The following is a 56,129-nucleotide window of genomic DNA, read 5'->3' on the forward strand; positions in this document are numbered from 1 at the left end:
TTGCCTCGAAGGTGCATCTGGTCGAACCGCTCGGCGACATAACGATCGTCTCGGTCGAGGCCGGCGGCGAGATGTTGCGCATGGTGCTGCCGGAAGCGATCGCCGCCAGCATCAGGACCGGCGATTCGGCATCGATCGCCATCGATAACAGGAAAATCCACGTCTTCCGCGCCGCGAGCGGCCAGGCAATGACCTGACTCGAAAGGCGAGAAGCAATCCGGTTAACCAAGGGAGGAAACGCGAATGACGGCGATGACCAAACTGAAAGGGCTAGCGACAGCCGCAAGCTTCGCTGCCACACTACTGGTGGGAGGCGTGACCTATGCCTCTGCCGAAGAAGTGACGTTGACGATGGCGGTGCCGGATTGGCCCCCGACCCGCATTATGAAGAAGTTCTTCGACGAGCAGTACAAGCCGAAGTCTGGCAATACTGTGAAGCTCGATGTGGACTTCATTCCGTGGCCGGATTTCTACACCCGCGTCAACGCCTCGTTGACCTCGGGCGAAAAGAAGTACAACTTCATCGTGTCGGACTCGCAGTGGCTGGGCGCCTTCGTCGAAGGCGGCTACTTCCGCAAGATCAACGATCTCATCGATGCCGACCCGGAACTCAAGGCGACGATGGAGTCGATGCATCCCGCCGTGCTCAACGCCTACTCGACCTATCCCAACAGCACGCCGAACTACTACGGCTTCCCGCAGTTCCCGGACGTGCTGGTCACCTACGGCCGCAAGGACGTGCTCTGCAACAACGACGAGCAGGCCGCCTACAAGGCGAAGTACAATGAGAAGCTGCCCTGCACCGGCGAAGAAATCGACGCCATGGACTGGAACACGTTCGAGCATGTTGGCGAATTCTTCCAGCGCAAGAAGGGCGACAAGCTCGCCGGCCAGGTGCTGGATGACGATTTCTATGGCATCGCCTATCAGGCAGGCAAAGGCTACGACTTCTCGACGAGCTCGGTCCACACGTTCGTCTGGGAGCATGGCGGCGGCATCTGGGATGAAACCAAGGCCCCGACCGGACATGCCGAAGGCGTCGTAAACTCCCCGAAGTCCATCGAGGGCATGGAGCATTTCCTCAAATTGCTGAAGTTCATGCCGCCGGTGGTCAAGACCGGCACCATGGACATCTTCGTCTCGGACCAGTTGTTCCGTGAAGGCAAGGTGGCCATGAACATCGACTGGATCGGTCTCGCCGAAGCCTCGCTCGATCCCAAGACGTCGAAGGTTGCCGACAAGCTGGTGTTCGGATTGGCGCCAGGCCTGCGCGGTGCCGACGGCAAGGTGAATCGTACGTCACAGATCGGCGGACAGCCTTTCGTTCTCACCACCTGGACGACGCCTGAGCAAATCAAGGAAGCGGTTGGCTTCGTGAAGTGGTGGCTCTCGCCTGATATCCAGCACCAGTTCGCCGCCGGCGGCGGCCAGTCCGCGATCAAGTCGGTCTACAGCGATCCGAAGTATGTGACCTATCGTCCGTGGGACCGCGCCTGGGCGAACTCGCTCGACTGGCAGAAGGACATGTGGCACGTGCCGCAGTTCTTCGAACTGCTCACCCAGCAGCAGGACCAGTACGACCTAGCCATCACTGGCAAGCAGGACGCCAAGACCACCTTGGATAACATCGCCAAGTTCCAGGAGGACCTCCTGAAGAACGATGGTCTTATCCAGTAACCTTCCGACATAGCTGCGGGGAGCGGGCAAAAGCCGCTCCCCGTCATTGCCACTTCAGGCGCTCCATATTTCGGACTCCCATGACCGCTGTTTCAAGCACGCTGCTGACACCACGCCTTACCGCGGTTGTTGCCCACAACTGGAAACTCGCCATCGCTGTCGCTGTCGTCGTGTCGGCCATATCAATGGCGGGCTTGCCTGCGGCTGTCTCCTTCTGGGTGGTGGGCGCCGCGGTGGCGTTGGTCGCGGCCGCATTTACCGTCAACGCGTATCGCCGCCACTACTTCGGCGCCTTGCTGGTCGCTCCGGCAATCGCCGTTCTGTTTGTGATGAATATCTTCCCCCTGCTGTGGTCGCTGGGCCTTTCGTTCTTCGCCTACCAGGCAAACCAGCAGACGATCCGCTTCGTCGGACTCGGGAACTACATCCGGATCCTTACCAACGATCTCGCTGCTCACGCGACTTGGGGCGCGCTGATCAACACCGCCATGTTCGTCGTGTTCACCGTCTCCGCGCAGATGATCGTCGGCTTTCTGCTGGCCATCCTGTTCGCCAAGCAATTTCCGCTGCGCAAGTATTTGTTGATCCTGGTGCTGACACCGATGATGCTTTCGGTTGTCGCCTCTGGCGTGTTCTTCACCTACTACTATGACCCGACATTCGGGATTCTCAGCTACGTCATCAATTCCATCTCCGGCAACCAGTTCATCCTGATGAGCAACAAAGTCGGTGCCGTGGCGGGAATCGTTTTCGCCGACGCATGGATGTGGTCGCCCTTCGTCATGCTCCTTGTGCTGGCGGGCCTCGTCTCGGTGCCGAAATACCTTTACGAGGCCGCTGCCATCGACCGTATTTCCAGCTGGCGGCAATTCTGGATGATCACCTTCCCCTACATCCGCGGCCTTCTGATGTTGGCCCTTCTCTTCCGCACCATCGAGGCATTCAAGCTGGCGGATCTCGTCATCCTCCTCACCAAGGGCGGCAACGACACGCTGACGATCTCCTATCACTTGATCCGCATCGCCAACGAGCAGAACAAGACGAGTGAGGGCGCGTCGATCTCCTATCTGATGCTGTTCATGGTGATCGTTCTCACCAACCTCTACCTGTACCTCGCAAACCGCCGTACGCAGGGAGCCTAACCCGTGACCGAATCGATATTGGGAAAGCTCGGCTTCCGCAGGGCCAGCGGAGTAGACGAGGCCGGCTGGGGGCGGACGCTCGCCGTGGCCGTCGTCGCCTTTATCTATTTTCTGCCGGTGCTGTTCATCATATTCACCGCCTTCAAACCGCAGGGCGACGCGCTTCTGGTGCCTCCGACGCTGTCGCCCACGTCGCTGTTCGGCTTGATTCCGGATCATTTTGTGTTCAAGCCCACGCTCGAAAATTTTGGGTCCGTCTTTTCTCGCTCGATGACGTCGGGCGGTGCCCCGGAAGCGACAGGATTCGACCGTTATTTCTTCAACTCGATCTTCATCGCCTCGGCTTCGGTGCTGCTGGCGCTGGTCATCGGCACCCTGGCGGCCTTCGGCTTCTCGCGCTATCCGCTGAAAGGCAATGACACCTACCTGTTCATCATCCTGACCACGCGCATGCTGCCGGCGATTGTGGTGATCATTCCGGTGATCCTGATGTTCCGCGTAGTGGGCCTGTCGGGCTCGTATCTCGGCATCATCATGCTCTACACCGCCTTCAACTTGGCCTTCACCATCTGGATGATGAAGAGCTTCTTCGATGAATTGTCGCCAGACGTCGAGGATGCCGCCCGCCTCGACGGATCGTCCGGAATGCGGGTGTTCTTCAAGATTTGCCTGCCCCAGGTCATTGCCGGGCTCGCCGCCACGTTCGTGTTCGGCCTGATCCTCACCTGGAACGAGTTCCTCTTCGCCCTCTTGCTCTCGGGGCCTGACACGAGGACGGTCCCGGTCGCCATGAACCAGGCCGTGTCGTCGGGTGGACGCGGCACCGACTGGACTTTGCTTGCCGCCATCGAAACCCTGTTCCTCGTCCCAGTCTTCCTGGTCACCTTCTTCTTGCAAAACCATCTGTTGCGCGGTGTTACCTTCGGCACGGTGAAGCGCTGAGATGTCAACCATCGAACTCCGCAAAGTCACCAAGCGCTTCGGCTCCTTCACCGCGGTCAAGGACGTTGACCTGTCGGTGGCCGCCGGTGAGGTCGTCTGCCTTCTCGGCCCGTCCGGCTGTGGCAAGACGACGACCTTACGCGTCATCGCCGGGCTGGAAAGCGTCACTGACGGCGAGGTCGTCGTCGCCGGCAAGGTGATGAACAAACTGCCGCCCGAAAAGCGCGACATCGCCATGGTGTTCCAGTTCTACGCGCTCTACCCGTCGGCATCGATCGCCGAGAACATCGCCTTCCCGCTCTATCATGACGGCATTTCCGGGGCTGAGCGGACTGCCCGCGTCAACCGCGTCGCCGCGATCCTTCACTTGGAGCACGTTCTCGACCGGCTGCCGAACCAGATATCCGAGGGCGAAAAGCAGCGCGCCGCCATGGCCCGCGCCATCGTCCGCGACCCCAATTGCTTCCTCTTCGACGAGCCCTTGTCGCGTCTCGATGTCGAACTGCGCCAAACCATGCGTGGCCAGATCAAGGAAGTGCTGCAGGGCCTCTCCAAAGCGACCGTGATCGTGACCCATGACCAGCTCGAAGCGCTCACCATGGCCAACCGCATCGCCATCATGAAGGACGGCCTGATCGAGCAAGTCGGCTCACCGCACGAGGTATTTGCCAAGCCCGCCAATGCTTTCGTGGCGAGCTTCATCGGCACGCCGCAGATGAATCTTCTCGAGGCCGACCTCAAGGCCTTCGCCGATGGCACGGCGGACATGACCGTTGCCGGCATTAGTCTGGCGATCCGCACGGACGCGGCGGTCGCGCGCCTGCAGCCCGGCAAGGTGACGATCGGTGTCCGCCCCCGTGCTTTCACCGTGACCGATACGGGGGACCGTGGCACCATCTCCGCCAGAGCCGAGCTCATCGAGCCCATGGGCGCCGAAACCCTTATTCATGCCCGCACGGCGGCAGGCGCCGACATCCGCGTCGTGGTGACGAGAAGCCAGTGGGTCAAGGTCGGCGAGGCGCTGAATCTACGCCCCGATCCCAGGCAAACCCATGTCTTCGATGGCGCCGGAAAGGCGGTGCGGTCATGAGCGACAGTTCTTCCGGCATGAGCCGCGCCGGCGCGTTCCGCCTCGAGCTCTTCATCATTGGCCTCGGCGTCTTGGCGCTGGTGCTGATCTTTCAACCCTTTTCCATCGGCCTGTACGCGGTCGGCAGCGGTCTCGTGGTGCTTGCCGGGCTCATCAACAACCTGCTGCCGTTGGCCCAGCCGGGCGTCAAGGTGCGCAGTGTGGTGACCGTAGCGCTGGTCGTGGCGCTGGTCTTCTGCATTGCGCTGCTGGTATCGATCACGGCGGCGCATCTCTACGGCGTCTTCTTCCTCAATCCACCGGACCCCAACACTCTCGCCGGCAAGGCGCAGCTCGCCACGCCGCCTTTCTACAAGCAGGCTTTCGTGTGGGAAATCGCCGCCGCGGCGGTGATTCTCGCGCTGATCGTCACCGCTCTCAACAAGACAGCGCGATGATCAGCAGCTGACGCTATCCGGCAGGTCGCGCTCGCGCCCGTCCGCGACGGTCGGTGTGCGTCGCCCTCTCAACTCTCACGCTGTCATCCTCCGGCTTGACCGGAGGACCCGACGCCGAGATCAAGGATCGTGTCGACCGCGCCGCCAAAACACTCAGGATCGAACATCTGCTCGACCGCAAGACCGATCGTCTGTCCGGCGGCGAGATGCAGCGCGTTTCGATCGGCCGCGCCATCGTGCGCAAGCCGCGCGTGTTCCTGATGGACGAACCGCTGTCGGCGCTCGACGCCAAACTGCGCGAGGCGCTGCGCACGGAACTGAAGAACCTGCAGATCCAGCTTGGCGCCACCTTCCTGTTCGTCACCCACGACCAGATCAAGGCGATGTCGATGGGCGACAAGGTGGGCGTGCTCAACCATGGCCGCATCATCCAGACCGGCACGCCGCACGAGATCTATAACAATCCGCGCGATACCTATGTGGCCAGCTTCGTCGGCTCGCCGCCGATGAACCTGATCGATGGCAAGCTGGTCAACGGCCGCGCGGTGATGGCGCCGCTAAATTTCGAACTGCCTTTCTCTGGGGGTGCCAAGGCGGGCGGTGCGACCGACGGTCGCCCGCTCGTCTTCGGTATTCGACCTGAGGATGTGTATCTTGAAAGCGGTGCGCCGGTCGAGGCACGCGTCCACGATGTCGAGAACCATGGCGTGGAAAAGATCCTGACTCTGCGGGTCGGCGACACGACGCTGCGCGCCACGGTGCCGGCCAGAACCGATGTCCAGATCGAGCAGCCGGTGCGCTTTGCCTGGAATCAGGACAAGGTGGTGCTGTTCGACAAGGGCAGCGGCGTGAGCTTGCGGCACGCCAGCTAGTTGCGGTCGAACGACGGCGCCGCCTGACTATTTCTGGAAGTAGGTCTCGTAAGGCGTATCGTTGATCAGCAGGATCACGCACTCCGTCTCTGAGAGGCAGGCGTCGTCGTGCATCTCGTTGGCCTTCTGGGTCCAGTAGGATCCCGGCGGCAATTCGACCTTCGTCGCTTCGCCGCCGTCCATTTGCCAATGCGCCCACAGTCCCTTGATGACCACCGCGCGATAGTCGGCGGTGTGCGCATGAACCGGCGCGCGCCAGTTGCCGGGAACTTTCAGCAAGGTGCCCGCCGGGCCTTTGGCCCGGTCACCCCACAACGGGCCAAGGCGATGCGGCTGGTCTGGCACTTCGGCGACATAGGGGATCTTGTCGGCCGGGAGATAGCTGTCCTCGAGGGCAAAGGCGCGAGCGGGAAAGACGCAAGAAACGGCGAGCGCCAGAAACGCGCTGTCTTCGGCGGCCTGGTGGTCGACAATGCCGGTGTGGCCAGCGCCTTCGCCTATTGTGGCGCTGCGACCTTGCTGGCGGCGATCGTTGTGTTCGCGCGCGGCCCTAAGCGCGTCGAATAGCCGATAGCCATCCTTGGCTGAAGCAGCGGGCCCGAGAACTATCAAGGTTTTCGGGGCGTTGCTTTTGTGGTGAGAGGCCACCGTAGGGTCAGACCGCGCGGCCGTCGAAGTCGAAGACCGGCAGGCCGGTGGGATCGAAATCGGCGACGCAGTTGAGGTTGATGTAGGCGCTGCGTTCGCTGCCCTGACTGACATCCTCGGCAAAGGGATGGATGCCGCAGGTGCGGCAGAAGCGATGCGCCATTGCATGATTGCCGAATGTGTAGGTGCCGAGATCGTCGCCCCACGCCAGCACCGTCAGGCTGTCATGCGGGATGGCGGCCAACAGCGCGCCCTTGCGCGAGCAGATCGAACAATTGCACCGCACGGCGCCGGTCAGCTGCGCCTTGAATTCGAACGCAACCTTGCCGCAGTGGCAGCTGCCTTTGTACAGCATCAGTCCCTTCCTATCGCTGGCAGGTGCAAAGGCACGCTGTCCGGGCTATTCCTTCCGCTGACCTAGCGGCCCATATGCCTTAAAGACGCTCCACCTTGACGGAATCCGACATCGACATGCAATCAATCCGCGATCGTCTCGAGATCATCCTGTCACGTCTTGCCAGTTGCGCGGCAGGCGAGAAGGTGTTCACCAAACTCTATGCCGAGGCGGCGCGCGCAGCGGCCGAGGCCACCGATGCGCGCAAGAAGGCCGGCGTATCGCTCGGGCCGCTCGACGGCACCATCGTGTCGATCAAGGATCTGTTCGATGTCGCCGGCGAGCCGACCACGGCCGGGTCGCTGATGCTGAGGGACACCGCGCCCCGTCGGCACGACGCTGCGGTCGTCAGCCGTCTGCGCCAGGCCGGCGCCGTCATCATCGGCAAGACCAACATGACCGAATTCGCCTTCACCGCTATCGGCGACAACATGCACTACGGCACACCGGGCAATGCCGCCGACACCAGCCGCATTCCAGGCGGTTCGTCGTCGGGCGCCGCCGTGTCCGTTGGCGAGGGGACGAGCGACATTTCCATCGGCTCCGACACCGGCGGTTCGGTGCGCATCCCGGCATCGCTGAACGGCGTCGTCGGTTTCAAGCCGACGGCGCGGCGCGTGCCGCTGACTGGTGCCTATCCCCTTTCCGCGACGCTGGATTCGATCGGGCCGCTGGCGCTGAGTGTTGCTGCGTGTGCCCTGGCTGACGCCGCGATGACGGGCGAGCAGATGCCGCAACTGCACCTGCCGTTAGCGCTTGCCGGGCTTCGTGTCGGCATTCCGCGCGGCCTGCTTTTCGAAGACACGGAAACGGAGATTGCCGCCGCGTTCGATCGCAGCCTTGCCGGGATCGAGCAGGCAGGCGCGTGGCTCACGGACATTTCGATCGACGACCTCATTGCCGATCTGCGCCTGGCCACCAAACGCGGCTCGATCGCGGCCATGGAAGGTTCTGAAATCCATGCCGACTGGCTGGCGACGGGCGCATCGGTGCCGGTCGATCCCCATGTCAGCGGGCCGCTGTCGCGGGCGGCGGCCATACCGACGCCGGTTTATATCAGGGCAATGCGTCGTCGCGCTGCACTGTGCATAGCCATGGACGAGCGGTTGGGTTCGGTCGATGTGCTAGCTCTGCCGACCACGCCGGTGACAGCGCCGACTATCGTTTCGATGGCCGAGGATACGGCTCTGCGTGAACGCACCGAAGGTCTGCTGCTGCGCAATACCCAGGTCGCCAACCAGTTCGACCTCTGCGCGATCTCGCTGCCGATGCCCGGCATGACGCTGCCGGCCGGACTGATGCTGGTGGCGCGCAATGGCCACGACCACCATCTGCTGCGCATCGCGGCTGAAGTCGAGCGGCTGCTCCGATAGGCAGCGAGCCGTAGGTCGGCAGTCAACGTGCCGCGCAGCGCTTGCGCTCGCTTTTCTTGGAGGAGCGTTCGATTTTGGTAACGACCAGCATCGGCGGATCGTTCGGCTGGCCGCGATGCTGGATCGATCCTCGGACGACGAGTTTTCCAGCATAAAGCTTGTCGGAGAGGTCAGGTGCCGATCTGTCCAGCGGCGGCAATTCCGTAGTGTTGAGCTCCACGCCTTTAACGACATTGCCGGTGGTCAGATCCAGCGCATTGCCTGACGGGCAGGGCGCCATCATGCAGACGATCCCATTGCTGCAATAGACATAATCGCTGCTTTGTGCCGCCGCGAGCGAAGGTAAGGCCACGATCGACGACACTGCGAGAACCAGAGATGCGAAGCGAAAACCGGACATGGTTCACGCGTCCGCCGGGAACCGTCTGCGGTAATGCTCGACCACATCGGGATTGCGCAGATTGACAGGCAGCCGGTTGGCCAGCACCAGCAAGGTCTCGCCGGCCGCGCCCACGCCCATGCGCATCATCGATTGCTCGGTAATCCCCGCCATATGCGGGGTGACGATAACATTGTCGAAACCGAAATAGGGATGGTTTGCCGGCAGCGGCTGCGTGGCAAAGACGTCGAGTGCGGCGCCGCCGATCCGGTCTTGGCGCAAGGCCTCGATCAGCGCCTCGTCGTCGATCACCGGTCCGCGCGAAATGTTGATCAAAAGCGCGTCCGGCTTCATGCGGGCAATGCGTTCGCGGCTGATCAGGCCGCGCGTTTCCGGCGTCAGCGGGCAGCAGAGCACGATGATGTCGCTCTGTTCGATCAGCGCATCGATCGACAGGAAGCCGATCCTGTCGGGTGCCGGCTGCATGCTGCGGGTCGTCGCCACGACGTCGAGGCCGAAGCCGTGCGCGGCGATATGGGCGACCGCCTGACCGATGGCGCCGAAGCCGATGATGCCGATGGTCTTGCCGGCAAGCTCGCTGGCATGGCTGGCGTGGTCGCGGCCGGCATTCCAGCCCTTGGCGCGCAAGTCGCGGTCTACCGAACGGAAGCGCCGAAGCAGGGCAAGGGCCGCGAACATCACATATTCGGCGACCGAACGCGCATTGACCGCCGGCACGTTGGCGACCAGCACGCCGGCCGCGGCCGCGGCCTCCATCGGCACCATGTCGAGCCCGGCACCGTGGCGGACCGCTGCTCTGAGTTTCGTGGCGTTTTCGAACAGCGACGGCGGCAGCGGTGCGCGAACGATGATGACGTCGGCATGCTTCGCCTCGGCCGTCAGCGTTGCCGCATCGAGCGCTGAGGCGACGACGAGTTCGCCGGCGCCCGCCAGCATGGCGGAGGCACGCGGGTGCAGCGTGTGCGTCGACAGGATTCTGGGCATGGGGCTCTCGCTAGTCGCAATTCTCAAAGGAAAGCGCCGCGCGCTTTTCCCAGAAAAACCGTTTCACACCTTTCCTGGAATTGCACTAGACCTTCTCAAGTGCCAGGCTTTGCGCTTGCGCCTCCCGGCCCTCGATGATCCCCTTCCAGTAGCTTTCCGCGCCTTGCAGGTGGGCGCTCATCAGCGCCTGGGCGAGATTGCCGTCGCGACGCAGCAGCGCCTCGTAGATCTGGATATGCTCGGCATGCGAGCGCACTGAGCGCTCGGGATCGTTGAAGTAGATCGGCAGCCGCTGCTCGCCCATCAGGTAATAGACACTGCAGATATTGTGGAAGACGCCGTTCTTGGTCGCCCGCACGATTTCGAGGTGGAATTCGCGGTCTTCCTTGGCGAGGCCTTCGCCGGCGGCGATGCACTCCTCCGAGGCTTTCAGGATCTCCCGCAGGCGTTCGAAATTCTCTTCGGTGGCACGCGAACAGGCAAGTTCGGCGGCCTTGATCTCGTGGATCTTGCGCAGTTCGACGGTCTCGTAGATCTGCACCGGATCGAGCGGCAGGCCCGCGCGGGCAAAAAGAGCCAAGGCTTCTACACTGGCCTGCCTGGTGTCGACATAAATGCCGGATTTGGCGCGGCGCTCGACGATGCGCATGGCCTCCAGAATGGCCAGCGCCTCGCGGATCTGACCGCGGCTGACGACGAAATGCTCCGCCAGTTCGCGCTCCGAAGGCGTGCGGCCGGTCTCCTTGTCCGAATGGGCGAAGAGATAGGCGGCGAGCTCGGCGAGAAGGTTCTTTTCTTTCATCGTCAACCGCGTTGCGCGTGCGCCTCCAGGAACCGCTCCGAAATGGTGAATCCCAGACCCGGCTTTTCAGGGATCGCTATCATACCGTCCCTTGCTTCGACAGTCTCTTCGATAAGATCGTGGATCATCGGGTTGGCGCCGAGCGAATATTCGACGGTAAAACTGGCAGGCGAGGCCGCACAAACATGCAGGCCGGCGAAGAAGCATGGGGCGCCGGCCCACAGATGCGGGGCAAAGCGCAGATTGAAGGCACTGGCGATGGTGCCGATCTTCATCGCCTCGCTGATACCGCCGCAAAAGGCCGGATCCGGCTGGAAGATATCGGCGGATTTCAGCACCGCGAGATCGCGGAAGGCGTAGCGCGTCGCTTCGCTTTCGCCGGTGGCGATCGGGATCGAACCCGAGGCGCGCACCTCGGCCATACCAGCCTTGTCGTCGGCGATAACAGGCTCCTCGAACCAGGCGAGGTCGAGATCGCTGGCCAGGCTGATGAAGCGCTTGGCCTCGGCCACCGTATAGGTGCCGTGCGCGTCGACCATCAACTCGACGTCAGGACCGAGCGCCTGCCGTGCGGCGCGGACGCGGGCGGCGGAAATGTGCGGGGCGCCGTCCATGGCGCCGACGCGCATCTTCAGCGCCTTGAAGCCGCCTTTGGCGATGTAGGATTTGAGCTGCTCGCCGATAGCGTCGGCGGCAGCCCAGCCGCCGGAGGCGTAGGCCGGCATGCGGTCGAGCTTGCGGCCGCCGATGAGCCGCCACACCGGCTGTCCCAACGACTTGCCCAGAATATCCCAGAGCGCGATATCGACGGCGCTGATTGCCGCAATGCTCATGCCGCGCCGCGCCAGCTGCGGCATGGCATGGCCAGCGCGCGCGGCACTGTCATGGCGCACGCCGTTGTAGAGCATCTCCCAGATCATGCCGATGTCGGCGGGGTCGCGGCCGATCAGCTGCGGCCCGACCTCGTGATTCAGCATGTAGACCAGCGCACCATAGCTGCCGGCGCTGCCGGCGGCGTTCTTGCCCTCGCCCCAGCCGATCAGCCCGTCGTCAGTCTCAATGCGCAGGATGGCGGCGTCGAACGTCGTCACCTGGCCAAAGTCGCTGCGATGCTGCTTCGCGGCCTCAATCGGCACGCGGACCCACCACGCCTGGACCGTTTTGATGCGCATCCCGATCGGCTACTTGATCAGCGGCAGCAGCGTTTCGGCCGTGATGCGCATCTGGTCGGTGTAGAATTTCTCCGTCAGCACGCTGGAGCCGTGATCCTGGATGAACTTCAGCTGTTCGGGAGAAATGTCGACCGGATTGCGCTCGACCATGTCGGGATAGGGCGCGGCGGGTGTGCGGTCGACGGGCGCGACGAATTCGTTCGTCAGCGCGCCGTCATAGCCGACTTCCTTCAGCGTCTGCACGATCCGTGGCCAATCGATCTGGCCAAGGCCGGCGGCAAAGCGGTTGTTGTCGGCGACGTGGAAGTCGAACAGCCGTTTGCCGACCTGACGGATCGCGTCATGGACGTTAAATTCTTCCATATGGATGTGATAGGCGTCGAGGCAGACGCCGCATTCGGGGCTGACCGCATCGGCCAGGGCCAACGCCTGCGCGCCGCGGTTGAACAGATAGGTCTCGAAGCGGTTGAGCGGCTCGACCGCGATCTTGACGCCGACCTTCTTGGCATGGGTGAAGCATTCGCGGGTGGCGTCGACCACCCACTTCCATTCCTCTTCCTCGGTGCCGTCCGGTACCACTTTGCCGACGGTCGCGGGCACCAGCGTTATGATCTCGCCATCAAGTTCGCTGACCATGGTCAGCACGTCCTTGACGTACTGCACCGAGCGTTCGCGCTGGCCCTGGTCCCTGGCGGCAAGGTTGCGTTCGCCCAGCATCAGCGTCACTGACCCCCAGCAGCGGATGCCGTATTCTTTCAGCAGCGCGCGGGTCTCCTTGGTCTTGTATTGCTCGGGCTCGCCGGAAATCTCGATCGACTCGTAGCCGAATTTCTTGATGCGCTTCAGCGTCACCTCCAACGGTTCCGCGCGCATCCAGTTGTGCGTCGAAAGATGCATGGTCTATCCTTCCCAGAATTCGTCTGTGCCAGTTCGCCTGCGATGCGCCCCACAAGGCGCGTTGCGTGTTTCCTCCCCAAGGCGCTCCAGCGTTTTTGCGCAACTGGTTCGACCAATTGGGCCCTAATGGAGGTCTACAGCAATTTTTGTCGCGCGGCAAGAACCGCCGCCATGCGATATCGGCATCTGTGTACCGTATTGATTATGCTGGTATATATCGCCAAAAATGGAATGCCCTGGCAGCTTTGCGCGTGAGTCAAATGGCTTGACCCATTTTCGGTATTTGGTAATACCAGAATGCCGATACGAGAATGCACATCGCAAGAGACCAAAGAGGCTGGCCCTGCTTTCATCAGGCGCTATGCTTGGTCCTTGGAAAAATGAATTGGGAGGATGCCGATGCCGTCGACAATGAAGGGTCCGGGGCTGTTTCTGGCGCAGTTCGCGGGGGATACCGCGCCGTTCAATTCGCTGGCCTCGATCACCAAATGGGCGGCCGGTCTCGGTTACAAGGGCGTGCAGATCCCGACCTGGGATGCACGCCTGTTCGACCTCAAGAAGGCGGCATCTTCCAAGATCTATTGCGACGAGGTGAAAGGCATCTGCGCGGATGCCGGCGTCGAGATCACCGAACTGTCGACGCATCTTCAAGGGCAGCTGGTGGCGGTGCACCCGGCCTATGATGCCCAGTTCGACGGCTTTGCACCGCCTGCGGTGCACAACAACCCCAAGGCCAGGCAGAAATGGGCGGTCGAACAGATGGAGTTCGGCGCCAAGGCCTCGAAGAATCTTGGCCTGAAAACCTCGGTGACGTTTTCCGGCGCTCTGGCCTTCCCGTATCTCTATCCCTGGCCACAGCGGCCGGCCGGGCTGATCGAGGAGGCCTTTGCCGAACTCGGCAAGCGCTGGAAGCCGATCCTCGACGTCTATGACGAGAACGGCGTCGACGTCGGCTATGAGATCCATCCCGGCGAGGACATCTTCGACGGCGCCACCTTCGAAATGTTCCTCGATGCGGTTGGCGGCCACAAGCGCTGCAACATCAACTACGACCCATCGCATTTCCTTTTGCAGCAGCTCGACTATCTCGAATTCATCGACATCTATCACGAGCGGATCAAGGCCTTCCATGCCAAGGATGCCGAGTTCAATCCGACGGGGCGGCAAGGCGTCTATTCCGGCTATCAGAGCTGGACCAATCGCGCGGGGCGATTCCGCTCGCTTGGCGACGGGCAGGTCGATTTCGGCGGCATCTTCTCCAAGCTTACCCAGTATGGCTACGATTCCTGGGCGGTGCTGGAGTGGGAGTGTTGCCTCAAGCATCCGGAGGACGGCGCGGCCGAAGGCGCGCCCTTCATCCAGCACCACATTATCCGGGTGACGGAAAAGGCCTTTGATGATTTCGCCGGCGGCACCACCGACAAGAAGATGCTGCGCGCCATGATGGGTATTTGAGACAAGCAGGAGAAAGACATGGTCGGCGCATCGAAGTCGGAAGCGGGAGGCGGCCCGATCCGCTATGGCATGGTTGGCGGCGGCCAAGGCGCCTTCATCGGCGCGGTGCACCGGATCGCGGCGCGCATGGACAATGACTTCGTGCTGGTGGCCGGCGCCCTCTCGGCCAATCCCGAGCGCGCCAAGGCTTCCGCCGCCGAACTCGGTCTCGACCCGGCGCGCAGCTACGCCTCCTATGCCGAGATGGCCAAGGCCGAGGCCACGCGCCCGGACGGCATCGAAGCGGTGGCGATCGTCACCCCCAACAATGTGCACGTGCCGGCGGCCAAAGCGTTTCTCGAGGCCGGCATCCACGTCATCTGCGACAAGCCGCTGGCGACGACTTTGGCCGAGGCCAAGAAGCTCGCGGCCGTGGTTGAAAAGACCGGCAAGGTGTTCGTGCTGACGCACAATTACACTGCCTATCCGATGATCCGGCAGGCGCGCGAGATGGTGGCCAAGGGCCAGCTTGGCGACATCCGCATCGTGCAGTCCGAGTACCCGCAGGACTGGCTGACCGAAGATCTTGCCGCCACCGGCCAGAAGCAGGCGGCGTGGCGCTCCGACCCCAAGCAGGCGGGCGCGGGCGGCGCGCTCGGCGACATCGGCACCCATGCCTACAATCTGGCGCGGTTCGTCTCGGGTCTGGAACTCGATTCCCTGTCGGCCGATCTCGACGCTTTCGTGCCGGGGCGGCTGCTCGACGACAATGTCAATGTCATGCTGCGCTTCAAGCCGGTAGGCAAGGTGCATCCGGCCAAGGGCATGATCTGGGCAAGCCAGGTGGCGCCCGGCCACGAGAACGGGCTGAAGCTGCGCATCTATGGCTCGAAAGGCGGGCTGGAATGGGTGCAGGCCGATCCGAACTATCTCTGGTACACGCCCTTCGGCCAGCCCAAGCAGCTGCTCACCCGCAACGGCGCCGGCGCGCTGCCAGTTGCGGGACGCGTCAGCCGCGTTCCGTCTGGCCATCCGGAAGGCTATCTCGAAGGCTTCGCCAACATCTACCAGGAAGCGGCGCGGGCGATCCGCGCGGCACGCAAGAAGGGCGGCAAGCCGGGCAAGGACGTGGTGTTCCCGACCATCCAGGACGGCGTCGAAGGTATGGCGTTCATCGAGGCCTGCGTTAAGTCATCGAAGAAGAACGGGGCGTGGACGAAACTTTAGGGAGCGCCGGCGCCAAGTCTCTTCTCCCTTCGGGGAGAAGGTGGCCGCGAAGCGGCCGAATGAGGGCGCATGGTGCGAGGTGCGAAAGAAACCAGCGCGCGCCGTCAAACGGGGAGGGGCTGTCGATGAAAATCGGCATGTGCATGTTTTTGTGGACGACTTCCGTGTCTAAGAAACACGAGCCGTTGCTGCGCGACATCAAGGCGACCGGCTTCGACGGCGTCGAGATACCGATCTTCTCAGGCACGCCAGAGGACTACAAGAAGCTTGGCGATCTGCTCGACCGCATCGGGTTGGAGCGCACGGCTGTTACGGCGATGGGCGACCCGGCGATGAATCTGATTTCGCCGGATGCCGCGACCCGCAAGGCCGGCATCGGCTACATGAAATGGGCGATCGATTGCGCCCAGGCGCTCGGCGCGAGTACGCTGAGCGGGCCGCTGCATTCGACGCTCGGCGCCTTCTCCGGCAGCGGGCCGACCGCTGCCGAGAAGAAGCGCTCGATCGCCTCGCAGCGCGCCATTGGCGATCATGCCGGCAAGCGGAACGTTACCATCGGGTTGGAGGCGCTCAACCGTTTCGAGTGCTATCTGCTGAACACGATGGCCGATCTGTCCGAGCACGTCGATGCCATCGACCGGCCGCACATCAAGGCGATGTACGACACCTTCCACGCCAATATCGAGGAAGCCGACCCGATCGGCGCCTACATGAAGCACCGGCGGAATGTCGTGCACATCCACATTTCGGAGAACGATCGCGGCGTGCCGGGGCGCGGGAACATTCCGTGGAAAGAGACTTTCGCGGCCATCCGCAAGAGCGGCTATGACGACTGGCTGACGATCGAGGCGTTTGGCAGATCGCTGAAGGATCTGGCGGCGGCGACCAAGGTGTGGCGGGATTTTTCCGAGACGCCGGAGGCAGTTTATCGCGAGGGATACAGGCATATCAGGGATGGGTGGAAGCGGGCGGCTTAGCCGCGCCGCCCAAGGAGTGCTGCGTTCCTTCACACCCCCCTCTGTCCGGCAGGACAGAGGGGGGTGCTGTCCCTCGCACGTCACCCCTCCTCGGCCTGCATCCTGTTGTAATCATGGATGGTCCGGCTGAGCCGGCGCCTCAGGAAATTCGAGATGTTGTCGAACACAAACACGACGAGCAGGATCAGCAGCACCATGTAGAAGACGTTGGCCCAGTTGGAATTGGTGCGCATGGCTTCCCAGAGTTTCAGGCCGATGCCGCCAGCGCCGACGGCGCCGATGATGGTGGCGCCTCTTGTGTTGGATTCCCACTGGTAGAGCGTCTGGCTGATGAAGACCGGGATCACTTCCGGCATGACCCCATAGCGCTGCACCAGCAGGCCGTTGGCGCCGGTCGACTTGATGCCCTCGCGCGGTTTGTCGTCGATGTTTTCCAGGCTTTCCGAATAGATTTTGCCGAGCGTGCCTATTTCGGTGAAGAAGATCGCGGCGCTGCCGGCGAGCGGTCCCGGGCCGAAGGCGCGGGTGAAGAACAGCGCCCAGATCAGCATGTCGACCGATCGCATGAAATCGAAGAAGCGCTTGAGCACCTGGCCGAACAATCCGCTCGGCGTGATGTTGCGGGCGGCGAAGAAGGCGAGCGGGAAGGCGACGAGGCCGCCGAGCAACGTGCCGAGAAAGGCCATGACGATGGTCTGCAGCAGTTTCGTCCAGACGTCGCCATGCTGCCACTGCGCATTGTTCCAGATGTTGTCGCCGGCGAGCGCGAGGTTCGAGGTGCCAGGCTTAAGTTCCGGTCCGGACCAGATCAGCGAGATCACTTCACTGGCCGATTTGCCGAAGAAGGGCGAGCGCGTGTCGAAGACGAAATTTGCCCAGCCGAGGAAGCGCTTGCGGACCTTGACTCGATCGACGGTGACGCGCACTTCGCCGACAAAGCCCATCCTGGCGACGATCTCGTCGTCATGCGCGGTGATCCAGCCAGGCACCGGACCTGTAATTACCGGCTTACCGCTGGTCAGCGCCACCGGCACCATCTCGCCATTGGCGACGATCGTCGCTTTGGTCTTGTCGAAGATGACGGACCTGGCCGCGCCATCGATCAGGACGGTGAAGGTGCCATCCGCGTTCTTGACAACCCAGTCGGGATCTGGGTTCTCGCCGAGTGCTGAAAACCGCGGGTATTTCGGCGTGATTTCAGGCTGGTCGAGGCGGAATTCAGGCTGCAGATCGTAGCTGATCCATTGCGTCAGGAAGAGCGGCAGGCGCTCCCAATGCGAGTCGCGCATCACCTGCGGCAGGTTGAAAAACCACAAGGCGTAAACGAGGTAGAGCAGGATGCCGCCGAACAGGAACAGCGGCGCGAATCGCTTGTAGGCCGGCCGCCGAAAGATTTGCGGATAGCGTTCCTCGATCGACTGGACCTGATCAGTGGTCAAAGCGGTCATTTAAGCGCTCATCAGAAAAGCTTGCTCGCCGACCAGCTTGCGGCGCAGCCAGGCGGAGAACTGGTCGACGATGAAGATCGTCGTGAACAACAGCAGCACCAACGCCACCGTCTTGGCGCCGAAACCGCGCGATATCGAGAGCTTCAGTTCCTCGCCGATACCGCCGCCGCCGACGGCGCCGATAATGGTCGAGGCCCGCACGTTGATCTCGACGCGCAGCAATGAGTAGGACATGAAATTGGGCAGCACCTGCGGCAGGTCGGCGAAGCGCACGCGCTCGAACCAGTTGCCGCCGACCGCTCTCAGGCCCTCTTCGGCGCGCATGTCGATGTTCTCGTTGATTTCATAGAACAGCTTGCCCAGCGCGCCGATCGAATGCAGGCCGATGGCGATGATGGCTGCGATCGGCCCGGTCGAGACAATGGCGGCGAACAGGCCGGCAATGACGATTTCGGGAAAGGCGCGCAGCAATTCCATGAAGCGCTTGACGACGAGCCGCAGCGCCGGATGCGGCGTCAGGTTGCGCGCGGCGATGAAGGAAAACGGCACGGCGAAGATGAAACCGATGAAAGTCGAGACCAGCGCCACGTTGAGTGTGGTCAGCATCAGCTCGAAATATTCGGGGATGTAGAAGCCGCCCCAGACATAGACGCGGCCGAGCGGGAAGTTGAACTCCTGGGTGCCGGTGTCATGCGGCGAGGCGATGTCGAACAGCGCCCGCCAGACGTCGTTCCAGTCCTTCGGGATCAGCCAGCTGAGGAAGTCGAATATATGCGGCAGCCGGTCCCAGAAGTGACCGGCATTGGCCTCGTCGGCGAACCACATGCTCGACAGCGTCGCCGCCAGCAGCAGGCCGATGCCGAGGATGGTATAAAGCCGCCGCAACGATATCTGGCGCTGCCAGGCGTTGGCTACCTGCAGGGTCGCGTTGGAGCGGGCTGTTGCTGAGATGGTCATGATCGGGACATGCAAAAAAGGCGGCGTTTTTCACGTCGCCCTTTCTGATTTTGCCGTCAGCCGCCGATGGCTGCCTTACGGGCTTCGACGATGACGTTGTAGAAGTCAGGCTTGACCGGGACGTAACCGGTGAAGTCGCCGCCTTCGACGCCTTCGAAACAGGCCTTGTCCTTCTTCGGCAGGTCGGTGAAGAAGGCGGCAAGCTTGGCGGTCATGTCGTCGCCGAGCGCGGTGCGCACGACCAGCGGGCCGTTCGGGATCAGGCCCGAGCGCCAGACTTCGACGAAGTCGTTGGGGTCGACGGCGCCCTTGGCGGTGACTTTGTGGAAGGTGCCGGAGGTGTAGCCGTTCTTGAAGTCGCCGATGCCGGAGGAATCGTCAACCGCAACGTCGACCTTGCCGTCGCGAACGGCGAGGATGTTGTTTTCATGGCCGCCATTGAACTGGGTCGAGGCGAAGTAGGCGTCGTTCGAGGCGCCGGTGTCCTTCGGGATCTGGGTCAGCGGGATCAGGTAGCCCGAGGTCGAGTCCGGATCGGCGTAGCCGAGCTTCTTGCCCTTGGCCGACTTGATGTCGGTAATGCCCGAAGACTTCAGCGCCAGGCCGATGGAATAATAGCCGGTGGCGCCGTCGGTCTGCTGGGTGGTGAGGACCGGGGTGACCGCCTTCGGGTCCTTGATGTAGACGCTGGCGTAGCCGGAAGCGCCGAGTTCGGCGAAGTCGAGCGTGCCGCCGAGCAGGCCCTGGATGACGCCGTCATAGTCGGCGGCGGGGAACAGCGAGACCTTTTCGAAGCCGAATTCGGTCTTCAGGTGATCGGCCAGGCACTGATAGTTGCGCAGGCGGTCGGTTTCGTTCTCTCCGCCGAGGATGCCGACGCGGAATTCCTTGAGGTCGGCCGCATGCGCGGCGCTGGTTGCCATGGCGAGAGCCGAAACGGCGCCGAATACCATCTTCCTGAACATTTGATGTCTCTCCTGTAAGTTCCGGCCCCGCGCCGGCAGCGTTCTTGATTTTTGCAAGTGCCCTTGACGCGGGCGGTCGATCCAGTGCGGCTCAGTTTTGGTCCATGATCTTTTCCGAAAACCGGTATCCACTTTTCGGGATCATGGATCAGTACCCGGGGAATGCGGGCTCGAGCGGGCTGGCGGATGCGGCGATCTTTTGCTTGTAGGCGATGCTGGTCGAGGTGATGGCCTCGGAGATATCGACGCCGTTGCCGTCGGCGCCATAGACCAGGCGCACGGCCTCGCGGTTGAGCGCTTCCGGCGGACCGTCGAAGACGATCTTGCCGGCAGCCATGCCGATGATGCGGTTGCAATAGGTGCGGGCGGTGTCCAGCGTGTGCAGATTGGTGACGACGGTGATGCCTTCGCGCAGGTTGATGTCCTGCAGCGAGTCCATCACCACCTTGGCGTTGAGCGGGTCGAGCGAAGCGATCGGCTCATCGGCGAGCAGCACCTTGGGCTGCTGCATCATGGCGCGGGCAATGGCGACGCGCTGCTGCTGGCCGCCAGACAGCGTGCCGGCTGGCTGCAGTGCGGTGCGGGCGATGTCGAGGCGCTCGAGTGCTGCAATCGCCTCAGCGCATTCGGCGCGGGTAAACATGCCGAGCAGGTTGGAAAAGGTCGAGCGATGATTGAGACGGCCGAGCAGCACATTGGTCAGCACATCGAGGCGCGGCACCAGGTTGAACTGCTGGAAGATCATGGCGCAGTCGCGCTGCCAGCGTCGCAGCGGCGAGCCACGCAGCCGCGAGACCTCGGCACCGTCAAAAAAAATCGATCCCTGGCTGGGGTCGATGAGACGGTTGATCATGCGAAGGAGGGTGGATTTGCCGGCGCCGGAACGACCGATGATGCCGACCATCTGGCCCTGCGGGATCGACAGGTCGATGGCGCTGACGGCGGTGTTCTTGCCAAATCGGCGCGAGACGCCGCGGATTTCGAGCGTGGCAGGGGTCGATAACATCGAAGAGTTCCAGACCTGAATTGATCGTCTGGTTCTCGCCTAGCGCAGCGACATGAACCTGCCATGTCATCACGATGTCAGTTTTGTTACGCTCCACAGCCGTGCGGCAAGTGGGGTGATCGCACCCGATCAGGCGCCGTATTTCTCGAGGAACGCGTCTGCCTCGAGTACGCGAAAATCGTAGAGCGCGGCGCGCAGCCTGGCGTGGTCCCAGTCCCACCAGGCGAGCGCCTGGTAGCGTTCGGCCGTGCGGCGATCGAAACGCTCGCGGATCGGCTTGGCTGGCACCCCGCCAACGATGGTGTAGGGCGCGACATCCTTCGACACCACAGCGCCGGCGCCTACGGCAGCACCATCGCCGACGGTGACGCCGGGCAGGATGGTCGAGCCGTGGCCGAGCCAGGTGTCGTGGCCGATGGAGACGCGTTTGGCGCGGCGCTGGGCGAAGAATTCTGTTTCGTGCTCGGCGTCGTCCCAATAGTCGGAGGCGCGATAGGTGAAGTGATGCAGCGTCGGCCGCCAGGTCGGGTGGTTTGTGGCGTTGATGCGCACGGCGGCGGCTATGTTGGAGAACTTGCCGATGGTCGCGCACCAGACGACGCAGTCCTGCATGATGTAGGAATAGTCGCCGAGGATGCTTTCGGACACGCGGCTGCGGTCGGCGATCTCTGTCCAGCGCCCCAATGTCGAGTTCTCGACCTGCGCCGTGGCGTGGACCAACGGCGCTTCCGATAGTTTCCTGCTCATGCAGCGATTTTTCCGGCGGCGAAAGAGGTCACGTCGATGATGCGATCGGCGACGGCGTCACGCACATCCGGGTCATGGAAGATGCCGAGCAAGGCGACACCGCCTGCCTTCTTGGCGGCGATCAACGCAACCACAACGTCGCGGTTTTTCGAATCGAGCGAAGCTGTCGGCTCGTCGAGCAGCAAGACCGGATGCTCGGTGATGAAGCCGCGCGCGATATTGACGCGCTGCTGCTCACCGCCCGAGAAAGTCGCCGGCGGCAGCGCCCAGAGCTTTTCCGGCAAATTGAGCTGCCCCAGCAAGGTGCGTGCTTTTTTCCGCGCGCTCTCGCGGTCCTCGCCGCGTTCGACCAGCGGCTCGGCGACCACGTCGAGCGCGGAGACGCGCGGCACGGTGCGCAGGAACTGGCTGACATAGCCGATCGTCTGGCGGCGCACGGAAAGCACCGTGCGCGGGCTGGCGATGGCGAGATCGATCAGGCCGCCCTCATGCTGAACGATGATCTGGCCTTCATCGACGGCATAATTGCCATAGAGCATTTTCAGCATCGAGCTTTTGCCGGCGCCGGAAGGTCCGCCGAGCACGGCGCATTCACCGGCCCGGATCGAGAATGAGACGCCGGCGACAACCGGCAATCTGATGCCGTCGCGCAGATGCATGGTGAAGCTTTTGGCGACGCCGGAAACAACGAGGGGCGTCGGCATCAGAAGGTTCTCCAATCGTTGTTCGTCCGCGGGCCAACACCCCCCTCTGCCTTGCCAGGCATCTCCCCCTCAAGGGGGGAGATTGGCTGTCGCGTTCGACTTCGCCATTCTTCTGCATCGTAGAAGGGGCGGGACATAAAAGCTGCTGATCTCCCCCCTTGAGGGGGAGATGGCCGGCAGGCCAGAGGGGGGTGCCTTGGCGCCATCTTCACACCTGTAGAATCGAGGAAACAAGCAATTGCGTGTAAGGCGCGCGGGGATCGTCGAGCACGCGATCCGTCAGGCCGCTTTCGACGACACGGCCGTCTTTCATCACCATCATACGCTGCGACAGAAGCCGGGCGACGGCGAGATCGTGGGTGACGACGATGGCCGCCAGGCCGAGATCGGTGACCAACCCGCGCAGCAAATCGAGCAGGCGCGCCTGCACCGAGACGTCGAGGCCGCCGGTCGGCTCGTCCATGAACACCAGCCTCGGTCCGGTGACGAGGTTGCGGGCGATTTGCAGGCGCTGGCGCATGCCGCCGGAAAAGGCGCGCGGCTCGTCGTCGATGCGGTCCTCGTCGATCTCGACGCGCGACAGCCAGTCGACGGCAGTGGCGCGGATCTTGCCGTAATGGCGGTCACCGACCGCCATTAGCCGCTCGCCGACATTGGCGCCGGCAGACACCGTCATGCGCAAGCCGTCGGCGGGGTTCTGATGAACAAAGCCCCAGTCGGTGCGCATCAGGAAGCGGCACTCGGCCTCGCTCATACGGTAGAGTTCGCGGAACTGGCCGTCGCGCATGCGGTAGCTGGCGGTGCCAGAAGATGGTAGCAGCCGCGTCGACAGGCAGTTGAGCAGCGTCGTCTTGCCGGAGCCGGATTCGCCGACGACGGCCAGAACCTCACCCGGCCACAGGTCGAAGGTGACATTCTCGCAGCCGACGCGCGAGCCGTAGAATTTGGACAGTTCGGAGACGCGCAGCAGTGGGTCGCCGGTCATTCTGCTGGCCTCATCTTTCCTGCGGTAACATGGCTTTCAGCCGCAAGGTGGCCGCGATGTCCTTCGGCGCGCCGCTTCTCGCAATGGTCGGTGTCGGAGCAGACGAACATGTGGTCGCCATGGTCGTCGAGGATGACCTCGTCGAGATAGACATTTTCCGCCGCGCACAGCGCACAGGGCAGGTCGAAGGTCTGGACCTCGAAGGGATGATCCTCGAAGTCGAGGCTGACGACATCGGTGAAGGGCGGCACGGCATAGATGCGCTTTTCGCGCCCGGCTCCGAACAGCTGCAGGGCCGGCGAACGGTGCATTTTGGGGTTGTCGAATTTCGGCGTCGGCGAGGGGTCCATGACATAGCGGCCCTCGACCTTGACCGGATAGGCATAGGTGGTGGCGATGCGGCCGTGTTTGGCAATGTCCTCGTAGAGCTTCACATGCATCAGGCCGTATTCCTCGAGCGCATGCATTTTGCGCGTTTCGGTTTCGCGCGGCTCGAGGAAGCGCAACGGCTCGGGTATCGGCACTTGGTAGACTAGAACTTGGCCGGCGCTCAGCGGGTGTTCCGGGACGCGGTGGCGGGTCTGGATGATGGTGGCGCTGGCGGTATCGGTCGTCACCGCGACGTTGGCTACCTTCTTGAAGAAGGCGCGGATCGAGACGGCATTGGTGGTGTCGTCGGCGCCCTGGTCGATGACTTTCAGCACATCGTCCGGCCCGATAATCGAGGCGGTGACCTGCACGCCGCCAGTGCCCCAGCCATAGGGCATCGGCATTTCGCGCGAAGCGAAGGGAACCTGATAGCCAGGGATGGCGATGCCCTTGAGGATCGCCCGGCGGATCATCCTTTTGGTCTGCTCGTCGAGATAGGCGAAGTTGTAGGTGGCGATGTCGGTCATGGCGATCAAATCCACTCCCTGCTATTGCATTGACGCCCAGAAAACGGAAATAAAGGCGAAGTCGAATGACTCAGACCGGTTGGATCCAGATTGCAATTCTGCTTCTGGCGTTTGTCTGCGTGGTCGGTTTTGTACCTCGGCGCTTGTTTCTGCCTGCTTCCAGAGATGGCGCGCATGTCACAGGCGGAAACGGCAGCTACGTCGGCGGGCATAGCAGCCATTCCCATGACGGCGGCAACGGGGATGGCGGCAACGGGGGTGGCGGCAATGGCGGGGGCGATTAGGCTCATTCGGCAGCCTCCCGCTTCTCTTCCACCTTTGCAGGGTTCTCTCGAGCTTCGTATTCGGCGCGCATGCGGCGCACCAAATCGAGCTCGGCCTGGAAGTCGACATAGTGCGGCAGCTTCAAATGCTCCACGAAGCCGGTCGCCTGAACATTGTCGGAGTGCGAGATGACGAACTCCTCGTCCTGCGCGGCGGCGACGACATCTTCGCCGAGTTCCGTTGCGCGCAGCGCGCGGTCGCACAGCGCCATGGCCATCGCCTTGCGCTCGCTTTGGCCGAAGACCAGTCCGTAGCCGCGGGTGAATTGCGGCGGCGCCTTGGCCGAGCCCTTGAACTGGTTGACCATCTGGCATTCGGTGACGCGGACCTTGCCGAGCAGCACGGCGAAGGGCAGTTCCGGCACGTCGAGTTCCAGCTCGACCTCGCCGATACGCACCTCGCCGACAAAGGGGTGGTTGCGGGCATAGCCGCGCTGGGTGGAATAGCCGAGCGCCAGCAGAAACCCTTCATCGCCGCGTGACAGCGCCTGCAGGCGGATGTCGCGCGCCATCGGAAACTCAAGCGGCTCGCGGGTGATGTCGCCGGGGACATGGTCCTGCGGCATGTCGCCATCCGGCTCAATCAGCCCTTCGCGGGCGAGGATCGTCGAAACGCGCGGCATGGCCTGCGTTTCCGTCTCGCGCTGGAGCGGTTCGGCGACATCGGCGCCGGCGGCGAGTTCCGGGTCGAGCAGGCGGTGGGTGTAGTCGAAGGTAGGCCCAAGCAGCTGGCCGCCGGGCAAATCCTTGTAGGTCGCCGACACGCGCCGCTCGACCAGCATGGCGCCGGTGTCGATGGCGTTGGTGTAGCCGAAGCGCGGCAGTGTGGTGCGGTAGGCGCGCACCAGGAAGATCGCCTCGATCATGTCGCCGCGCGCCTGGACTATGGCGAGCGCCGCCAGTTCCCGGTCGTAGAGCGATCCTTCGCTCATCACCCGGTCGACGCCGAGCGCCAGCTGTTCCACGATCTGGTCGAGGCGCAGCGCCGGCACCGAACGGTCGCCGCGACGGCGGTCCGCAAGCAGGCTGTGGGCATTGGCGATTGCGACTTCGCCGCCTTTTACCGCGACATACATTTATGCCTCCATCGTATTGATGCGCGTCGTGCGCGGCAGGCAGGCGATACCGTTGGGCGCCGCCAGGAGGATGTCGACGCCGCGCGGAAAGCGCTGGCTGTTCTGCTTCCACTGTTCGACGAAATGACGCGGCATCTGTGCCGGCGCGATCGCGGCAGAGACTTCGATGCCAGGACCTTCGAGCAACAGCGGCGCGCCCGAGACGAGATTGCTGACCTGCAGGATCAGTGTCGTCGAGCGGTCGGGATAGTCCTGCGTGCCTTGCGAAAAGCCGTCGAGAGCAGCCATCTCGGCCGGGTTGGCGATCAAGGCGAAATGCGCATCGGCCGGCGTGTTGGCAAGTGGCGCGCCGGTGTGGAAACCGAGCCAGGATTTGACTGCCGCGGACGCCTGCAAGGCAGGGTCGAGCCAGAGCGGGGTGTCGTTGTCGCATAGCGAAAGCGCGATGGCGCCGGCGGTTGCCGACAGCGGCGCCGGCGGCCGGGCGAAGGCCGGCAGAGGCTGCACGCTGCCCGGCCGCGCCATGGCGTCCATGATTGCGCGGAAGACGGTCTGGGCGTTGAACACCGGATCGGCGAAACCGCCGTCGATCGATTGAGCTGCGATGTCCATCAGTCTTCTCCGCGCACCATGGTGAAGAAATCCACTTTCGTTGCCGCCGTCTCGGCGCGGCGCTTTTCGCGCGCTTCGCCTTGGGCGGCACGCAGCGGCGCCACCAGCGCGGTTTCGACCGTCCTCCGCTGCGCCGGGTCCTGCCAGAGCGCGTCGGCGATTGCGGCCAGCCTGGCCTTCTTCCTGTCGCGGCCAAGCATGTAGCTGTGGCCGACCTGTCCGGAAGGGAGCCGAACTGTGGCGCGGGTGACCGTCGCTTCACCGACATTGAAGGGTGCGCCGCCGCCGCCGATGCGACCACGCACGGTGACCAGACCGGTTTCCGGGCCACGCAGAAGCTCGGCCTCGGAGGTCAGGCCGGCCTCGTTCCAGAGCCGGGCGATGTCGTCGCCGTTAGCCTGCGCCAGCGTTGCCATGACGTCTTTGCGCTCGGCCTGTTCCCGCGCTTCCTGTCCTCGCATTGGGTTACTCCCTGACCAAATAAAATTTGTCTAGTGATATAGACAACTATACAAATTATACCTATTATCTAACCCGTGTCCATGACGGGTGGATGACAGGGGGTGGAGCGGGGGGGAAATGGTGGCTCAAAAGAGCGCGAGCAGCATTGAACGCCGCAGTGGCGTCTCGCTCTGGCGGCAGATCGCCGACCAGATCCTGCATTCGATTGCGTCCGGCGATTTCGCCGAGAATGCCGCGCTGCCGCCGGAGATGGCGCTGGCCGAACGCTACGGCGTCAACCGCCACACGGTGCGCAGCGCCATATCGGCCCTGGTACAGGACGGTGTGCTGCGGGCCGAGCAGGGACGCGGCACTTTCGTGTTGTCGCGCAAGCGGCTGTCCTATCCGATCGGCGCGCGCACGCGTTTTTCGACGGGCCTGCAGGGACAGACTTCGGAACGGCATATCGTGCTGCTCACGTCCGTAGTTGAATCGGCCAGCCAGCGCGTCGCCGACGGCCTCGGCCTTGCCAGGGGCACCGAGGTGATCCGGCTGGAGACGCGCGGCGAAGCCGATGGACGGCCGGTGTCCCGCGCCGCCAGCTGGTACGAAGCAAAGCGCTTCGCCGGCATCGATGCCGTGATGGCGGAGACCGGTTCGATAACCGCCTCGCTCCGGCGTTTCGGCATCGACGATTATCTCCGGCAATCGACGGTTCTGTCGGCGCGTCACGCCGACGCCGCCGACCTTGCCGATCTCGATTTGCAGCCCGGCGCCATCGTGCTGGTCGCGGTCGCCGTCAACGTCACACCGGACGGCCAGCCGATCCAGTTCGCCGAAACACGGTTTCCGGCGGAGCGGGTGGAGCTGAAACTGTCGGCGCTGTAGCGGGGCGCGCCTATTTTTCACCGGCCTGGCGTTTTGAGGACGGAGTGGGAGTCAACCTGCGCGGGTCGTCATCATTCGGGCCGGGACCACCTGCGATGTTATGCCCCAACCTCGATCACAGCCTTGATCAGCCCCGATTTCTCATGCGCCCAGCGCGCGAGATCACGCGGTGTGCCGGTTAGCGTGGTGCGGTGGGTGACGAGTTTTGCCAGCGGCACGGCGCCGTTGCGGATCGAGGCGGCGACGTGGTCGAAATCGACTTTCAGCGCGTTGCGGCTGCCGATCAATGTCATTTCCCGCTTGTGGAATTCCGGGTCGGAAAAGACGATGTCGTCCTTGACGACACTGACCAGCACGAGCGTGCCACCATGCGCGACATGTGCGAAGGCCGACTGCACCGAGGCGGTGTTGCCGGTGGCGTCGAAGACGATGTCGAACCCTTCGCCGCCGGTTGCCTCGCGCACCAGTTCGGCTGCCGCTTTTTGTGAGGCGTCGAGCGTGGCGAAGCCGAGTTCGCCTTTTGCAAAATCCAGCCGCTCCGTGCTCATGTCGAGCAGGCTGACATCGAGCCCGGCGATGCGCGCAAACAGCGCTGCGCCAAGGCCGATCGGCCCGGCGCCGATGACCAGCGTGCGGGCGCCTGGTTCGGCGCGAGCGCGCCGCACGGCATGCGCGCCGATGGCGAGGAATTCCACCGCCGCCGCATCGGCCAGCGACAAGCCGTTTGCCGGATAAAGATTCTGCGCCGGCACCAGGATCTGCTCGGCCATGGCGCCGTCGCGATGGACGCCAAGCACTTCGATCCTGACGCAGCAATTCGGCTTGCCGTGCCGGCAGGCGATGCATTTTCCGCAAGCGAGATAGGGATTGATGATGACGGGCTCGCCCACGGCAAGGTCGACATCTTCGCCGGTCTCGACGACGGTGCCCGACACTTCATGGCCCATGATGCGGGGATAGGCAAGGAACGGGTGCTTGCCTTCGAAGATGTGGTAGTCGGTGCCGCAGATGCCGACATGGCTGACGGCGACCAGCGCCCAGCCGGCAGGCGGCGCTCCTGGCGCCGGCCGGTCTTCCAGGACAAGCTCGCCGGGCGAGCGGCAGACAACAGCTTTCATTCGGCAATTCCAGTGTTTCTCAAAAAGGCGCCGGTCCGTTGTTAAGCAGGCCGGCGCAGAAGGTCAGGGAGAATTACTTGCCGCGACGGCGCAGCCCGTCGAAATAGACGATGATTATGATCAGCGCGCCGGTGATGATGCGCTGCCAGAACGAGTTGACGTTGAGCAGATTGGCGCCGTTGTTGATGGTGGCCAGGATGAAGGCGCCGAGCAGTGGGCCATGCACCGAGCCGACGGCGCCGAACAGCGAGGTGCCGCCGATCACCGATGAGGCGATCGCCTGCAACTCCCAACCTTCCGCCTGGGTCGGGTTGCCGATGCCGATGCGCGCCGCCAGCAGCACGCCGACGAAGGCCGCGCATAGGCCCGACAGCGTGTAGGCCATGTAGATGGTGCGCTGGACATTGACGCCCGAGAGGCGCGAGGCCTCGGCATTGGATCCCACAGAGAAGAGATAGCGGCCCCAGCGGCTGTGGTGCAGGAAGATGTAGGCCGGGATACCGACCAGGATCACCATCCAGAACAGATTGGGGATGCCGACAAAGGAACTGCGCGAGAACGCGGTGAAGCTGTCGCTGTTGATGTTGATCGAATTGCCGTTGGTCATCAACAGGCCGATGCCGCGCAACGAGGTCAGCGTCGCCAGCGTGATGATGAAGGGCGGCAGGCCCATCTTGACGATGCCGAAGCCATGGAACAGGCCGATGGCAACGCCGACCAGCAGCGTCACCAGAATGGCGACCCAGATCGGAAAGCCGGCATTGATCATCATGGCGACAATGACGGTGGCGAAGCCGACCACGGCGCCGACCGAGAGGTCGATGCCGCCGGTGATGATGACGAAGGTCTGGCCGACCGCCATGATGGCGATCATCGAGCCCTGCCGCAAAAGATTGGCGATGTTGTTGGAGGACGCGAAGCTCGGCGTCGCCACCGACAGCACGATCCAGAGCAGAACCAGCAACGCCAGAAGCGTCAGCCCGAACAGGACGTTGTAGTTCCGTTTCGGTTTTTCGATCGCGGCGGTTTCGATGCTCATGGTTCCTCCCGTTTCTTCTTGTCTGGACGGCGTTTTCAGCCGATCGCCTGCGTCAGCACGTCTTCATGGCTGGCGGCGCGAAAACCGTGGCTGGCGACCAGTTTGCCGCGCCGGAACACGTGCAGCGTATCGGCGAGCTCGTAAACCTCGGGCAGATAGGACGAGATCAGGATGATGCCGGCGCCCTTGGACAACAGTTCCCCGAACAGGCGGTAGATCTCGGCCTTGGTGCCGACATCGACGCCGACGGTCGGCTCGTCGAAGATGAACAGCTTGGCGCCATGCGCCAGCCATTTGCCGATGACGATCTTCTGCTGGTTGCCGCCGGACAGGCTGGAGGCCAGGGCGCCGCGCGTCGGCGTTTTGATGCGGAGGCCGGCGATCTGGCGATCGGCCTCGGCCTTTTCCTTCGCACCGGAGATCAGCATGTTGCTGGAGATGCGCTTGTAGATCGGCAGGTTGAGGTTGAGGCCGACCGGCAGGTTCAGGCACAGGCCCTGGTCGCGGCGGCTTTCCGGCGCCAGCGCCATGCCGAGCTTGATCGCGTCGTGCTCGGAATTGATGTGGACCGGCTTGCCTTGCCAAAGGACCTGTCCGGCCGACTTCTTGTGGCGGCCATAGAGCGTGGTGACGAACTCGCTCCGCCCGGCGCCGATCAGGCCATAGAGCCCGACGATCTCGCCGGCGCGCACCGTCATCGAGACGTCTTCGAAACCCTTGCCCGACAGGTTTTTCGCTTCAACGATCACGGCACCGGGGGTGAAATGCTCCTTATGGTAGACTTGCTCGATCGAGCGGTTGATCATCATCTTGACCAGCTCGGCGTCATTGGTCTCGGCAATGTTGCGGGTGCCGACCAGCGTGCCGTCGCGCAGCACCGAGACGCGATCGGCGAGTTCGAACACCTCTTCCATGCGATGGCTGATGTAGATGATGGTGACGCCTTCGCCCTTGAGCCTGCGGATCAGCGTGAACAGCTGGTCGGCTTCCTTGCGGGTGAGATAGGCGGTCGGCTCGTCGAAGATCAGGAATTTGGTGCCGCGCACGGTGGCGCGGGCGGCGGCGATCAGCTGCTGCTGGCCGATGGTGAGGTCACCCAGCATGACATGCGCCGGCAGGTCGAAGCCGAGACCGTCGATGATCTTCTGCGCTTCCTTGACCATGGCGCGCTGCTGCAGGATGCCGAAGCGCGAATTCTCCTCGCCGAGGAACATGTTGGCGGCGACGGTGAGATGGCGACAGAGCACGACCTCCTGATGCACGGCGTTGATGCCCAGCGCCATTGCCTCGTGCGGGGTTGCCAGCGCTGCCGGCTTGCCCTCCCAGATGACATCGCCGGAGGTGCGCGGCATGACGCCGGTCAGAAGCTTGATCAAGGTGGATTTGCCGGCGCCGTTCTCGCCGACGATGGCGTGGATCTCACCTGCCTTGAAGGCAAGGTGAACGGGCTTCAGCGCATGCGTGCCGGGATAGCGCTTTTCCAGCCCGTGCAGTTCGAGGATCGTCCTGCCGGGCGCTAGCGTTGGGGCCGGGTGCAGTTCCTGCGCCATGGGCGTCATGACAATCCTCCCAGATTGGCCTTACGATTGGCACGTCGCGATGCAGTCAAGCCGCATCGTCGAGGTGATTCAAGCCGGTGGATATTCAAGCTTGTATCCGGTGTTTCCGGGGCGCGAGGCCCCGGAAAGGATTTTTGGTCGACGGGCTCAGAGCTTCGGGTTGAGCAGGGCGTCGATCTTGGGGTCTTTCATGTTTGCCTTGGTCACCAGGTTGGCGCCTGTGTCGACATTGGCCTCGACCTTCTCGCCCTTCGAGGCGGCGAGCGCGGTCTTGATGCCGTCATAGCCCATCCGGTACGGATCCTGGACGACGAGCGCGGAAATGACGCCGTCATTGAGGAACTTGATCAGCTTCTCGTCGCTGTCGAAGCCGACCAGCGCCAGCTTGCCGCCAAGGTTGTTCTCGGCGACTGCCTGACCGACGCCCTGCGCCATGATCAGGTTGGACGCGAAGATGCCCTTGAGGTTCGGGTTGGCGGTGATCAGGTCGGTGGCGATGTTGAGACCGGTCGTTGCCTGGCCGTCGGCATATTTGTCGGCGACGAGCTTCAGCCCCGGATATTTCGCGGCCAGCTGCTCGGTGAAGCCCTGCTTGCGCTGCTCCAGCGAACCGGCGCCCGGCGCGTTGGTGATCAGCGCGACGTCGCCCTCGATCTTGCCGCCATTGGCTTCGCCGATGGCTGCTGCAAGACCGTCAGCGGCGACGCGACCGCCCTGCACATTGTCGGTGGTCAGGAACGAGGTGAACGCCTTGGAGTCGGCGCCGGAGTCGATGCCGATGACCTTGACCTTGCTGGCCGCTTCATCGATGGGCTTGCCGAGCGCCTTGAATTCGGTCGGCGCGATGACGATCGCGGCCGGGTTGCCGGCGACGGCATTCTCGAGGATCGAAACCTGGCCGTTGACGTCGGTTTCAGCCTGGGCGCCGAGTTCGGGTACGTTGACGCCGAGATCCTTGCCGGCCTTGCGGGCGCCGGCCAGGACGATCTGCCAGTAGAAGGACGTGGTGTCCTTGACGATGATCGGAATGGTCACGTCCGCCGCCGAAGCCGGCGCCGTCTGCAGCGTGCCGGCAAGCATCGAGGCGGCAGCAAGTGCCATCAGTGAGCGGCGGTTGAGAATGCTGGTCACGAATTTCATTAGGAATCCTCCCTAGATCGCCCGGTGAAGGTTGCGGAAGCTCCATTTGGATAGGCGCGGCCCAAAAGGAACTTTATCAATAAAAAACAGTTGCCGCTTTTTGATAGTGCATCGGTCCGGCCGACGCAAGCGGTGTTTCATATCGGCCTGCGCATGGCTCGGCGGGGAAACCTCCCTGCCGATCCTCAGTGCCACGTCCAGACGCTCCCGATCCTCCTTGATCATCATGGAATATTAATTCCACCGTCGAGTCAATATGGAATATTCATTCCTTCTTGAGAGCCGTGATCGTGGCGTTTCGTCAGCCGAGCTCCTGAACGATGGTGTAGGGAGTGTAGCGGGCGAATTCCGCTTGCGGCACCTGGACGTTGAACAGGTCGAGGTTGCGCGTCAGGTTGGCGGGCTTGGCCGTTCCGGTCAGCACGCTGGCCACGACAGGCTCCTGCAGCGGAAACTGCAATGCAGCCGCCGCCAGCGGATATCCGCCCTCATCAGCGATTTTCTCCATCGCCCCAACACGCTCGAGTATGTCCTGCGTCGCCGGCAGATAATCGAAATGCGCGCCGTGCACCGGCCCGGTCGCCAGGATGCCGGAGTTGAAAACGCCGCCGATGATGAGCGAAGTCTGTCGCTCACGACACAGCGGCAGCAACTCGGCTTCAGCCGAGCGGTCGAGCAGCGAATAGCGGCTGGCCAGCAGGATGCAGTCGAGCGGCGCTTCGCACAGCACGTCGAGGCAGATCTGCACCTCGTTGACGCCGAGCCCATAGGCGGAAATCACGCCGGACGTTTTAAGCTCTTCCAGCGCCTTCAAGCCGCCGTCGATCAGCTGGCGAAAGTGCAGCTTCGTCTTCTCGACGCCATGTGTGTAGGTGCCGATGTCGTGCACAAACAGGATGTCTATCCGGTTCAGCCCGAGCCGGGCATAGGAGAACTCGACCGAGCGCATGATGCCGTCATAGGAGTAGTCGTAGTCGAGCGCGAAGGGCAGCGGGTCGACATAGGAATGATCGGGAACCTGGTCTTCCGGCACCGGGCGGAACAACCGTCCGACCTTGGTCGACAGCACATAGGAATCCCGCGGCTTGTAGCGCAGGAAATCGCCGGTCCGCCGTTCCGACAGGCCGAAGCCATAGAAGGGCGCGGTGTCGAAATAGCGCAGGCCGGCATCCCAGGCTGTCTGCAGCGTCTCCATCGCCGCTTCGCGCGGACACGCCCGGTAGAGCCCGCCGATCGCCGCCCCGCCGAAGCTTATCTCGGTTACCTCGAGCGCAGTCGTGCCGATGCGGCGTTTGTCCATCCACAGCCTCCCCTTGTGAGCCGTCTTTGCAGCCCGCTTTTTTCGTCGGTGGTTAGAGCGTCGCGCCGAGGTGCCACGGCACGAACTCGTTGTCGCCGTAGCCGAACGCCTCGCTCTTGGTCTTGCGGCCCGATGCCGTCTCGACGATGAGTTCGAAGAGTTCCCGGCCCATGCCGGCGATGGTCTTCTCACCCGAAGCGATGACGCCGCAATTGACGTCCATGTCCTCTTCCATCTGGTGGTACATGGTCGAGTTGGTGGCGACCTTGATCGACGGCGTGGGCCGGCAGCCGAAGCAGGAGCCGCGGCCGGTGGTGAAGACGATGATGTTGGCGCCGCCCGCCACCTGACCGGTCGCCGAGACCGGGTCGTAACCGGGCGTGTCCATGAACACCAAGCCACTGCCGGTGACCTTTTCGGCATAACCGAAGACGCCGTTGAGCGGAGTCTGGCCGCCTTTGGCCACGGCGCCCAGCGACTTTTCCAGGATGGTGGTCAGGCCACCGCGCTTGTTGCCGGGCGAGGGGTTGTTGTCGATCGAGGCGCCGTGCTTGGCGACATGGTCCTCCCACCATTTGACGAAACCGTCGAGCTTCTTGGCGATCTCCGGCGTTGCCGCGCGATAGGCGAGCAGATGTTCGGCGCCATAGATCTCCGTCGTCTCCGACAGGATGCCGATGCCGCCGACGCCGGCCAGGATGTCGACCGCCGCTCCCAGCGCGGGATTGGCGGTGATGCCCGACATGCCGTCGGAACCGCCGCATTGCAGGCCGACGACGATCTCCGAGACCGGGATCGGCTCGCGCTGATACTGGCCGACTTCCTCGGCGATTTCGGCGAGCACGCCCATCGCCTTTTCGACCGATTTGCGCGAACCGCCGGCGTCCTGGATGTTGAAATGGCGTTTTCCCGCCGCCGCACCTTTCTGGCCGTAAAGGGTAAGCTGGTTGACCTCGCAGCCGAGGCCGACCATCAGCGCGCCGCCGAAATTCGGGTGGCGGGTGTAGCCGGCGAGCGTGCGGTGCAGCACCATCATGCCGTCGCCGGTGCCGCTCATGCCGCAGCCCTGGCCATGGACGATCGGGACGAAGCCGTCGATCCCCGGATATTTCGGCAGCAGCACGCGGTTGGCCTCGTCGGCGATGGAGTGGCAGACGGTGGCCGAGCAATTGACGCTGGCGATGATGCCGATGAAGTTGCGGGTGCCGGCACGGCCATCGGCGCGACGATAGCCCATGAATGTCCGGGCGCGGTCAGCTTCGGTGGCGTGCTCGGCCTCGCTCGGCGGCACCACCGGCAGGCGGCCGGATTCAAAAACCAGATTGTGCGAATGGACGTGGTCGCCGGGCGCGATGTCCTGGGTGGCGCGGCCGATGGCCTGGGCATACTTGACCACCGCCTCGCCGGCGGCGATAGGCTTGATCGCCACCTTGTGGCCGGGCTCGATCAAGGCCGTGGCGACGGCGCCGCCGGGCAGAGGGGTGCCGATCTCGATGCGGCCATTGGCGACCGCGACATTGTCGGCGGGGGACAGAAGAATGCTGTTCGAGGCGTTCACGGGCAGTTTCCTGGGTCTGTTCCTGGGGATGCGCGGATTGACACGCGTCTGTTTACATATAATGTCTTTTATCGTGAAAAAACATTTGTGCGTCAATTGTTTTTTCAGGAGGAGACCATGCGTCCGATGGACGCTTGGCTTGTGGGGAGCGGCGTCTGACACGCAGAGCGTTTTGCTTTGCCGGGTGAGCGCCAGGACATATGTGATATCGCGCTTCAAGCCAGCCACAGCAAGCGCCGGCGCGCAACGGGGCAGGGATGTCGAAGAGCAACAACGTCTACAAGGACGCTTACAACAGGGGTCTGCGGCTGCTCGATGAGACGCAGAGCCTGCCGTCGGAGCCGGAGCTGGGCACTTTGCTTGGCGTCAGCCGTACCACCGTGCGCACCATTCTGGCGCGCATGGAAGAGACCGGGCTGATCGCGTGGAACAAACGCAGCAAGACAGTGCTCAGGACGCCGAAGCCGGATGATTTCTTCCCCGAGGAGGAGACAGACACACTGGCCCAGATCATCGAGCGGTCGTTTATGCGCAGGTTGCTGGCCGGCGGCGCCGAGGCCGGCATGCAGATCAACGAGCTCGAACTGGCGCGCGAGATCGGCGTCGGCACCACCAGCGTGCGAGAGTTCCTCATCCGCTTCTCCCGATTCGGCCTGATCGAGAAGCGGCGCAACAGCCACTGGGTGCTGAAAGGATTTACGCGAGCCTTCGCGCTCGAACTCACTGAAATCCGCGAGATGTTCGAGATACGCTCGGCGGCGGCCTTTGCCGCCTTGCCTGGGGACAGTCCGGTCTGGGCGGATCTCGACCGGCTGGAAGACGAGCACCGGCTTCTGGCCAGCGAAATCGCCGTCCGCTTCAACGAATTCTCTGAGCTAGACGAGCGCTTCCACCGGCTGATCCACCGGGCGTCGCACAACCGCTTCATCGTCGATTTCTACGACGTCATCGCCATGATCTTTCACTACCACTACCAGTGGAACAAGGCGCAAGAGCGCGAGCGCAACGAAGTCGCGGTGAGCGAGCATCTCGCCTACATCGCGGCGCTGAAATCGCGCGATCTCGGCAAGGTCGACGCCGCCTGCCGCAAGCATCTGAAGTCGGCACGCCACACGCTGTTGACGTCGATTCCGGAAATCGGCGGCCGCCCGGCTTCCTGAGCGCGACGTCCGAAGGGAGGTTATGCGCACAAGATCTTTGCCTATGCATGTCGTTATCCCAAACCGCAGCGCACTTTTTGGCGACATGGATTGAACGCGCCGCGTTGCCGCAGCGATGATTTGGCGATTTTCCGCCGACATGCCGCGTGCTAGATATCCAAGCGTTGCTGCGTGAAGAGGCAGGTCTTTGGACTTCCGGCGTAAGAGATGGAGCATGACGGCCGCCTTTGTCGCGGCCTGTGTGCTGCTGCTCCAGTCGACGCTCGGCGTGTTTGCCTTCGGCATTGCGCCGGATGCCTCGCAACTCGACGTTTTCGGCAACGTCATCTGTACACATGAGGGGGCGGTCCAGCTTCCCGGCGGCGATCCGCACCAGCAGCATATGCCGGCGTGCTGCATGCTCGGCTGCAGCATGGCCTCCGTCGCCTATGCGCCGCCGGCAGGCGTCGGCCTGGCGCCGGTCAGCCAGTACTTGGAAACAGTCGCTTTTGCCCCGCCGGCAGTCAGGCATCCCGACGTCACGCGCGAGCGCTCTCCGGCCAATCCGCGCGCGCCGCCGCTTGCGGGCTGAAAACCGCCGCTCGCTTTGCGTAACCTGCGCAGGCGATAATCATCCAATGACAAACACGTTCGCAGCCCGACAAACGGCGCGACCTTATATTCATGGAGCCTACCCATGTTCCGTTTTCTTCGTGCCGGCGCGTTGCACCGCAGCACCCGTTTATTCAGCACTATCGAGCAGCGTCTCGGCAGCGCCCTGTTCGCCTTTGCACTGTTGTTCGTCGGCTCCCATTCCGTCCTTGCGCATGAATTCAAGGCCGGTGACATCGAGATCAAGCATCCCTGGTCGCGCGCCACGCCGGCCGGCGCCAAGGTTGCCGGCGGCTATTTCACCATCGTCAACAAGGGCAGCGCGCCGGACCGGCTGCTGTCGATTGCCTCCGATATTTCGGGCAAGGCCGAACTGCATGAAATGGGAGTCAAAGACGGCGTCATGACCATGCGCCCGGTCAGTGGCGGCCTGGATATCCCGGCGGGCGGCAAGATCACGCTGGGTCCCGGCGCCTACCACGTGATGTTCATGGATTTGAAGCAGCCGCCTAAAGAAGGCCAGATGTTTGCCGCCACGCTGACTTTCGAGAAGGCCGGAACCGTGACCGTCGAGTTTGCCGTGCAAGCCATAGGCAGCGCGCCACCCCTCGAAGACAACGACTGACCAATCAATTTGCCAACCGATTTTTCGAGAGGGACCATCATGAACAAGTATCTTTTGCCGGCCGCTGCATTTCTTGTCCTGGGGACGAGCGCTGCCTTCGGCCATATCACGCTCGAAACCCAGGAAGCGCCGGTCGGTTCGACCTACAAGGCCGTGCTGCGCGTGCCGCATGGCTGCGAAGGCAAGGCGACGATTGCCGTGCGCGTGCAGATCCCGGAAGGGGTGATCGGGGTGAAGCCGATGCCCAAGCCCGGCTGGACGCTGCAGGTCAAGAAAGGCAAGTACGAGAAATCCTACCAGCTCTATGGCGAGGCGGTGACCTCGGGCGTCAAGGAAGTCGACTGGAGCGGCGGCAGCCTGCCGGATGAATTTTATGACGAGTTCGTCTTCCGCGGCACGTTGGCCGCCGATCTGCCGGCCGGGCAAAAACTCTATTTTCCGGTGGTGCAGGAATGCGATGGCGCCACCACGCGTTGGATAGAGATTCCGGCGGCTGGTCAGGATGAGGATGCGCTGGAAGATCCGGCGCCCGGCCTCAACCTGCTGCCGAAGAAATGATGCATTGGCGGCGCGCTGCTTCGAAGCGGCGCGCCACTGTTTTGGTGGATGGCATGAACGTGGCCTGTTTCCAGCGGATGGAACGGACAGCCGGCAGGTGCTTCGGCCTGCTGGCCGCGATCCTGCTGCTTGCCGTCCTTGCCACGCCAAACCAGGCCTTTGCCCATGCGGCGCTGATCAAGGCCGAGCCTGCCGACGGCGCGGTTCTGGAGCGAGCGCCGACGCAATTTTCGCTGACCTTCAGCGAGCCTGTGTCGCCGCTGGTGCTGACCTTGGTGCGGCCCGACGGTACGCCTGTCGCTTTGACCTCGTTTCGGTTGAGCGACCAAACGGTTGAGATCGACAATCCACAAAAGCTCGGGCCGGGCACCCATGTCTTGAGCTGGCGGGTGATTTCCGCCGATGGCCATCCGGTCGGCGGCTCGGTGCTGTTTTCCGTTGGCGCGCCAAGTGCGGCGCCGGCGGTGGGGGAAGCTGTCGATATAGATTTGCGGTCAGCGATCTGGACCGGCAAGGTTCTTCTCTACATCGGGCTTTTCCTCGGCATTGGCGGCGCCTTCGCGCTGACATGGCTGGCGCAAGGCCAGCGCTCAGGCCAGCGCTTCGTCATTGCCGCCATCCTGTGCGGGCTGGTCGCAGCACCCCTGTCGCTCGGGTTCCAGGGGCTGGACGCGCTGGGCGCGCCACTCGCCCGGCTGGCGCAACCGGTGGTCTGGCGGACGGCGCTTGGCACCAGCTTCGGCTGGACGGTGCTGATTTCGCTGGCGGCGCTCGGGCTTGGCCTGCTGTCGTTGGTCGGATCGCGTGCTGGCGCCAGGCCGTTGGCGCTCGCCGGGCTGGCCGGTGTGGGTGCAGCCCTTGCCGCCAGCGGCCATGCCAGTGCAGCCGAACCGCAATGGCTGACGCGGCCTATGGTGTTCCTGCATGGCGCCGGCATCGCTTTCTGGGCTGGAGCATTGCTGCCGCTCGGCCTGGCGTTGAGCAGCCAATCGGTGGAAGCCGGGGCGTTCCTGCGGCGGTTTTCGCGCGCGATCATGCCCGTGGTGGTAGTGCTTGCCGCCGCCGGTGTGGTGCTCGCCATCATCCAGGTGCAGACACCGGCGGCACTGGTCAACACCGCCTATGGCCGGCTGCTGCTGATCAAGCTGGCGCTGCTGGTGTTTCTGTTCACGCTGGCGGCGGTCAATCGATGGCGGCTCACCGCCTTGGCCGAGGCCGGAGCGACGGAAGTGCGGCGACGGCTTAGCCGCTCGATCTCAGTCGAAATGCTGATCGTGCTCCTGATCTTCGGCGTTGCCGCCGGCTGGCGCTTCACGCCGCCGCCACGGGCCCTGGCAATCGCCGCGGCACAACCGACGTCGGCCCATATCCACACTATGAAGGCGATGGCCGACATCGACATCACGCCCGGCCATACCGGGGAGGTCACCGCCTCCATCGTCATCATGGATGGCGATTTCGGCCCGCTCGACGCCAAGGAAGTGACGCTGGTGCTGTCCAAGCCCGATTCGGGGATCGAGCCGATCAAGCGTCCGACGACCAAGCCAGGCGACGGCACCTGGCGCGTCGATAATCTCGTCATTCCGATTCCAGGCCGCTGGACGGCGCGGCTCGATATTCTGGTTTCGGATTTCGAAGTGGTAAAGATCGAAGCGCCGATCGATATCCGCGCCGAGTGATATTCAGCCCGCCTACGAAGGGCGCTCAGCCGAGTTCCTGGGCTAACCCGATGAGATGCCCTTCCGGCCCGCGGATGTAGCAGAGCCGATACACGTCCTGGTAACGGACGACTTCACCGGCCAGCTGCGCGCCACGCTTGCGGAGCCTTTCAAGCGTGTCGTCGATGTCGTCCACGGTAAACATGACGCGCAGGTAGCCCAGGGCATTGACCGGGGCGTTGCGGTGATCGGCGACGACCGTCGGCGTGAGGAAGCGGGAGAGCTCGAGCCGGCTATGGCCATCCGGTGTGCGCATCATGGCAATCTCGACGTGCTGATCGCCGAGCCCGGTGACACGTCCGGCCCACTCGCCTTCGATCGTCGCCCGCCCTTCCAGTTCGAGGCCGAGCTCGCGAAAGAAGGCAATCGTCTCGTCGAGGTCATCGACGACGATTCCGACATTGTCCATCCGTTTGACTGCCATAAGTTCAACCTAACGTCATATGTTCGATCGGCAAGGCGTCGCCCGGTCACCAACTGACCCTTCCTGACTCGGTCTGACACAACGCAGACGCAACACAATTCGGCGAGGCGGTTGACGTGGCGCGAAAGGCTCGTCAATCATCTCGCCGAAAAATGGGCATCCCGAAAAACGCGGCCTCAACAAAATCCGAAAGCAGGGAAGAAACGATGGAAAAAGCCGAAATCGGTCTGATCGGCCTTGGCACAATGGGCTCCAACCTCGCGCTCAACATTGCCGAGCACGGGCACCGCATCGCCGTCTTCAACCGCACCAAGGCGCGCACCGATGCCTTCCTCGAAGGCGCCGGTTCGCTCAGGGACATGGTGGTGCCCTGCTACAGCCTGGAGGAACTGGCAGCTGCGATCAAGCCGCCGCGCCCGGTCATCATCATGGTGCTGGCCGGCAAGCCGGTCGACGAACAGATCGAAGCGCTGCGCGGCGTGTTGTCTGACAACGATATCGTCATCGATGCCGGCAACGCCAATTTCCGCGATACGATGCGGCGCTTTTCGGAACTGTCGGGCTCGGGTCTCACCTTCATCGGCATGGGCGTATCCGGCGGCGAGGAAGGCGCGCGCCACGGGCCGTCGATCATGGTCGGCGGCACCGAAGACTCTTGGAAGCGCGTCGAACGCGTGGTGACCGCGATCTCGGCCAAGTTCAAGGATGAACCGTGCGCTGCCTGGCTCGGCACAGACGGCGCCGGGCATTTCGTGAAAACCATCCACAACGGCATCGAATATGCCGACATGCAGATGATCGCCGAGATCTACGGTATCCTGCGTGACGGTCTCGGCATGGGGCCGAAGGAGATCGGCAAGGTCTTCGAGGACTGGAACAAGGGCCGGCTCGATTCGTATCTGATCGAGATCACCGCCAAGGTGCTGGCCGCTGACGATGCAAAGACCGGCAAGCCGGTGGTCGACATCATCCTCGACCGTGCCGGCCAGAAGGGCACCGGCAAATGGTCTGTCATCGAGGCGCAGCAGCTCGGCATTCCGGCGACGGCCATCGAGGCGGCGGTGGCGGCCCGCGTGCTGTCCTCGATCAAGGATGAGCGGCAGGCGGCCGAAAAAGCCTATGGCAATATCGGCGTCACCAAGATCTCCGGCGACAAGGCGGCACTTCTGAAAGACCTGGAGCTGGCGCTGCTCGCCGGCAAGATCGCCGCCTATGCACAAGGTTTCGCGGTGATGAGCGCCGCCTCGAAGGAGTTCAACTGGAACTTGCCGATGCCGACCATCGCCAAGATCTGGCGTGCCGGCTGTATCATCCGCTCGCAGATGCTCGACACCATGGCGGAAGCCTTCGGCTCGGGCGGCGCGTCCACCAACCTTTTGATGGCGCCGGCTTTCACCACCATGATGCAGGAGGCGCATCCGTCGCTCCGGCGCATCGTCGCAAGAGCGTCGGAGGCCGGTTCGCCCGTGCCGGCGCTGGCGTCGGCGCTTGCCTATTTCGACAGCTACCGCCAGGGCCGCGGCACCTCGAACCTGATCCAGGCGCAGCGCGATTTCTTCGGCGCGCATGGTTTCGAGCGCATCGGCGAGCAGGGGGCTTTCCATGGCCCATGGGGCAGCGGCGCTGCCGGCTAGGGTCAGGTGAGGCGGCCTCTCCGGTCGTGCCAGTCAGCCCTGATACGCGACGACGTCGCCTGGCTTGACCACAGTCTGCAAAGAGCCAGGTGCCGCGCCGCCTATCCAGCCCAGCACGGCGCGGGCAAGCTCGGTGCCGGCGAGGCGGAAGTCTTCGTTGACGATCAGCAACTCCCGGCGGAACAGATGCAGCAGTTCCGACGATTGCTTGGACACGACATCGACGTCGCGGCCGAGTTTCAGGCCGGCATCCTCGATGCCGGCGACGATTGCCAGCGTCGCTGCGGCGGCGCTGCTGACGAAACCGTCCGGCCTGACGTCGCGGCGCATCAACTGCGCGGTCCGCGTCCTGATCTGATCGATCGACTGGTCGATCGAAACGGCGTTGAACGGCACTTCGCTGGCGTCGACCTCGCTCAGTGCGTCGGCAAAGCCATTGACCGTGTGGTCGTAATAGGTGAGCCCGACCGGCGGCGCTACCAGCGCCAGCCGGCGCCGGCCGACGCCGGCCAGATGGCGCACCGCTTCGGCGGCGAAGGCGTAATTGTCGAAGTCGTGATAGGGGTGGACAAGCCCCATGTCGGTGCGGCCATGCGTGGCAAAGGGTATGCCGCGCTCCAGCATGTAGCGGGCGCGCGGATCGTTGGGCTGCGTGCGTGAGATGATGACGCCATCGGCCGAGCCGGACTCGACCAGATATTTTACCGGGTCCAGCGGATCCTGCGAGCGCGAGTAGGGCGTGACGATCAGGTGATAGGGTGTGTCGGCAATGACCTCCGAGACGCCGTAGATGATGTCCGAGACAAAGCTCATGATCTCGCGCTCGGTATTGAGCACGAGGCTGATAACATTGGTCTTGCCGGTCCGCAGGCGCACGCCGGCGCGGTTCGGCCGGTAGCCGATCTGCCTCGCGACGAGTTGAACCCGCCGCCTGGTCTCGGCGCCGATCTCGGGTGCATCCTTGAGCGCGCGCGAGACGGTGGTGACGCCGAGCCCGGTCATGAAGGCAAGCGTCTTCAGCGTCGGCCGCTCATGCGCCGACGCCTCGTCGTCCTTGTCCGTCTGGTCCCTGTCCATTCGTCCCGCCCCGTCAGGCGCATAGCAGCCGCCGGACCAGCCGACAATCGCTTCGATGACGATGTGGCACGGTTCTTCGCAGTCAGGCCTCAATATACTGAAACGTTACAGATTTCCAACATCGCAGCGCGTGGGCCTCTCAAGCCATGGTTTTGGCAGAGTTTTGGCGGCCAGAAACGTTGCGCGACCATCAGGTTCGAGACGGTTTTCTTGCGCTGCAGCATGATTTTGCAGCGCAGCACCCGGTTTTGCGCGGAGTTTGCCGGTTTGCACGCAACGAATTTGTTCGCGCCTCGAAAAAACATTCGAGCGCGTTTATCTCAGGGGTTGCACGCACCGCATAATTGCCGTATCGAAAATCTGTAACGTTTCAGATTCTGGGAGGAACCGAAATGCGCTATAGACTTTTGACCGCTGCCCTTGCCGCGACGGCCGCGCTTCAGCTTGCCGGCCCGGCGGCCGCCACCGACCTGGAAGTCACCCATTGGTGGACGTCGGGCGGCGAGGCAGCGGCGGTTGCGGAATTCGCCAAGGCCTTCGACGCCACCGGCAATCACTGGGTCGATGGCGCCATTGCCGGATCCGGCGGCACGGCACGGCCGATCATGATCAGCCGCATCACCGGCGGCGATCCGATGGGCGCCACCCAGTTCAATCACGGCCGGCAGGCCGAAGAACTGGTGCAGGCCGGCCTGATGCGCGACCTCACCGATGTCGCCACCAAGGGCAAGTGGACGGAAATCGTGCGGCCGAAGAGCCTGCTCGACAGCTGCACCATCGACGGCAAGATCTATTGCGTGCCGGTCAATATCCACTCCTGGCAGTGGTTGTGGCTGTCGAACGAAGCCTTCGAGAAGGCCGGCGTGCCGCTGCCGAAGGACTGGAATGAATTCGTGGCGGCAGCGCCCGCCCTGGAAAAGGCGGGCATCATCCCGCTCGCTGTCGGCGGACAGGCCTGGCAATCTTCCGGCGCCTTCGATGTGCTGCTGGCGGCGGTCGGCGGCACCGATGCATTCCTCAAGGTCTACAAGGACAAGGACGCCAAGTTCGCCGCTGGGCCCGAGATCGCCAAGGTCTTCAAGGCCGCCGACGATGCCCGCAAGATGGCGAAGAACACCAATGTGCAGGACTGGAACCAGGCGACCAATCTGGTCATCACCGGCAAGGCCGGCGGCCAGATCATGGGTGACTGGGCGCAAGGCGAGTTCCAGGTTGCCGGCAAGGTCGCCGGCAAGGACTATGCCTGCCTGCCGGGCCTCGGTCTGAACGAAGTTATCGCCACCGGCGGCGACGCCTTCTATTTCCCGCTGCTCAAGGATGCCGACAAGTCCAAGGCGCAGGAGGTGTTGGCAGAGACGCTGCTCGACCCTAAGACTCAGGTCGCCTTCAATCTCAAGAAGGGCTCGCTGCCGGTGCGCGGTGACGTCGATCTCAATGCGGCGAACGACTGCATGAAGAAGGGTCTGGCCATCCTCGCCAAGGGCGCCGTCATCCCGTGGACGGACCAACTGCTTTCGCAGGATACCCAGAAGCAGAAGGAAGATCTCTTCGCCGAATTCTTCGCCAAGCCGGACCTGACCATCGAAGACGCGCAGAAGCGCTTCGCCGACCTCATCGCTTCGGCAGACTGACGTTGGAGGCAATACACCTCGCTCCCGGCCTTGCGAAAGCAGGGCCGGGATCGCACCGCCCTTACCCAGCCGGCTGACGAGATGAGCAAGAGCGAACGCCCCAACCCGCTGTTCCGCAACATCAATGCGAAGGTCGCCTCGATCCCGATGATCCTCACCGCGTCGGTGGTTTTCGTCGGCGGCACCGTCTGGACGGTGTTCTATTCCTTTACCAATTCGAAGCTGCTGCCACGGCTGAATTTCGCCGGGCTCGACCAGTATTACCGGCTGTGGGCGACGCCGCGCTGGCTGATCTCGATCGAGAACCTTTTGATCTACGGCGCGATCTCGCTGGTGTTCTCACTGGTCATCGGCTTCCTGCTTGCAGCGCTTCTCGACCAGAAGATCCGTTTCGAGGACACGTTCCGCACCATCTTCCTCTATCCGTTCGCGCTTTCCTTCATCGTCACCGGCCTGGTCTGGCAGTGGCTGCTCAATCCGGATTTCGGCATCCAGCATGTGGTGCGGGACCTCGGCTGGACGAGCTTCAACTTCGACCCGCTCTACAATTCCAGCATCGTCATCTACGGCATTTCGATTGCGGCGCTGTGGCAAGGCACCGGGCTCATCATGTGCCTGATGCTGGCCGGCCTGCGCGGCATCGACGAGGACATCTGGAAGGCAGCGCGGGTAGACGGGATCCCGATGTGGAAGACCTATCTGTTCATCGTCATCCCGATGATGCGGCCGGTTTTCATCACCACGCTGGTCATCATCGCGTCGGGCATCGTCAAGGTCTACGACCTCGTTGTCGCCCAGACCAGCGGCGGCCCCGGAATCGCCTCCGAAGTGCCGGCCAAATATGTCTATGACTACATGTTCTTCGCACAGAATCTTGGCCAGGGCTTTGCCGCCTCGACCATGATGCTGCTCTCGGTGGTGATCGTCGTCGTGCCGTGGGCCTACCTTGAATTTGGAGGCAGGAAGCGTGGCTGACCCGGCCGTCCCTTTGCCCGCCAGCGCGGGTGCCGCCGAGCGCGAAGCCTCCGGGCCGCGCGGGCCGAAGCCGCGGCATGTCTTCTCGCGCCGCAATATCTTCCTCTATGGCACGCTGATCGTGGTGGCGGTCTACTATCTGCTGCCGCTCTACGTGATGGTCGTAACCTCGCTCAAGGGCATGCCCGAGATACGGATGGGCAATATCTTCTCGCCGCCGCTCGAAATCACGTTCGAACCGTGGGTGAAGGCGTGGGCGACCGCCTGCACCGGCCTCAATTGCGACGGGCTTTCGCGCGGCTTCTGGAATTCGGTGCGCATCACCGTGCCGTCGGTGCTGCTGTCGATCGCGATCGCCTCGGTGAACGGCTATGCGCTTGCCAACTGGCGCTTCAAGGGCGCCGACACATTCTTCGTCATCCTGATCGTCGGCGCCTTCATCCCCTATCAGGTGATGATCTATCCGATCGTCATCATCCTGCGCGAGATCGGCCTCTACGGCAGCCTCAGCGGCCTGGTGATCGTCCATTCCATCTTCGGCATGCCGATCCTCACGCTTTTGTTCCGCAACTATTTTGCCTCGATGCCGGAAGAGCTGTTCAGGGCGGCACGGGTCGACGGCGCCGGCTTCTGGGGCATCTTCCTGCGGATCATGGCGCCGATGTCGCTGCCGATCTTCGTCGTCGCCATCATCCTGCAGGTGACCGGCATCTGGAACGACTTCCTGTTCGGCGTCGTCTACACCCGCCCCGACACCTATCCGATGACGGTGCAGCTCAACAACATCGTCAATTCGGTGCAAGGCGTGAAGGAGTACAACGTCAACATGGCCGCCACCATCCTGACCGGCCTTGTGCCACTCATCGTCTACTTCATTTCCGGCAAGCTTTTCGTGCGCGGCATCGCCGCCGGTGCGGTGAAAGGGTGATGGCGATGACGGCAGTCAACGGCACCAGCGTTTCGATCCAGGACCTGTCCCTGAATTTCGGCTCTGTATCGGTGCTGCAGACCCTCAATCTTGAGGTCGCAGAGGGCGAGTTCATCGTGCTGCTCGGTCCCTCGGGCTGCGGCAAGTCGACCTTGCTCAACTGCATCGCCGGGCTGCTCGATATTTCCGAAGGCCGCATCTTCATCAAGGGCAAGAACGTCACCTGGGAAGAGCCCAAGGATCGCGGCATCGGCATGGTGTTCCAGTCCTATGCGCTTTATCCGCAAATGACGGTGGAGAAGAACCTGTCGTTCGGCCTGCGCGTTGCCGGCGTGCCCAGGGACGAGATCGCCAAGCGCATCGCCCGCGCCGCCGAGATCCTGCAGATCGAGCCGCTTTTGCAGCGCAAGCCCGCGGCCTTGTCCGGCGGCCAACGCCAGCGCGTGGCGATCGGGCGGGCGCTGGTGCGCGACGTCGACGTCTTCCTGTTCGACGAGCCACTATCCAATCTCGACGCCAAGCTGCGCTCGGAACTGCGCGTCGAAATCAAGCTTCTGCATCGCAAGCTGCAGAACACCATGATCTACGTCACCCACGACCAGATCGAGGCGATGACGCTGGCCGACCGTATCGCGGTCATGCGCGGCGGCGTCATCCAGCAGCTCGACGCGCCGCAGACGATCTACAACCGGCCGGTCAACCGTTTTGTCGCGGGCTTCCTCGGCTCGCCGGCGATGAATTTCCTCGAAGGGGAGCTGGAAGCCGGTGCTGCTCCGGCGTTCAGGACCGACGGTGTTTCGGTGCCGCTCGACCGCTATACCTTTGACGGCACGGAGCGCCCGGCCGGCGCTTGCGTGCTGGGCATCCGGCCTGAACACATCGCTTTCGGTGACGCTGCAAAGTCGATGCCGTTTTCCGCCGGCGGTTCGGTCGAGATCGTTGAGCCGATGGGTTCCGACACGCTGGTGTGGACCAAGCTTGCCGGCCGCAACTTCTCCTTCCGCGTCGAAGCGGAACGGACGCTGCGCAGCGGCGATCCGATCCAGTTCGGTTTCGATCCGGCGCGCGCCTCGCTGTTCGACGCTGCGACCGGCAATCGCCTGTGACCCTCTAGAATCATCCGCAAACCATCCTCCCAAGAACGATCCCCCTAAAACGATCTCGCGAAAACGATCCCCCGAAAACATCCCCAAGCCTTAACCACCCAAGAAACGGACAGAGACGATGAACTGGTCATTCCAACTCTACAGCGCCCGCAATTTCCAGCCGTGGGACGGCATCCTGAAAATGCTCGGCAAGCTCGGCTACAAGGAAGTCGAAGGTTTCGGCGGCGTCTATGACGACCCCACGGCGTTCCGCGCCGAACTCGACAAGAACGGGCTTTCGATGCCGACCGGACATTTCTCGATCGATGCGCTGGAGAATGATTTCGACGGCGTACGCAAAACAGCCGACGCACTCGGCATCACGCTCGTTATCTGTCCCTATCTGCTGGCCGAGCAGCGGCCGGCCGACGCTGCCGGCTGGCGCGGCTTTGGCGAGCGTCTGGCCAAGGTCGGCGAGACCGCAAAAAAAGCCGGCTACGGCTTTGCCTGGCACAACCATGATTTCGAGTTCAAGACACTCGCCGACGGCTCGGTGCCGCAGGATCACATCCTGTCGGCTGCGCCCGACATCGGCTGGGAGATGGACGTCGCCTGGGTAGTCCGCGGCGGCGTTGATCCGCTGCCGTGGATCGAAAAGCACGGCAAGCGCATCAGCGCCGTCCATGTCAAGGACATGGCCAAGTCAGGCGAAGGCCTTGACGAGGACGGCTGGGCGGATGTCGGCCACGGCACCATCGACTGGGCCGGCCTGATCAAGACACTTCGGGCGAAGAGCGCGGCCAAATATTACGTGATGGAACAGGACAACCCCAACGACATCGAGCGCTTCGCCAGCCGCTCGCTCGCATCCGTCAAGGCTTACTAGGAACAATCATCATGGCAAAGAAACTGGGTATCGGCGTCATCGGTTGCGGCAACATCTCGAAAGCATATTTCTCGCTGGCGCCGCTGTTTCGCGGCATCGAGATGCGCGCCTGCGCCGACATCAACATGGACGCGGCGAAGGCACGGGCGAAGGAGTTCAAGCTGCGCGCCGAGACCGTCGAAGAACTGCTCAAGGATGACGAGATCGACATCATCGTCAACCTCACCATCCCGGCGGTGCACTACGGGGTGTCGAAGCAGATCCTCGATGCCGGCAAGCACGTCTATTCGGAAAAGCCGTTCGTGCTGTCGGTCAAGGAAGGCCTCGACCTCAAGAGCCGGGCCGAGAAGAAAGGGCTGCGCATCGGTTCGGCTCCGGACACTTTCCTCGGCGGCGCGCACCAGCTGGTGCGCAACCTCATCGACACCGGCGCGCTCGGCAAGATCACCAGCGGCACCTGTCATGTGATGGGCCACGGCATGGAGCACTGGCACCCCAATCCCGATTTCTTCTTCCAGCCGGGCGCCGGGCCGGTGCTCGACATCGGGCCTTACTATATCACCAACCTGATCCAGCTGATCGGGCCGGTGAAGCAGGTGGCGGCCTTCGCGACGACGCCTGCCAAGGAACGCACGATCTCGTCGAAACCGCGCGCGGGCGAAAAAATCCCGGTCAACACGCCGACGACGATCCACGGCCTGCTGGAGTTCGAGAACGGCGCCGTGGTCACGCTCAACACCAGCTGGGACGTTTGGGCGCATGGTCATGCGCCGATGGAACTCTATGGCGAAACGGGCACGGTGTTCGTGCCGGATCCGAATTTCTTCGGTGGCGACGTGCGCATAACCGAGGCGGCAAAACCGGTGAAGAAACTGCCGAAATGGCAGCATCCGTTCGGCGTGCCCAACGAAATGCACGGCCAGGGCATGATGGCCAACTACCGCACAGCAGGCCTTGCCGACATGGCGCTGGCGATCGCCGAGGGCCGGCCGCATCGTTGCTCGATGGAGCTCGCGCTGCATGCCGTCGACGTCATGACCGGCCTGTTGCGGTCGGGCGAGACCGGCAAGTTCGTCGCCATGCAGACCAGCTGCGAGCGGCCGGCTGCACTCGGCGTCAAGGACGCAAAAGGACTGTTGGCGAAGCAGAAATGAGGTCGAAGGGTGTCGCCGCCCTCGCGCCGACACCCATACAATCCAGGATCTGTACCCATGCGCTGGCAGCCGGCTGAACACCGCTATGAGAAAATGCTCTACAACAGATGTGGGGGATCCGGCCTGAAACTGCCGGCGATCTCGCTCGGCCTGTGGCACAATTTCGGCAACGACACGCCGCACAAGACCAAGCAGGCGATCGCGCGCAAGGCCTTCGATCTCGGCATCACCCATTTCGATCTCGCCAACAATTACGGTCCGCCGCCGGGCTCGGCCGAGATCGCCTTCGGCGAGATATTGCGCACCGACTTCGCCGGCTATCGGGACGAGCTGATCATCTCGACCAAGGCGGGCTATGAGATGTGGGCAGGGCCTTATGGCGAATGGGGCAGCCGCAAATATGTGCTGGCGAGCCTCGACCAGAGCCTGAAGCGGATGGGGCTCGACTATGTCGACATCTTCTATTCGCACCGCTTCGATCCGGATACGCCGCTTGAGGAAACGATGGGCGCGCTCGACCATGCGGTGCGTTCCGGCAAGGCGCTCTATGCCGGCATCTCGTCCTACAATTCGCAGCGCACGCGCGAGGCGGCCGACATATTGAAGCAGCTCGGTACGCCCTGCATCATCCATCAGCCGAGCTATTCGATGCTCAACCGCTGGGTCGAAGAGGACGGACTGCTCGATACGCTGGAAGGGCTCGGTGTCGGATCGATCGTGTTCTCGCCGCTGGCGCAAGGCATGCTGACCGACAAATATCTCGGCGGCATCCCCGAGGGTAGCCGCGCCAGCCAAGGCAAGTCGCTGCGGCCCGCCTTCATCAACGAAAAGACCATCGCTAACATCCAGGCGCTGAACGCGATCGCCGGCAAGCGTGGCCAGACGCTGGCGCAGATGGCGCTGGCCTGGGTGCTGCGCAAGGGCCGGGTCACCTCGGCGCTGATCGGCGCCAGCCGGCCCGAACAGGTCGAGGACTGCGTCGGCGCGCTCAAGGTGCTCGAGTTCAGCGATGCCGAGCTCGCCGAAATCGACACTTACGCACGCGAGTCCGACATCAATCTGTGGGCGGCGTCGGCCGAGCGCAAAGGCCCGCCGCGGAAGTAAGCGGAACAGCCGGCACCGGACATGAATCAAAACGGCGGGAAAGATCCCGCCGTTTTGCGTTTATCAAGCTTCGGGCCCGTTCAGGGCTTCTTGGCCGTGCCGAGACCGGCCTTGGGCGCCGCCGCGGCTGCCGGAGCCGGGGTCTTCATCTTGGCTTCGATCCAACCCGTATAGTTGGCCAATCGCGTGTAGATGCCATAGGCATTCTTGTGGCCGCAAGCGGCGGTGCCGTCGGACGGACCTTCGCCCCAGGAGACGACGCCGACCTGGACCGGACCGTTGGCGCCGGTCATGAACAGCGGACCGCCGCTGTCGCCGTTGCAGGCGTCGCGTTCGCCGCTGTCGGTGCCGGCGCAGATCATGTTCTTGGTCAGCGGATCCGACATATCGGCGGCGATCGCATTGGCGGCGGCATCGATGCCCTTTTCCGAATAACGCATCCGATGCGAGAGATCGCCAAGTGCCGCCTTCAAGTCATGCGCATAGATCGACTTGATGCCGCTGTTGCAGGCAGCGCTCGGCTCGAGATCGAGATCGGCCACCATCAGCGCGGTCGGGAAGGTGCCGTCCTGCATCTTGCCCCAGCCGATGACCGTGGTCTTGCCGCTGTCTGGCGTCGGCTCATTGGTGATCTTGATGACCGGCGCATCGGCGGGCTCCGCCAGCCGGAGCAGGCCGAGATCATTGTCCAGCGTCTGTTCGCTATAGCCCTCGTTGACGATGACCTCGACCACCTTGTAGCGCTTGCCTTCGGTAAGATCGGTGGCGCCGGTCAGCACGGTCACCGTGTCGGGCGAAATCGGCCGGCCCTTGTCGTTGAGGCAGTGCGCCGCCGTCAGCACCCATTGCGGCGCGATCAGGCTGCCGCCGCAGAATTGCGCGTTTGGCTGCGAGGCCGGGCTGGGGTCCAGCCGGGCGCTGGTCAGCAGCGCCACCTGGAACGGATAGGCCCCTTTGTCGGCTTCCTTGCCGCCATAGACGCGGTCGGCGCCGTCGGGATTCTCGGCCTTGGCCTTGTCCCGGGCTTCGGCAACGCGCTGCATCGGCGAGACCGCCGCTTCCGGCCTGGCGGCGTCGTCGGCTGCATAGAGCGCGTCGACAGCGGGGAAAGCGGTCGCGATGCCCAGCAGCGATGCAGCGGCAAGCGGCCTGAACCGATGGATAATGTTCACCTTGAAACCCTCCTGAGATGAAAAATGCCGAGCCATGCCGCCATGACGCATAACCAACAGAAGCGGTACCGGTACCTCGATCGCCTTCTGCCAGAACGAACGACATCCGCGCGGTCATAAAACCGAAATACGACTTTTGCTAATCGTGCCCCATCGGGCAGAGCCCACCCAAACCCTATAGCCCCCCACGGGCTACGTGGAAGCGATTTGTCATTGCCAATGTTGGATTATTTTAGGCAGTATATCGACGCGGGTGCGTTTGGCGGAGGGCTTTAACGAGGCCGCCCGGACCGATGATCCGATACGGGCGGGTAACCAAACTAATTTTTTAACTCCACCACGATCTCGACAATATTTCTGTATTTTGCTCCACTCCTTGCTGACTTTTGGGAGAGTCTCACCATGACGAAACTGACAAGCACTATCATTGCGTCCGCACTGCTATCCACCGCACTGTGGGCGATGCCTGCCTTCGCCGCCGATCCCGGCTCAGCGAATGCCGGCAATGGCGAAAGCATGCGCGATCTCGGAACGGGTGACTACCAGCCCGGCCGGGCAAAGCCGATCGCGCCGCCGAAACTGACCGAAGATGAAGCCAGCCGGGCAGCGCCGCTGACCGACGAGGGCACGGCGGTCAAATCCTATGGCATCGTCGGACGTTCCGCCGATGGCAAGGACATCAAGATCGATGCCGGCGAGACGCTGAAGGACCTTGTCATCAAGGAATTGAACGCGCCCGCCAACACACCGAACGCCGACAAGACCGGATTGACGGGCGGCGACGAAGCCGGCCGCCAGGTGTTCGGGGCCGACGATCGCGAGCAGATCAAGAACACCAAGACCTACCCGTTCACCGCGATCGGGTATATCGAAGGCAAAGCCAAGAGCGGTTACGGCAGCTGCTCGGGAACCCTGATCGGTCCGCGCACGGTGCTCACCGCCGCGCATTGCCTCTACAGCAATGAAGACAAGGCTTGGCTCGACGACGTCATCTTCGTGCCGTCGCTCAACGGCAACACCGCCGACGATGCACCGTTTGGCGCTTTCAGCTACGAGAGCGTCTATATCCTGCAGGGCTTCATCGACAATTATCAGGGTTACTACGGCTCGGTCATTCCGTGGGACCTCGGCATCATTACGCTGAAGCAGGATGTCGGCACCAATCTCGGCTGGCTGGGTTATGCCAACTATGAGAACCTCGGCGATTTCACCGCAAACATCGTTGGCTATCCCGGCGACAAGCCGATGGGAACGATGTGGAAGGCGACCTGCGAAGTGAAAGCCGAAAACGTCGGCGCGGAGTATTTCCAGTACGACTGCGACACCTATCCGGGGTCGAGCGGCAGCTCGGTCTACGCCTACGACAATGGCGCCAAGCAGCGCGTCGTCACCGGCGTGAACGTGGCCGAAAGCCCCAACGCCAACACTGCGGTGCGCCTGAACGCTGCCAACGTGGCGTGGATCAACAGCCTGTACAAATAAGGCCCGATCTTTCGCCGGCAAACAGCGGCGATAACCAGCACTACCAAACCGGCGGCGGGACGTTCCTGCCGCCGGTTTTTTTGTATCGAAACACCTCTCTTGCACTGTGTTACAGCGGTGCTTACGCTAGGCGATCCAAGGGGTTGGGTAAGATGGCGCGGGCAAGAATGATCTTCGGAGTCAAAGCGATGGCGGCTGCATCCATGCTGGCCGCACTGACATGCTTTTCCGCTATGGCCGATCAAGGCGGTGCCACACCCGATGGCGCCTGGGCCGAGCGGGTGCAAATCCTCTATAAAAGCGAAACACGTTCGGTGCTGCGCAAGAATGTACGGGTCTGGGATTCCCACCCGGAATTGGGTCTTGATTTCACCTGGGAGCCGGCAGCCGGCGTGTCGCCGGACCGCACCGTCGCAGCCGACGGCACCGTCAACGGCAAGGGCAGGCTGGTCTGGCGCGTACGCGGCTCGGCGAGCTATGACCCCAAGACGATCTATTCCAGCTATTTCGGCGAGATCAGGAATGGCCGCCCCGAAGGACAAGGCCGGCTGGAGCTGCGTTCAGGCGAGGTTCTCGACGGCCGTTGGGTCGCCGGCCAGCTCGACGGCCATGCGATCCATGTCGATGCCGACGGCAATCGCTATGAAGGGCAATTCAGGGCCGGTGTGCCGAATGGCGAGGGCAGGCTGGAGACGAAGACAGGCGAGATATTCGTCGGCTCTTTTGCCGATGGGCTGAAGGACGGCAAGGGCCGCACCCGGCTGCCCGGCGGCACCGTCTACTGGTCGCAATGGGCGATGGGCAAGGAGATCGGCGGTGCGCGCCCCGACGTGCTGGCCGATGCCAGAGTGGGCGGGTTGCTCAAGGCGCAGACCGGCGGCGGTTCCGCCGACAAGGTCGAGATCGGCATTGCCGTCGACCAGCGCATGACGCAGCAGGCCGACATGCAGTACCAGCATCTGGTGCGCGACGAAGACATCGCGATCTATCCGGTGTCGGACCAGTACAACGATGCCTGGAACGGCACCGGAGAGATTCGTACCGGCAATGTCTATGAAGGCATGGACTGGGAGACGGCGCCGGCCTTCGCCGAAGTCGACCTCAAGACCACCGACCAGTCGAGGGTCAAGATCGACAGCCTGGAAATGAAGGTGGCCGCGAGCGAGGCCTACCGCAAGCCGATGCTGTCGATCAGCGAGCACTATGGCTGCGTCGGCTTCCGCCCCGACTTCTCGATCGTCAACAATGGCTGGGGCGACGTGAAAGACATGAAGATGTCGATCCAGTTCACCAGGACCGACGAGGAGGACAACGCGACCGGCGAGCCGAGCCGCATGTTCACGAAGGACATCGGCACTTTCGGCGATGGCGTCGACGTATCGATCAAGGACGTGCTGACTGAAGCCGGCGTCGACACAACCACGCTCGAGACCGAGCGCTTCACCTGCCCGTCAAGGGACAGCCTGGATGTCTGCCGCGCCCAGGTGGCCAACAAGGTCAAGTTCGGCGACGTTGCCGATTACATCAGCGGCAGCGTCGAGAAAATGAGCGTGACCGGGATTGGCAAGCTCGATTATTCCTGGGCGGACGATCAGGGCGCTGTCTACCAGCAGAGCGAGCCGTTTCGCGTCATCGTCTCGCTGGTCAGCATCGAGGTCCCAGAATCGCTCGCCGAATGCGGCGATGGCGGCGGCGCGTCGCCCGAAGCGCTGCGCTACCAGAACATCGAATTTCCGATCGGCAAGACCGATTACAGCATCCCCATGCCGGTGCGCGGCAACAAGAATCTCAGCGCCTACACGGCACGGCTGAAAATGTGGTCGTCAATGTCGTCGATCCATCGCTTCAGCATCGCCGCCCATTTCGCCGATGGCAGCACACGCGAGAGCAAGCCGGCCACGTTCTTCTATTTCAGGCCGAAGCAGTCGCTGTTCGAAACCAGCACCAAGCCGGCGGTCTGCTATCTGCCGGAAGATCTGCAAGGCTGTTGAGGTCCTGTCACGTCCTTTCGGGAATCGCGTCATTTCGAGCCCATCTCGAAAAAATTGGGCAGCGGGATCAGCCGGGCAAAGATCGTGTCCTGGCTGAACACCCTGAGTTCCAGCATCGACCCGGACGATCGTTCGGCTTTCTGGTCGAACAGGAAATTGCCGAGCGAATAGATCTCCGCAACATCGCCGCCGCCGAGCGGCAGGATCGCCTCGCTCGATACATGTGGATGACCGCCGACGATTGCCGTGACACCGCGCAGCCGCATCTGGTCGGCAAGCATCTCCTCGCGCGGCGACGGCTCCGTCTTGTACTCGCGGCCCCAATGGACGAAGGCAATCACCGGCCGCTCGGCATTGTCGTGCAGCAGCCGGTCGAGCAAAGCAGGCGTCAGAAGGTCGGTGTTCCTGGAGCCGTTGGTATCGATGTCGGTCAGCCCGACCAGGTCGAGATCGGCAAGCGCCAGCGTCTCGCCCTGCCCGAAATGGGCGATGCCGGCCGCATCGAGTGCGGCCAGCGTCTCGGCATAGCCTGACGGGCCGAGGTCGTAGGCGTGATTGTTGGCCAGGCTGACAGCGGCGACATGCAATTTCTTGAGCATGTCGATGGCGAGGTCTGCGGGCATGGCCAGCGTCATGTCGTCGATCGCTTCAGGGACGTTGGGCAGGATCACGCCTTCGAGATTGACGATCAGCGGCCGCGAGCG

General features: G+C 62.9%; 57 protein-coding genes (2 of these 57 cut by a window edge). 28 read left to right on the forward strand and 29 right to left on the reverse strand.

Annotation, left to right across the window (positions count from 1 at the left end; translation table 11 throughout):
* The 7 genes from NKK50_RS06175 to NKK50_RS06205 all read left to right on the forward strand — a co-directional run.
* A protein-coding gene (locus NKK50_RS06175) for an ABC transporter ATP-binding protein (RefSeq protein ID WP_027048959.1) crosses the window boundary here: on the forward strand, window positions 1-197 show its 3' portion. Its footprint begins 916 nt before the window's first position; 197 of the gene's 1,113 nt are visible here — the last part of the coding sequence; its start codon lies beyond the left edge, outside the window; it ends in the stop codon at window positions 195-197.
* Between the two features lie 46 nt (window positions 198-243).
* Window positions 244-1,677, forward strand: coding sequence for an ABC transporter substrate-binding protein (locus NKK50_RS06180; protein ID WP_023728574.1), 1,434 nt, complete (start codon window positions 244-246; stop codon window positions 1,675-1,677).
* 80 nt (window positions 1,678-1,757) lie between these two features.
* Window positions 1,758-2,819, forward strand: coding sequence for a carbohydrate ABC transporter permease (locus tag NKK50_RS06185; protein WP_023835039.1), 1,062 nt, complete (start codon window positions 1,758-1,760; stop codon window positions 2,817-2,819).
* 3 nt (window positions 2,820-2,822) lie between these two features.
* Window positions 2,823-3,761, forward strand: coding sequence for a carbohydrate ABC transporter permease (locus NKK50_RS06190; RefSeq protein WP_023728572.1), 939 nt, complete (start codon window positions 2,823-2,825; stop codon window positions 3,759-3,761).
* Window position 3,762: 1 nt separating this feature from the next.
* On the forward strand, window positions 3,763-4,851 hold the full coding sequence (locus NKK50_RS06195) for an ABC transporter ATP-binding protein (RefSeq protein WP_023733630.1): 1,089 nt from the start codon (window positions 3,763-3,765) through the stop codon (window positions 4,849-4,851).
* Window positions 4,848-5,288, forward strand: coding sequence for a hypothetical protein (locus NKK50_RS06200; protein ID WP_023728570.1), 441 nt, complete (start codon window positions 4,848-4,850; stop codon window positions 5,286-5,288). The genes NKK50_RS06195 and NKK50_RS06200 overlap by 4 nt, the downstream gene beginning before the upstream one ends.
* Before the next feature lie 80 nt (window positions 5,289-5,368).
* On the forward strand, window positions 5,369-6,160 hold the full coding sequence (locus NKK50_RS06205; RefSeq protein WP_348524262.1) for an ABC transporter ATP-binding protein: 792 nt from the start codon (window positions 5,369-5,371) through the stop codon (window positions 6,158-6,160).
* 27 nt (window positions 6,161-6,187) lie between these two features.
* Here NKK50_RS06205 and NKK50_RS06210 read toward each other — a convergent pair whose 3' ends face one another.
* Both NKK50_RS06210 and NKK50_RS06215 read right to left on the reverse strand, forming a co-directional pair.
* Complete coding sequence (locus NKK50_RS06210; protein WP_027048960.1) at window positions 6,188-6,598, reverse strand: DUF4437 domain-containing protein; 411 nt, start codon at window positions 6,596-6,598, stop codon at window positions 6,188-6,190.
* Between the two features lie 217 nt (window positions 6,599-6,815).
* Window positions 6,816-7,163 (reverse strand): GFA family protein, encoded by a 348-nt coding sequence (locus NKK50_RS06215; protein ID WP_023669842.1) that lies wholly within the window; start codon window positions 7,161-7,163, stop codon window positions 6,816-6,818.
* A 116-nt stretch (window positions 7,164-7,279) separates the two neighbouring features.
* Between NKK50_RS06215 and NKK50_RS06220 the strand changes: the two genes are divergently transcribed.
* Window positions 7,280-8,575 (forward strand): amidase, encoded by a 1,296-nt coding sequence (locus NKK50_RS06220; protein WP_352500401.1) that lies wholly within the window; start codon window positions 7,280-7,282, stop codon window positions 8,573-8,575.
* A gap of 22 nt (window positions 8,576-8,597) precedes the next feature.
* Here the strand turns inward: NKK50_RS06220 and NKK50_RS06225 are convergent, their stop codons facing one another.
* The 5 genes from NKK50_RS06225 to NKK50_RS06245 form a co-directional block, all read right to left on the reverse strand.
* Entirely contained in the window at window positions 8,598-8,939 is a 342-nt protein-coding gene (locus tag NKK50_RS06225) for a hypothetical protein (protein ID WP_245260934.1), read from the reverse strand.
* 39 nt (window positions 8,940-8,978) lie between these two features.
* Window positions 8,979-9,959, reverse strand: a complete 981-nt coding sequence (locus NKK50_RS06230; RefSeq protein WP_023686626.1) for an NAD(P)-dependent oxidoreductase — start codon at window positions 9,957-9,959, stop codon at window positions 8,979-8,981.
* Between the two features lie 85 nt (window positions 9,960-10,044).
* Window positions 10,045-10,761, reverse strand: a complete 717-nt coding sequence (locus NKK50_RS06235) for a FadR/GntR family transcriptional regulator (protein ID WP_023686625.1) — start codon at window positions 10,759-10,761, stop codon at window positions 10,045-10,047.
* A gap of 2 nt (window positions 10,762-10,763) precedes the next feature.
* A complete protein-coding gene (locus tag NKK50_RS06240; RefSeq protein ID WP_023683009.1) occupies window positions 10,764-11,933 on the reverse strand; it encodes a mandelate racemase/muconate lactonizing enzyme family protein in 1,170 nt (389 codons plus the stop codon).
* Between the two features lie 9 nt (window positions 11,934-11,942).
* On the reverse strand, window positions 11,943-12,830 hold the full coding sequence (locus NKK50_RS06245) for a sugar phosphate isomerase/epimerase family protein (protein ID WP_023692016.1): 888 nt from the start codon (window positions 12,828-12,830) through the stop codon (window positions 11,943-11,945).
* Between the two features lie 399 nt (window positions 12,831-13,229).
* Here NKK50_RS06245 and NKK50_RS06250 point away from each other — a divergent pair, with 399 nt between their 5' ends.
* The 3 genes from NKK50_RS06250 to NKK50_RS06260 all read left to right on the forward strand — a co-directional run bounded on the left by NKK50_RS06250 (window position 13,230) and on the right by NKK50_RS06260 (window position 16,468).
* Complete coding sequence (locus NKK50_RS06250; RefSeq protein WP_352543185.1) at window positions 13,230-14,285, forward strand: sugar phosphate isomerase/epimerase family protein; 1,056 nt, start codon at window positions 13,230-13,232, stop codon at window positions 14,283-14,285.
* A gap of 18 nt (window positions 14,286-14,303) precedes the next feature.
* A complete protein-coding gene (locus NKK50_RS06255; RefSeq protein ID WP_023740804.1) occupies window positions 14,304-15,491 on the forward strand; it encodes a Gfo/Idh/MocA family protein in 1,188 nt (395 codons plus the stop codon).
* A gap of 125 nt (window positions 15,492-15,616) precedes the next feature.
* Window positions 15,617-16,468: a sugar phosphate isomerase/epimerase family protein gene (locus NKK50_RS06260; protein WP_023692014.1), complete on the forward strand. Its 852-nt coding sequence runs from the start codon at window positions 15,617-15,619 to the stop codon at window positions 16,466-16,468.
* 80 nt (window positions 16,469-16,548) lie between these two features.
* Here the strand turns inward: NKK50_RS06260 and phnE (NKK50_RS06265) are convergent, their stop codons facing one another.
* From phnE (NKK50_RS06265) to NKK50_RS06300, 8 genes are all read right to left on the reverse strand, one after another.
* Window positions 16,549-17,916, reverse strand: a complete 1,368-nt coding sequence (gene phnE, locus NKK50_RS06265; protein WP_352543186.1) for a phosphonate ABC transporter, permease protein PhnE — start codon at window positions 17,914-17,916, stop codon at window positions 16,549-16,551.
* Window positions 17,917-18,873, reverse strand: a complete 957-nt coding sequence (gene phnE / locus NKK50_RS06270) for a phosphonate ABC transporter, permease protein PhnE (RefSeq protein ID WP_352543187.1) — start codon at window positions 18,871-18,873, stop codon at window positions 17,917-17,919.
* Between the two features lie 56 nt (window positions 18,874-18,929).
* Window positions 18,930-19,838 carry a phosphonate ABC transporter substrate-binding protein gene (phnD, locus tag NKK50_RS06275; protein ID WP_023698997.1) on the reverse strand — a complete coding sequence of 303 codons (909 nt, stop codon included), beginning with the start codon at window positions 19,836-19,838 and terminating at the stop codon, window positions 18,930-18,932.
* 148 nt (window positions 19,839-19,986) lie between these two features.
* Complete coding sequence (gene phnC / locus NKK50_RS06280) at window positions 19,987-20,844, reverse strand: phosphonate ABC transporter ATP-binding protein (RefSeq protein WP_023669829.1); 858 nt, start codon at window positions 20,842-20,844, stop codon at window positions 19,987-19,989.
* 129 nt (window positions 20,845-20,973) lie between these two features.
* On the reverse strand, window positions 20,974-21,591 hold the full coding sequence (locus tag NKK50_RS06285) for a DapH/DapD/GlmU-related protein (RefSeq protein ID WP_352543188.1): 618 nt from the start codon (window positions 21,589-21,591) through the stop codon (window positions 20,974-20,976).
* Window positions 21,588-22,295, reverse strand: coding sequence for a phosphonate C-P lyase system protein PhnL (phnL, locus tag NKK50_RS06290; RefSeq protein WP_352543189.1), 708 nt, complete (start codon window positions 22,293-22,295; stop codon window positions 21,588-21,590). The genes NKK50_RS06285 and phnL overlap by 4 nt, the downstream gene beginning before the upstream one ends.
* 208 nt (window positions 22,296-22,503) lie before the next feature.
* Window positions 22,504-23,280, reverse strand: a complete 777-nt coding sequence (gene phnK, locus NKK50_RS06295; protein WP_023669826.1) for a phosphonate C-P lyase system protein PhnK — start codon at window positions 23,278-23,280, stop codon at window positions 22,504-22,506.
* Window positions 23,277-24,176 carry an alpha-D-ribose 1-methylphosphonate 5-phosphate C-P-lyase PhnJ gene (locus tag NKK50_RS06300; RefSeq protein ID WP_023726432.1) on the reverse strand — a complete coding sequence of 300 codons (900 nt, stop codon included), beginning with the start codon at window positions 24,174-24,176 and terminating at the stop codon, window positions 23,277-23,279. The genes phnK and NKK50_RS06300 overlap by 4 nt, the downstream gene beginning before the upstream one ends.
* Window positions 24,177-24,241: 65 nt before the next feature.
* Between NKK50_RS06300 and NKK50_RS06305 the strand changes: the two genes are divergently transcribed.
* On the forward strand, window positions 24,242-24,460 hold the full coding sequence (locus NKK50_RS06305; protein ID WP_023699000.1) for a hypothetical protein: 219 nt from the start codon (window positions 24,242-24,244) through the stop codon (window positions 24,458-24,460).
* 2 nt (window positions 24,461-24,462) lie between these two features.
* Here NKK50_RS06305 and NKK50_RS06310 read toward each other — a convergent pair whose 3' ends face one another.
* From NKK50_RS06310 to phnG, 3 genes are read right to left on the reverse strand one after another with little or no spacing between them, the layout of a single operon-like run.
* On the reverse strand, window positions 24,463-25,575 hold the full coding sequence (locus NKK50_RS06310) for a carbon-phosphorus lyase complex subunit (protein WP_023669823.1): 1,113 nt from the start codon (window positions 25,573-25,575) through the stop codon (window positions 24,463-24,465).
* Window positions 25,576-26,187, reverse strand: coding sequence for a phosphonate C-P lyase system protein PhnH (gene phnH / locus NKK50_RS06315; RefSeq protein WP_352543190.1), 612 nt, complete (start codon window positions 26,185-26,187; stop codon window positions 25,576-25,578).
* A complete protein-coding gene (phnG, locus tag NKK50_RS06320) occupies window positions 26,187-26,648 on the reverse strand; it encodes a phosphonate C-P lyase system protein PhnG (RefSeq protein WP_023700148.1) in 462 nt (153 codons plus the stop codon). Before phnG ends, phnH begins: the two co-directional genes overlap by 1 nt.
* 118 nt (window positions 26,649-26,766) lie before the next feature.
* Here phnG and phnF point away from each other — a divergent pair, with 118 nt between their 5' ends.
* Complete coding sequence (gene phnF, locus NKK50_RS06325) at window positions 26,767-27,516, forward strand: phosphonate metabolism transcriptional regulator PhnF (protein WP_352463288.1); 750 nt, start codon at window positions 26,767-26,769, stop codon at window positions 27,514-27,516.
* Between the two features lie 98 nt (window positions 27,517-27,614).
* On the opposite strand, the gene NKK50_RS06330 is transcribed toward phnF, so the two are convergent.
* The 7 genes from NKK50_RS06330 to NKK50_RS06360 form a co-directional block, all read right to left on the reverse strand.
* Window positions 27,615-28,634, reverse strand: coding sequence for a zinc-binding alcohol dehydrogenase family protein (locus tag NKK50_RS06330; protein WP_352543191.1), 1,020 nt, complete (start codon window positions 28,632-28,634; stop codon window positions 27,615-27,617).
* Window positions 28,635-28,707: 73 nt separating this feature from the next.
* Window positions 28,708-29,673 carry an ABC transporter permease gene (locus NKK50_RS06335; RefSeq protein ID WP_023669818.1) on the reverse strand — a complete coding sequence of 322 codons (966 nt, stop codon included), beginning with the start codon at window positions 29,671-29,673 and terminating at the stop codon, window positions 28,708-28,710.
* Between the two features lie 35 nt (window positions 29,674-29,708).
* Complete coding sequence (locus tag NKK50_RS06340; protein WP_023828310.1) at window positions 29,709-31,232, reverse strand: sugar ABC transporter ATP-binding protein; 1,524 nt, start codon at window positions 31,230-31,232, stop codon at window positions 29,709-29,711.
* Window positions 31,233-31,379: 147 nt separating this feature from the next.
* Window positions 31,380-32,372 carry an ABC transporter substrate-binding protein gene (locus NKK50_RS06345; protein WP_023686618.1) on the reverse strand — a complete coding sequence of 331 codons (993 nt, stop codon included), beginning with the start codon at window positions 32,370-32,372 and terminating at the stop codon, window positions 31,380-31,382.
* A 12-nt stretch (window positions 32,373-32,384) separates the two neighbouring features.
* Window positions 32,385-32,600, reverse strand: coding sequence for a hypothetical protein (locus NKK50_RS06350; RefSeq protein ID WP_352543192.1), 216 nt, complete (start codon window positions 32,598-32,600; stop codon window positions 32,385-32,387).
* A gap of 73 nt (window positions 32,601-32,673) precedes the next feature.
* A complete protein-coding gene (locus tag NKK50_RS06355) occupies window positions 32,674-33,672 on the reverse strand; it encodes an aldo/keto reductase (RefSeq protein WP_023686616.1) in 999 nt (332 codons plus the stop codon).
* A 52-nt stretch (window positions 33,673-33,724) separates the two neighbouring features.
* Window positions 33,725-35,230 carry a UxaA family hydrolase gene (locus NKK50_RS06360; RefSeq protein WP_352543193.1) on the reverse strand — a complete coding sequence of 502 codons (1,506 nt, stop codon included), beginning with the start codon at window positions 35,228-35,230 and terminating at the stop codon, window positions 33,725-33,727.
* A gap of 257 nt (window positions 35,231-35,487) precedes the next feature.
* Between NKK50_RS06360 and NKK50_RS06365 the strand changes: the two genes are divergently transcribed.
* From NKK50_RS06365 to NKK50_RS06385, 5 genes are all read left to right on the forward strand, one after another.
* A complete protein-coding gene (locus tag NKK50_RS06365; RefSeq protein ID WP_023683019.1) occupies window positions 35,488-36,390 on the forward strand; it encodes a GntR family transcriptional regulator in 903 nt (300 codons plus the stop codon).
* 214 nt (window positions 36,391-36,604) lie between these two features.
* Window positions 36,605-36,961, forward strand: a complete 357-nt coding sequence (locus NKK50_RS06370) for a DUF2946 family protein (protein ID WP_023683020.1) — start codon at window positions 36,605-36,607, stop codon at window positions 36,959-36,961.
* 105 nt (window positions 36,962-37,066) lie between these two features.
* A complete protein-coding gene (locus NKK50_RS06375; RefSeq protein ID WP_023698175.1) occupies window positions 37,067-37,606 on the forward strand; it encodes a copper chaperone PCu(A)C in 540 nt (179 codons plus the stop codon).
* A 39-nt stretch (window positions 37,607-37,645) separates the two neighbouring features.
* On the forward strand, window positions 37,646-38,164 hold the full coding sequence (locus NKK50_RS06380) for a YcnI family copper-binding membrane protein (protein ID WP_023683022.1): 519 nt from the start codon (window positions 37,646-37,648) through the stop codon (window positions 38,162-38,164).
* Window positions 38,165-38,217: 53 nt separating this feature from the next.
* Complete coding sequence (locus NKK50_RS06385; RefSeq protein ID WP_050589048.1) at window positions 38,218-39,843, forward strand: copper resistance CopC/CopD family protein; 1,626 nt, start codon at window positions 38,218-38,220, stop codon at window positions 39,841-39,843.
* A gap of 25 nt (window positions 39,844-39,868) precedes the next feature.
* Here the strand turns inward: NKK50_RS06385 and NKK50_RS06390 are convergent, their stop codons facing one another.
* The gene (locus NKK50_RS06390; RefSeq protein ID WP_023692002.1) at window positions 39,869-40,306 is read right to left on the reverse strand and encodes a VOC family protein; all 438 of its coding nucleotides are present in this window, start codon (window positions 40,304-40,306) and stop codon (window positions 39,869-39,871) included.
* A gap of 206 nt (window positions 40,307-40,512) precedes the next feature.
* Between NKK50_RS06390 and gnd the strand changes: the two genes are divergently transcribed.
* Window positions 40,513-41,940, forward strand: a complete 1,428-nt coding sequence (gnd, locus tag NKK50_RS06395; protein WP_031355663.1) for an NADP-dependent phosphogluconate dehydrogenase — start codon at window positions 40,513-40,515, stop codon at window positions 41,938-41,940.
* A 33-nt stretch (window positions 41,941-41,973) separates the two neighbouring features.
* On the opposite strand, the gene NKK50_RS06400 is transcribed toward gnd, so the two are convergent.
* Window positions 41,974-43,017 (reverse strand): LacI family transcriptional regulator, encoded by a 1,044-nt coding sequence (locus NKK50_RS06400; protein WP_023824641.1) that lies wholly within the window; start codon window positions 43,015-43,017, stop codon window positions 41,974-41,976.
* Between the two features lie 392 nt (window positions 43,018-43,409).
* On the opposite strand from NKK50_RS06400, the gene NKK50_RS06405 reads away from it, so the two are divergent.
* From NKK50_RS06405 to mgrA, 7 genes are all read left to right on the forward strand, one after another.
* A complete protein-coding gene (locus NKK50_RS06405) occupies window positions 43,410-44,648 on the forward strand; it encodes an ABC transporter substrate-binding protein (RefSeq protein ID WP_023683028.1) in 1,239 nt (412 codons plus the stop codon).
* Window positions 44,649-44,729: 81 nt separating this feature from the next.
* Complete coding sequence (locus NKK50_RS06410) at window positions 44,730-45,623, forward strand: carbohydrate ABC transporter permease (RefSeq protein ID WP_023683029.1); 894 nt, start codon at window positions 44,730-44,732, stop codon at window positions 45,621-45,623.
* Entirely contained in the window at window positions 45,616-46,551 is a 936-nt protein-coding gene (locus NKK50_RS06415) for a carbohydrate ABC transporter permease (protein WP_023669802.1), read from the forward strand. The genes NKK50_RS06410 and NKK50_RS06415 overlap by 8 nt, the downstream gene beginning before the upstream one ends.
* Window positions 46,552-46,556: 5 nt before the next feature.
* Window positions 46,557-47,657 carry an ABC transporter ATP-binding protein gene (locus NKK50_RS06420; RefSeq protein ID WP_352543305.1) on the forward strand — a complete coding sequence of 367 codons (1,101 nt, stop codon included), beginning with the start codon at window positions 46,557-46,559 and terminating at the stop codon, window positions 47,655-47,657.
* Window positions 47,658-47,775: 118 nt separating this feature from the next.
* The gene (locus tag NKK50_RS06425) at window positions 47,776-48,522 is read left to right on the forward strand and encodes a sugar phosphate isomerase/epimerase family protein (protein WP_023669800.1); all 747 of its coding nucleotides are present in this window, start codon (window positions 47,776-47,778) and stop codon (window positions 48,520-48,522) included.
* 11 nt (window positions 48,523-48,533) lie between these two features.
* The gene (locus NKK50_RS06430; RefSeq protein WP_023700131.1) at window positions 48,534-49,676 is read left to right on the forward strand and encodes a Gfo/Idh/MocA family protein; all 1,143 of its coding nucleotides are present in this window, start codon (window positions 48,534-48,536) and stop codon (window positions 49,674-49,676) included.
* A 57-nt stretch (window positions 49,677-49,733) separates the two neighbouring features.
* Window positions 49,734-50,780, forward strand: coding sequence for an L-glyceraldehyde 3-phosphate reductase (mgrA, locus tag NKK50_RS06435; protein WP_023700130.1), 1,047 nt, complete (start codon window positions 49,734-49,736; stop codon window positions 50,778-50,780).
* Window positions 50,781-50,860: 80 nt separating this feature from the next.
* Here mgrA and NKK50_RS06440 read toward each other — a convergent pair whose 3' ends face one another.
* Window positions 50,861-51,952, reverse strand: coding sequence for a S1 family serine peptidase (locus tag NKK50_RS06440; protein WP_352543194.1), 1,092 nt, complete (start codon window positions 51,950-51,952; stop codon window positions 50,861-50,863).
* Between the two features lie 402 nt (window positions 51,953-52,354).
* Here NKK50_RS06440 and NKK50_RS06445 point away from each other — a divergent pair, with 402 nt between their 5' ends.
* Window positions 52,355-53,434: a trypsin-like serine peptidase gene (locus NKK50_RS06445; protein WP_023828318.1), complete on the forward strand. Its 1,080-nt coding sequence runs from the start codon at window positions 52,355-52,357 to the stop codon at window positions 53,432-53,434.
* Between the two features lie 188 nt (window positions 53,435-53,622).
* Window positions 53,623-55,425 carry an MORN repeat-containing protein gene (locus NKK50_RS06450; RefSeq protein WP_245260505.1) on the forward strand — a complete coding sequence of 601 codons (1,803 nt, stop codon included), beginning with the start codon at window positions 53,623-53,625 and terminating at the stop codon, window positions 55,423-55,425.
* Window positions 55,426-55,454: 29 nt separating this feature from the next.
* On the opposite strand, the gene amrB is transcribed toward NKK50_RS06450, so the two are convergent.
* On the reverse strand, window positions 55,455-56,129 hold the 3' portion of the coding sequence (gene amrB, locus NKK50_RS06455; RefSeq protein ID WP_352543195.1) for an AmmeMemoRadiSam system protein B. The gene runs 1,044 nt beyond the window's last position; only the last 675 of its 1,719 coding nucleotides appear in the window; its start codon lies beyond the right edge, outside the window; the stop codon is at window positions 55,455-55,457.

It is taken from the genome of Mesorhizobium sp. M0001 (assembly GCF_040324255.1).
Lineage (GTDB): Bacteria > Pseudomonadota > Alphaproteobacteria > Rhizobiales > Rhizobiaceae > Mesorhizobium.

Bases quoted from the DNA above. Each gene is read 5' to 3' on its own strand.
- NKK50_RS06180 (WP_023728574.1), top strand. From the start codon at position 244: ATGACGGCGATGACCAAACTGAAAGGGCTAGCGACAGCCGCAAGCTTC.
- NKK50_RS06185 (WP_023835039.1), top strand. From the start codon at position 1,758: ATGACCGCTGTTTCAAGCACGCTGCTGACACCACGCCTTACCGCGGTT.
- NKK50_RS06195 (WP_023733630.1), top strand. From the start codon at position 3,763: ATGTCAACCATCGAACTCCGCAAAGTCACCAAGCGCTTCGGCTCCTTC.
- NKK50_RS06200 (WP_023728570.1), top strand. From the start codon at position 4,848: ATGAGCGACAGTTCTTCCGGCATGAGCCGCGCCGGCGCGTTCCGCCTC.
- NKK50_RS06215 (WP_023669842.1), bottom strand. From the start codon at position 7,163: ATGCTGTACAAAGGCAGCTGCCACTGCGGCAAGGTTGCGTTCGAATTC.
- NKK50_RS06220 (WP_352500401.1), top strand. From the start codon at position 7,280: ATGCAATCAATCCGCGATCGTCTCGAGATCATCCTGTCACGTCTTGCC.
- NKK50_RS06230 (WP_023686626.1), bottom strand. From the start codon at position 9,959: ATGCCCAGAATCCTGTCGACGCACACGCTGCACCCGCGTGCCTCCGCC.
- NKK50_RS06235 (WP_023686625.1), bottom strand. From the start codon at position 10,761: ATGAAAGAAAAGAACCTTCTCGCCGAGCTCGCCGCCTATCTCTTCGCC.
- NKK50_RS06240 (WP_023683009.1), bottom strand. From the start codon at position 11,933: ATGCGCATCAAAACGGTCCAGGCGTGGTGGGTCCGCGTGCCGATTGAG.
- NKK50_RS06245 (WP_023692016.1), bottom strand. From the start codon at position 12,830: ATGCATCTTTCGACGCACAACTGGATGCGCGCGGAACCGTTGGAGGTG.
- NKK50_RS06250 (WP_352543185.1), top strand. From the start codon at position 13,230: ATGCCGTCGACAATGAAGGGTCCGGGGCTGTTTCTGGCGCAGTTCGCG.
- NKK50_RS06255 (WP_023740804.1), top strand. From the start codon at position 14,304: ATGGTCGGCGCATCGAAGTCGGAAGCGGGAGGCGGCCCGATCCGCTAT.
- NKK50_RS06260 (WP_023692014.1), top strand. From the start codon at position 15,617: ATGAAAATCGGCATGTGCATGTTTTTGTGGACGACTTCCGTGTCTAAG.
- phnE (WP_352543186.1), bottom strand. From the start codon at position 17,916: ATGACCGCTTTGACCACTGATCAGGTCCAGTCGATCGAGGAACGCTAT.
- phnE (WP_352543187.1), bottom strand. From the start codon at position 18,873: ATGACCATCTCAGCAACAGCCCGCTCCAACGCGACCCTGCAGGTAGCC.
- phnD (WP_023698997.1), bottom strand. From the start codon at position 19,838: ATGTTCAGGAAGATGGTATTCGGCGCCGTTTCGGCTCTCGCCATGGCA.
- phnC (WP_023669829.1), bottom strand. From the start codon at position 20,844: ATGTTATCGACCCCTGCCACGCTCGAAATCCGCGGCGTCTCGCGCCGA.
- NKK50_RS06285 (WP_352543188.1), bottom strand. From the start codon at position 21,591: ATGAGCAGGAAACTATCGGAAGCGCCGTTGGTCCACGCCACGGCGCAG.
- phnL (WP_352543189.1), bottom strand. From the start codon at position 22,295: ATGCCGACGCCCCTCGTTGTTTCCGGCGTCGCCAAAAGCTTCACCATG.
- phnK (WP_023669826.1), bottom strand. From the start codon at position 23,280: ATGACCGGCGACCCACTGCTGCGCGTCTCCGAACTGTCCAAATTCTAC.
- NKK50_RS06300 (WP_023726432.1), bottom strand. From the start codon at position 24,176: ATGACCGACATCGCCACCTACAACTTCGCCTATCTCGACGAGCAGACC.
- NKK50_RS06305 (WP_023699000.1), top strand. From the start codon at position 24,242: ATGACTCAGACCGGTTGGATCCAGATTGCAATTCTGCTTCTGGCGTTT.
- NKK50_RS06310 (WP_023669823.1), bottom strand. From the start codon at position 25,575: ATGTATGTCGCGGTAAAAGGCGGCGAAGTCGCAATCGCCAATGCCCAC.
- phnH (WP_352543190.1), bottom strand. From the start codon at position 26,187: ATGGACATCGCAGCTCAATCGATCGACGGCGGTTTCGCCGATCCGGTG.
- phnG (WP_023700148.1), bottom strand. From the start codon at position 26,648: ATGCGAGGACAGGAAGCGCGGGAACAGGCCGAGCGCAAAGACGTCATG.
- phnF (WP_352463288.1), top strand. From the start codon at position 26,767: ATGGTGGCTCAAAAGAGCGCGAGCAGCATTGAACGCCGCAGTGGCGTC.
- NKK50_RS06330 (WP_352543191.1), bottom strand. From the start codon at position 28,634: ATGAAAGCTGTTGTCTGCCGCTCGCCCGGCGAGCTTGTCCTGGAAGAC.
- NKK50_RS06335 (WP_023669818.1), bottom strand. From the start codon at position 29,673: ATGAGCATCGAAACCGCCGCGATCGAAAAACCGAAACGGAACTACAAC.
- NKK50_RS06340 (WP_023828310.1), bottom strand. From the start codon at position 31,232: ATGACGCCCATGGCGCAGGAACTGCACCCGGCCCCAACGCTAGCGCCC.
- NKK50_RS06345 (WP_023686618.1), bottom strand. From the start codon at position 32,372: ATGAAATTCGTGACCAGCATTCTCAACCGCCGCTCACTGATGGCACTT.
- NKK50_RS06350 (WP_352543192.1), bottom strand. From the start codon at position 32,600: ATGATGATCAAGGAGGATCGGGAGCGTCTGGACGTGGCACTGAGGATC.
- NKK50_RS06355 (WP_023686616.1), bottom strand. From the start codon at position 33,672: ATGGACAAACGCCGCATCGGCACGACTGCGCTCGAGGTAACCGAGATA.
- NKK50_RS06365 (WP_023683019.1), top strand. From the start codon at position 35,488: ATGTCGAAGAGCAACAACGTCTACAAGGACGCTTACAACAGGGGTCTG.
- NKK50_RS06370 (WP_023683020.1), top strand. From the start codon at position 36,605: ATGACGGCCGCCTTTGTCGCGGCCTGTGTGCTGCTGCTCCAGTCGACG.
- NKK50_RS06375 (WP_023698175.1), top strand. From the start codon at position 37,067: ATGTTCCGTTTTCTTCGTGCCGGCGCGTTGCACCGCAGCACCCGTTTA.
- NKK50_RS06380 (WP_023683022.1), top strand. From the start codon at position 37,646: ATGAACAAGTATCTTTTGCCGGCCGCTGCATTTCTTGTCCTGGGGACG.
- NKK50_RS06385 (WP_050589048.1), top strand. From the start codon at position 38,218: ATGAACGTGGCCTGTTTCCAGCGGATGGAACGGACAGCCGGCAGGTGC.
- NKK50_RS06390 (WP_023692002.1), bottom strand. From the start codon at position 40,306: ATGGCAGTCAAACGGATGGACAATGTCGGAATCGTCGTCGATGACCTC.
- gnd (WP_031355663.1), top strand. From the start codon at position 40,513: ATGGAAAAAGCCGAAATCGGTCTGATCGGCCTTGGCACAATGGGCTCC.
- NKK50_RS06400 (WP_023824641.1), bottom strand. From the start codon at position 43,017: ATGGACAGGGACCAGACGGACAAGGACGACGAGGCGTCGGCGCATGAG.
- NKK50_RS06405 (WP_023683028.1), top strand. From the start codon at position 43,410: ATGCGCTATAGACTTTTGACCGCTGCCCTTGCCGCGACGGCCGCGCTT.
- NKK50_RS06410 (WP_023683029.1), top strand. From the start codon at position 44,730: ATGAGCAAGAGCGAACGCCCCAACCCGCTGTTCCGCAACATCAATGCG.
- NKK50_RS06420 (WP_352543305.1), top strand. From the start codon at position 46,557: ATGACGGCAGTCAACGGCACCAGCGTTTCGATCCAGGACCTGTCCCTG.
- NKK50_RS06425 (WP_023669800.1), top strand. From the start codon at position 47,776: ATGAACTGGTCATTCCAACTCTACAGCGCCCGCAATTTCCAGCCGTGG.
- NKK50_RS06430 (WP_023700131.1), top strand. From the start codon at position 48,534: ATGGCAAAGAAACTGGGTATCGGCGTCATCGGTTGCGGCAACATCTCG.
- mgrA (WP_023700130.1), top strand. From the start codon at position 49,734: ATGCGCTGGCAGCCGGCTGAACACCGCTATGAGAAAATGCTCTACAAC.
- NKK50_RS06445 (WP_023828318.1), top strand. From the start codon at position 52,355: ATGACGAAACTGACAAGCACTATCATTGCGTCCGCACTGCTATCCACC.
- NKK50_RS06450 (WP_245260505.1), top strand. From the start codon at position 53,623: ATGGCGGCTGCATCCATGCTGGCCGCACTGACATGCTTTTCCGCTATG.